Source organism: Saccharothrix longispora, assembly GCF_030852425.1.
Taxonomy (GTDB): Bacteria; Actinomycetota; Actinomycetes; order Mycobacteriales; family Pseudonocardiaceae; genus Actinosynnema; species Actinosynnema longispora.
Window position 1 is genome coordinate 56,130 of record NZ_NSDM01000007.1, and the last position, 56,187, is coordinate 112,316.

At 72.9% G+C, this 56,187-nt stretch carries 53 protein-coding genes and 1 pseudogene (1 of these 54 cut by a window edge); 27 read left to right on the forward strand and 27 right to left on the reverse strand.

What is annotated here, in order from left to right:
- Positions 1-139: 139 nt before the first annotated feature.
- The gene (locus CKY47_RS17360; protein WP_306746884.1) at positions 140-2,827 is read right to left on the reverse strand and encodes a bifunctional acetate--CoA ligase family protein/GNAT family N-acetyltransferase; all 2,688 of its coding nucleotides are present in this window, start codon (positions 2,825-2,827) and stop codon (positions 140-142) included.
- A 2-nt stretch (positions 2,828-2,829) separates the two neighbouring features.
- Entirely contained in the window at positions 2,830-4,017 is a 1,188-nt protein-coding gene (locus CKY47_RS17365; RefSeq protein WP_306746885.1) for an acetoin utilization protein AcuC, read from the reverse strand.
- Between the two features lie 162 nt (positions 4,018-4,179).
- Between CKY47_RS17365 and CKY47_RS17370 the strand changes: the two genes are divergently transcribed.
- Positions 4,180-4,794 carry a hypothetical protein gene (locus CKY47_RS17370; RefSeq protein WP_306746886.1) on the forward strand — a complete coding sequence of 205 codons (615 nt, stop codon included), beginning with the start codon at positions 4,180-4,182 and terminating at the stop codon, positions 4,792-4,794.
- Positions 4,795-4,836: 42 nt separating this feature from the next.
- Here the strand turns inward: CKY47_RS17370 and CKY47_RS17375 are convergent, their stop codons facing one another.
- Positions 4,837-5,682, reverse strand: coding sequence for a sulfurtransferase (locus CKY47_RS17375; RefSeq protein WP_306746887.1), 846 nt, complete (start codon positions 5,680-5,682; stop codon positions 4,837-4,839).
- A gap of 61 nt (positions 5,683-5,743) precedes the next feature.
- Here CKY47_RS17375 and CKY47_RS17380 point away from each other — a divergent pair, with 61 nt between their 5' ends.
- The 4 genes from CKY47_RS17380 to CKY47_RS17395 are packed head-to-tail and all read left to right on the forward strand — an operon-like array spanning position 5,744 to position 10,711.
- A complete protein-coding gene (locus tag CKY47_RS17380) occupies positions 5,744-6,436 on the forward strand; it encodes an iron-dependent transcriptional repressor DtxR (protein ID WP_306746888.1) in 693 nt (230 codons plus the stop codon).
- Positions 6,433-7,635: a galactokinase gene (gene galK, locus CKY47_RS17385; protein WP_306746889.1), complete on the forward strand. Its 1,203-nt coding sequence runs from the start codon at positions 6,433-6,435 to the stop codon at positions 7,633-7,635. The genes CKY47_RS17380 and galK overlap by 4 nt, the downstream gene beginning before the upstream one ends.
- Before the next feature lie 50 nt (positions 7,636-7,685).
- A complete protein-coding gene (gene galE, locus CKY47_RS17390) occupies positions 7,686-8,663 on the forward strand; it encodes a UDP-glucose 4-epimerase GalE (RefSeq protein ID WP_306746890.1) in 978 nt (325 codons plus the stop codon).
- On the forward strand, positions 8,663-10,711 hold the full coding sequence (locus CKY47_RS17395) for a S9 family peptidase (RefSeq protein ID WP_306746891.1): 2,049 nt from the start codon (positions 8,663-8,665) through the stop codon (positions 10,709-10,711). The genes galE and CKY47_RS17395 overlap by 1 nt, the downstream gene beginning before the upstream one ends.
- 115 nt (positions 10,712-10,826) lie before the next feature.
- On the opposite strand, the gene CKY47_RS17400 is transcribed toward CKY47_RS17395, so the two are convergent.
- The 3 genes from CKY47_RS17400 to CKY47_RS17410 form a co-directional block, all read right to left on the reverse strand.
- Positions 10,827-11,891 (reverse strand): DUF4192 domain-containing protein, encoded by a 1,065-nt coding sequence (locus CKY47_RS17400; protein WP_306746892.1) that lies wholly within the window; start codon positions 11,889-11,891, stop codon positions 10,827-10,829.
- Between the two features lie 114 nt (positions 11,892-12,005).
- Entirely contained in the window at positions 12,006-12,776 is a 771-nt protein-coding gene (locus CKY47_RS17405) for a peptidoglycan DD-metalloendopeptidase family protein (protein WP_306746893.1), read from the reverse strand.
- Positions 12,777-12,881: 105 nt separating this feature from the next.
- Positions 12,882-14,729 (reverse strand): Xaa-Pro dipeptidyl-peptidase, encoded by a 1,848-nt coding sequence (locus tag CKY47_RS17410; RefSeq protein WP_306746894.1) that lies wholly within the window; start codon positions 14,727-14,729, stop codon positions 12,882-12,884.
- Positions 14,730-14,888: 159 nt separating this feature from the next.
- On the opposite strand from CKY47_RS17410, the pseudogene add reads away from it, so the two are divergent.
- Positions 14,889-17,137: pseudogene (add, locus tag CKY47_RS17415) on the forward strand (adenosine deaminase).
- Here the strand turns inward: add and CKY47_RS17420 are convergent.
- Entirely contained in the window at positions 17,125-17,757 is a 633-nt protein-coding gene (locus CKY47_RS17420) for an endonuclease V (protein WP_306746895.1), read from the reverse strand. The pseudogene add and the gene CKY47_RS17420 overlap by 13 nt on opposite strands.
- Entirely contained in the window at positions 17,754-18,692 is a 939-nt protein-coding gene (locus CKY47_RS17425; protein ID WP_371320687.1) for a DUF3500 domain-containing protein, read from the reverse strand. Before CKY47_RS17425 ends, CKY47_RS17420 begins: the two co-directional genes overlap by 4 nt.
- Before the next feature lie 129 nt (positions 18,693-18,821).
- Between CKY47_RS17425 and CKY47_RS17430 the strand changes: the two genes are divergently transcribed.
- Entirely contained in the window at positions 18,822-19,598 is a 777-nt protein-coding gene (locus CKY47_RS17430) for an arylamine N-acetyltransferase family protein (protein WP_306746897.1), read from the forward strand.
- On the opposite strand, the gene CKY47_RS17435 is transcribed toward CKY47_RS17430, so the two are convergent.
- The gene (locus tag CKY47_RS17435) at positions 19,582-20,232 is read right to left on the reverse strand and encodes a maleylpyruvate isomerase family mycothiol-dependent enzyme (protein ID WP_306746898.1); all 651 of its coding nucleotides are present in this window, start codon (positions 20,230-20,232) and stop codon (positions 19,582-19,584) included. The genes CKY47_RS17430 and CKY47_RS17435 overlap by 17 nt on opposite strands.
- A gap of 64 nt (positions 20,233-20,296) precedes the next feature.
- Here CKY47_RS17435 and CKY47_RS17440 point away from each other — a divergent pair, with 64 nt between their 5' ends.
- Entirely contained in the window at positions 20,297-20,824 is a 528-nt protein-coding gene (locus tag CKY47_RS17440) for a CGNR zinc finger domain-containing protein (protein WP_306746899.1), read from the forward strand.
- A 41-nt stretch (positions 20,825-20,865) separates the two neighbouring features.
- Here the strand turns inward: CKY47_RS17440 and CKY47_RS17445 are convergent, their stop codons facing one another.
- From CKY47_RS17445 to CKY47_RS17460, 4 genes are all read right to left on the reverse strand, one after another.
- Complete coding sequence (locus CKY47_RS17445) at positions 20,866-21,294, reverse strand: CBS domain-containing protein (RefSeq protein WP_306746900.1); 429 nt, start codon at positions 21,292-21,294, stop codon at positions 20,866-20,868.
- A 204-nt stretch (positions 21,295-21,498) separates the two neighbouring features.
- Positions 21,499-21,678 (reverse strand): hypothetical protein, encoded by a 180-nt coding sequence (locus tag CKY47_RS17450; protein ID WP_306746901.1) that lies wholly within the window; start codon positions 21,676-21,678, stop codon positions 21,499-21,501.
- A 34-nt stretch (positions 21,679-21,712) separates the two neighbouring features.
- Complete coding sequence (locus tag CKY47_RS17455) at positions 21,713-21,865, reverse strand: hypothetical protein (RefSeq protein WP_306746902.1); 153 nt, start codon at positions 21,863-21,865, stop codon at positions 21,713-21,715.
- Positions 21,866-22,172: 307 nt separating this feature from the next.
- Complete coding sequence (locus tag CKY47_RS17460; protein WP_306746903.1) at positions 22,173-22,877, reverse strand: EcsC family protein; 705 nt, start codon at positions 22,875-22,877, stop codon at positions 22,173-22,175.
- A gap of 48 nt (positions 22,878-22,925) precedes the next feature.
- Here CKY47_RS17460 and CKY47_RS17465 point away from each other — a divergent pair, with 48 nt between their 5' ends.
- Entirely contained in the window at positions 22,926-24,023 is a 1,098-nt protein-coding gene (locus tag CKY47_RS17465) for an Rv2629 family ribosome hibernation factor (protein ID WP_306746904.1), read from the forward strand.
- A 62-nt stretch (positions 24,024-24,085) separates the two neighbouring features.
- Here the strand turns inward: CKY47_RS17465 and CKY47_RS17470 are convergent, their stop codons facing one another.
- The 4 genes from CKY47_RS17470 to CKY47_RS17485 form a co-directional block, all read right to left on the reverse strand.
- On the reverse strand, positions 24,086-24,937 hold the full coding sequence (locus CKY47_RS17470; protein ID WP_306746905.1) for an amino acid ABC transporter permease: 852 nt from the start codon (positions 24,935-24,937) through the stop codon (positions 24,086-24,088).
- A complete protein-coding gene (locus CKY47_RS17475; protein ID WP_306746906.1) occupies positions 24,934-25,608 on the reverse strand; it encodes an amino acid ABC transporter permease in 675 nt (224 codons plus the stop codon). Before CKY47_RS17475 ends, CKY47_RS17470 begins: the two co-directional genes overlap by 4 nt.
- 75 nt (positions 25,609-25,683) lie before the next feature.
- Complete coding sequence (locus tag CKY47_RS17480) at positions 25,684-26,565, reverse strand: glutamate ABC transporter substrate-binding protein (protein ID WP_306746907.1); 882 nt, start codon at positions 26,563-26,565, stop codon at positions 25,684-25,686.
- A gap of 62 nt (positions 26,566-26,627) precedes the next feature.
- Positions 26,628-27,356 carry an amino acid ABC transporter ATP-binding protein gene (locus tag CKY47_RS17485; protein WP_306747216.1) on the reverse strand — a complete coding sequence of 243 codons (729 nt, stop codon included), beginning with the start codon at positions 27,354-27,356 and terminating at the stop codon, positions 26,628-26,630.
- A gap of 161 nt (positions 27,357-27,517) precedes the next feature.
- Here CKY47_RS17485 and CKY47_RS17490 point away from each other — a divergent pair, with 161 nt between their 5' ends.
- On the forward strand, positions 27,518-28,189 hold the full coding sequence (locus CKY47_RS17490; RefSeq protein ID WP_306746908.1) for a response regulator transcription factor: 672 nt from the start codon (positions 27,518-27,520) through the stop codon (positions 28,187-28,189).
- Positions 28,190-29,566: a sensor histidine kinase gene (locus tag CKY47_RS17495; protein WP_306746909.1), complete on the forward strand. Its 1,377-nt coding sequence runs from the start codon at positions 28,190-28,192 to the stop codon at positions 29,564-29,566.
- Between the two features lie 11 nt (positions 29,567-29,577).
- Here CKY47_RS17495 and CKY47_RS17500 read toward each other — a convergent pair whose 3' ends face one another.
- On the reverse strand, positions 29,578-30,570 hold the full coding sequence (locus tag CKY47_RS17500) for a TAXI family TRAP transporter solute-binding subunit (RefSeq protein ID WP_306746910.1): 993 nt from the start codon (positions 30,568-30,570) through the stop codon (positions 29,578-29,580).
- Between the two features lie 57 nt (positions 30,571-30,627).
- On the opposite strand from CKY47_RS17500, the gene miaB reads away from it, so the two are divergent.
- Entirely contained in the window at positions 30,628-32,097 is a 1,470-nt protein-coding gene (gene miaB, locus CKY47_RS17505) for a tRNA (N6-isopentenyl adenosine(37)-C2)-methylthiotransferase MiaB (protein ID WP_306746911.1), read from the forward strand.
- Positions 32,094-32,567 (forward strand): Rv2732c family membrane protein, encoded by a 474-nt coding sequence (locus tag CKY47_RS17510; protein ID WP_306746912.1) that lies wholly within the window; start codon positions 32,094-32,096, stop codon positions 32,565-32,567. The genes miaB and CKY47_RS17510 overlap by 4 nt, the downstream gene beginning before the upstream one ends.
- Before the next feature lie 205 nt (positions 32,568-32,772).
- Here the strand turns inward: CKY47_RS17510 and CKY47_RS17515 are convergent, their stop codons facing one another.
- Complete coding sequence (locus CKY47_RS17515) at positions 32,773-34,110, reverse strand: DUF349 domain-containing protein (protein WP_306746913.1); 1,338 nt, start codon at positions 34,108-34,110, stop codon at positions 32,773-32,775.
- A gap of 187 nt (positions 34,111-34,297) precedes the next feature.
- Here CKY47_RS17515 and CKY47_RS17520 point away from each other — a divergent pair, with 187 nt between their 5' ends.
- Genes CKY47_RS17520 through dapF form a run of 3 tightly spaced genes read left to right on the forward strand, consistent with a single transcriptional unit; the run spans position 34,298 to position 36,727 of the window.
- Positions 34,298-35,002: a class III extradiol ring-cleavage dioxygenase family protein gene (locus CKY47_RS17520; RefSeq protein ID WP_306746914.1), complete on the forward strand. Its 705-nt coding sequence runs from the start codon at positions 34,298-34,300 to the stop codon at positions 35,000-35,002.
- Complete coding sequence (gene miaA, locus CKY47_RS17525; protein WP_371320688.1) at positions 34,999-35,916, forward strand: tRNA (adenosine(37)-N6)-dimethylallyltransferase MiaA; 918 nt, start codon at positions 34,999-35,001, stop codon at positions 35,914-35,916. Before CKY47_RS17520 ends, miaA begins: the two co-directional genes overlap by 4 nt.
- A gap of 10 nt (positions 35,917-35,926) precedes the next feature.
- Positions 35,927-36,727, forward strand: a complete 801-nt coding sequence (gene dapF / locus CKY47_RS17530) for a diaminopimelate epimerase (protein WP_306746915.1) — start codon at positions 35,927-35,929, stop codon at positions 36,725-36,727.
- Positions 36,728-36,743: 16 nt separating this feature from the next.
- Here dapF and CKY47_RS17535 read toward each other — a convergent pair whose 3' ends face one another.
- From CKY47_RS17535 to CKY47_RS17545, 3 genes are read right to left on the reverse strand one after another with little or no spacing between them, the layout of a single operon-like run.
- The gene (locus tag CKY47_RS17535) at positions 36,744-37,604 is read right to left on the reverse strand and encodes an SMP-30/gluconolactonase/LRE family protein (RefSeq protein WP_306746916.1); all 861 of its coding nucleotides are present in this window, start codon (positions 37,602-37,604) and stop codon (positions 36,744-36,746) included.
- Entirely contained in the window at positions 37,597-38,826 is a 1,230-nt protein-coding gene (locus CKY47_RS17540) for an MFS transporter (protein ID WP_306746917.1), read from the reverse strand. The genes CKY47_RS17535 and CKY47_RS17540 overlap by 8 nt, the downstream gene beginning before the upstream one ends.
- Positions 38,810-40,054: an MFS transporter gene (locus CKY47_RS17545; protein ID WP_306746918.1), complete on the reverse strand. Its 1,245-nt coding sequence runs from the start codon at positions 40,052-40,054 to the stop codon at positions 38,810-38,812. Before CKY47_RS17545 ends, CKY47_RS17540 begins: the two co-directional genes overlap by 17 nt.
- Before the next feature lie 68 nt (positions 40,055-40,122).
- Here CKY47_RS17545 and CKY47_RS17550 point away from each other — a divergent pair, with 68 nt between their 5' ends.
- Genes CKY47_RS17550 through CKY47_RS17560 form a run of 3 tightly spaced genes read left to right on the forward strand, consistent with a single transcriptional unit; the run spans position 40,123 to position 43,124 of the window.
- The gene (locus CKY47_RS17550; RefSeq protein ID WP_306746919.1) at positions 40,123-40,611 is read left to right on the forward strand and encodes an ArsR/SmtB family transcription factor; all 489 of its coding nucleotides are present in this window, start codon (positions 40,123-40,125) and stop codon (positions 40,609-40,611) included.
- 43 nt (positions 40,612-40,654) lie between these two features.
- Complete coding sequence (hflX, locus tag CKY47_RS17555) at positions 40,655-42,100, forward strand: GTPase HflX (protein WP_306746920.1); 1,446 nt, start codon at positions 40,655-40,657, stop codon at positions 42,098-42,100.
- Positions 42,101-42,137: 37 nt separating this feature from the next.
- On the forward strand, positions 42,138-43,124 hold the full coding sequence (locus CKY47_RS17560; protein ID WP_306746921.1) for an LPXTG cell wall anchor domain-containing protein: 987 nt from the start codon (positions 42,138-42,140) through the stop codon (positions 43,122-43,124).
- Between the two features lie 100 nt (positions 43,125-43,224).
- On the opposite strand, the gene lexA is transcribed toward CKY47_RS17560, so the two are convergent.
- A complete protein-coding gene (gene lexA, locus CKY47_RS17565) occupies positions 43,225-43,926 on the reverse strand; it encodes a transcriptional repressor LexA (RefSeq protein WP_306746922.1) in 702 nt (233 codons plus the stop codon).
- A gap of 217 nt (positions 43,927-44,143) precedes the next feature.
- Here lexA and CKY47_RS17570 point away from each other — a divergent pair, with 217 nt between their 5' ends.
- The 6 genes from CKY47_RS17570 (at position 44,144) to CKY47_RS17595 (ending at position 49,769) form a co-directional block, all read left to right on the forward strand.
- Positions 44,144-44,635: a hypothetical protein gene (locus CKY47_RS17570; RefSeq protein ID WP_306746923.1), complete on the forward strand. Its 492-nt coding sequence runs from the start codon at positions 44,144-44,146 to the stop codon at positions 44,633-44,635.
- A 256-nt stretch (positions 44,636-44,891) separates the two neighbouring features.
- Positions 44,892-45,344, forward strand: coding sequence for a transcriptional regulator NrdR (gene nrdR, locus CKY47_RS17575; RefSeq protein ID WP_306746924.1), 453 nt, complete (start codon positions 44,892-44,894; stop codon positions 45,342-45,344).
- A gap of 147 nt (positions 45,345-45,491) precedes the next feature.
- Positions 45,492-48,368, forward strand: coding sequence for a vitamin B12-dependent ribonucleotide reductase (locus tag CKY47_RS17580; protein WP_306746925.1), 2,877 nt, complete (start codon positions 45,492-45,494; stop codon positions 48,366-48,368).
- Between the two features lie 176 nt (positions 48,369-48,544).
- Entirely contained in the window at positions 48,545-48,961 is a 417-nt protein-coding gene (locus CKY47_RS17585; RefSeq protein WP_306746926.1) for a RelB antitoxin-like protein, read from the forward strand.
- Complete coding sequence (locus CKY47_RS17590) at positions 48,958-49,386, forward strand: cytotoxic translational repressor of toxin-antitoxin stability system (RefSeq protein WP_306746927.1); 429 nt, start codon at positions 48,958-48,960, stop codon at positions 49,384-49,386. Before CKY47_RS17585 ends, CKY47_RS17590 begins: the two co-directional genes overlap by 4 nt.
- 101 nt (positions 49,387-49,487) lie before the next feature.
- Positions 49,488-49,769 (forward strand): hypothetical protein, encoded by a 282-nt coding sequence (locus tag CKY47_RS17595; RefSeq protein ID WP_306746928.1) that lies wholly within the window; start codon positions 49,488-49,490, stop codon positions 49,767-49,769.
- A 55-nt stretch (positions 49,770-49,824) separates the two neighbouring features.
- Here CKY47_RS17595 and CKY47_RS17600 read toward each other — a convergent pair whose 3' ends face one another.
- From CKY47_RS17600 to CKY47_RS17615, 4 genes are all read right to left on the reverse strand, one after another.
- Positions 49,825-50,574, reverse strand: a complete 750-nt coding sequence (locus tag CKY47_RS17600; protein WP_306746929.1) for a succinate dehydrogenase/fumarate reductase iron-sulfur subunit — start codon at positions 50,572-50,574, stop codon at positions 49,825-49,827.
- Between the two features lies 1 nt (position 50,575).
- On the reverse strand, positions 50,576-52,447 hold the full coding sequence (locus CKY47_RS17605; protein WP_306746930.1) for a fumarate reductase/succinate dehydrogenase flavoprotein subunit: 1,872 nt from the start codon (positions 52,445-52,447) through the stop codon (positions 50,576-50,578).
- A gap of 9 nt (positions 52,448-52,456) precedes the next feature.
- Positions 52,457-53,218 (reverse strand): succinate dehydrogenase subunit SdhC, encoded by a 762-nt coding sequence (locus CKY47_RS17610; protein ID WP_306746931.1) that lies wholly within the window; start codon positions 53,216-53,218, stop codon positions 52,457-52,459.
- A 114-nt stretch (positions 53,219-53,332) separates the two neighbouring features.
- Positions 53,333-53,629, reverse strand: a complete 297-nt coding sequence (locus CKY47_RS17615; protein WP_306746932.1) for an Rv0250c family protein — start codon at positions 53,627-53,629, stop codon at positions 53,333-53,335.
- A gap of 221 nt (positions 53,630-53,850) precedes the next feature.
- On the opposite strand from CKY47_RS17615, the gene edd reads away from it, so the two are divergent.
- Both edd and eda read left to right on the forward strand, forming a co-directional pair.
- Complete coding sequence (gene edd, locus CKY47_RS17620; protein WP_306746933.1) at positions 53,851-55,716, forward strand: phosphogluconate dehydratase; 1,866 nt, start codon at positions 53,851-53,853, stop codon at positions 55,714-55,716.
- On the forward strand, positions 55,713-56,187 hold the 5' portion of the coding sequence (gene eda, locus CKY47_RS17625; RefSeq protein WP_306746934.1) for a bifunctional 4-hydroxy-2-oxoglutarate aldolase/2-dehydro-3-deoxy-phosphogluconate aldolase. Its footprint extends 146 nt past the window's final position; 475 of the gene's 621 nt are visible here — the first part of the coding sequence; the start codon lies at positions 55,713-55,715; its stop codon lies off the right edge, out of view. Before edd ends, eda begins: the two co-directional genes overlap by 4 nt.

The following is a 56,187-nucleotide window of genomic DNA, read 5'->3' on the forward strand; positions in this document are numbered from 1 at the left end:
CCCCTTGTCAGGAGCTTCCTCGGGATGGACGGAACCTAGGCGCGGAAAAGGATTCCGTCCATAGGCCGAAGAAGACAAGCCGCACCGGATCGGTCAAGCGTGACGTTCGTGCAACGACGTCGTGTCGCGGGCGACGGCGTCAGCGCACCCCGCCGGGCGAGCGCAACCGGCGCGGACCGGTGTCGTGCCGGGACGGCGGCGGACCGAGCGTGACGCGCGCGCTGCTGACGTAGGCGCCCGCCGCGCTGGCCAGGACCGGCTCCAGGGCCAGCTCCCGCACCTCGGGCAGGTCCTCGGCGAGCGCGGCGAGCCGGAGCACGAGGTCCTGCAGCGCGGGCAGGTCCGCGGGCTCGTCACCGCGGTAGCCCGCCAGCAGCGGCGCGGCCTTGGGCGCACGCACCAGCGCCGCCGCGTCCGCGTCGGTCAGCGGCACGGCCCGGTACGCGCGATCCCCCAGGAGGTCGCTGACCAGACCCGACAGCCCGAACGAGACCAGCGTGCCGAACGACGGGTCGTCCTGGAGGCCCAGCACGCAGGAGATCCCCTTGGGCGCCATCCGCTGCACGTAGACGTCCCGCTGGTCGGAGACCTCGGCGAGCATCGCGTACGCGCTGCGCACGGCCTCCTCGGCGGACAGGTCCAGCCGCACGCCGAGCAGGTCGGTGCGGTGCCGCAGCCGGTCGTCGGTCGACTTGAGCGCCACCGGGTAGCCCAGCTCCTCCGCCGCGCGCACCGCGTCGTCGGCCGAGCCGACCACGCGGAACGGCACGACCTCCACGCCGTAGCAGGCCAGCAGGCGAACGGCGGTGTCGTCGTCCACCCGGACCTCCCCGACCTCGTCCAGGCGCAGCGATCCGACCAGCGCCTGCGCCGCCTCGCGGTCGGTGCCCCCGGGGCGGGTGAAGCGGCCCTGCGGCGCGGACCGCCACCGCGCGTACCGGGTGACCCGGGCCAGGGCGAGCACGGCGCGCTCCGGGCTCGGGTAGGACGGCACGGAGCCGCGGCCGGGCGCGCCGTCGGGACCGGGCACGGCCAACTCGTCCGGCACGCCCTCCACGGCGAGGAACGTGGAGGCGATGGGCTTGGTGGCGTTGTCCCGGACGACGTCGCGCAGCGCGCGGGCGAACGCGGCGCCGGGCACCGCCAGCGGCGGCACGAACACCACGACCAGGGCGTCCGCGTCGGGGTTGTCCAGGGCGTCCCGCACCGCCGCGGCGAACGCCTCCGGTCCCGCCTGCGAGCCCACGTCCACCGGGTCGCAGGCCAGCTCCAGCCCCTGCGCCAGGGCGGTGTCTGCGGCGAGCAGCCCGATGGCGGTGGAGTTGCCGACCACGGCCACCCGGGGCCCGGCGGGCAGCGGCTGGTGCGCGAGCAGCAGGGCGGTGTCGAACAGTTGGGCCAGCGACTCCACCCGGATCACGCCCGCCTGCTCGAACAGCGCCTGCACGCTCGCCTCGTCCACCGGCACGGAGGTCGCGGCGAGCGCCGGCGTGACGGCGTGCCGGCCGGACTTCACGGCCACGATCGGCTTGGTGCGGCCGAGCCGGCGGGCCAGCCGGGCGAACTTGCGCGGGTTGCCGAACGACTCCAGGTACAGCAGCACCACGTCCGTCGCCGGGTCGGTCTCCCAGTACTGGAGCAGGTCGTTGCCGGACACGTCGGCGCGGTTGCCCGCCGAGACGAACGTGGACAGGCCGAGGCCGCGCTCGGCGGCGGTCGCCAGGATCGCGGTGCCCAGGGCGCCCGACTGGCAGAAGAACCCGGTGCGGCCGGCGACCGGCAGCGTGGGGGCGAGCGTGGCGTTCAGCCGCACGGCCGCGTCGGTGTTGAGCACGCCCAGGGCGTTCGGGCCGACGACGCGCATGCCGTGGGCGCGGGCCTCGACGGTGAGCCTGCGCTCGGCGCTCAGCCCGGACTCCCCCGTCTCGCCGAACCCCGACGTGACCACGACCAGCGCCTTGACCCCCTTCGCGAGGCAGGCGTCCATGACGTCGTCGACCCGCGCGGCGGGCACGGCGACCACGGCCAGGTCCACGTCGTCGGGGATGTCCAGCACCGACGGGTAGGCGCGCACGCCCCGCACGGACCGGTGCTCGGCGTTGACCGGGTACACCGGGCCGCTGAAGTCGCCGGTCAGCAGGTTCGCCAGCACCGCGTGGCCGATCTTGGTCCGGTCCGTGGACGCGCCGATCACCGCGACCGACCGGGGGTGCAGCAGGTTGTGCACGCTGCGCGCCTCGGCGGCCTGCTCGCGGGCGCGGGCCACCTCCAGCGACTCCTCGGTGGGGTCGATGTCGAACTCCAGGTGCAGCACGCCCTCCTCGAAGGCGCGGCTGACCTTGTAGCCCGCGTCCCGGAAGACCCGCACCATCTTGCCGTTCTCGGCCAGCACCTCGGCGGTGAACCGGCTCAGCCCGCGTTCGCGCGCGGCGGCGGCCAGGTGCTCCAGCAGGATCGAGCCGAGCCCGCGGCCCTGGTGCGCGTCCTCGACGACGAACGCCACCTCGGCCGAACCCCCGCCGCCGAGCCGGTCGTAGCGGCCCACGGCGACGATGTCGTCGCCGAGCAGCGCGGTGAACGCGACGCGGTCCACGTGGTCCACGGTGCTGAAGCGGACGAGGTCCCGCCTGGGCATGCGCGGGTAGGGACCGAAGTAGCGGAAGTAGCGGGTCCGCTCGGACAGCCTGCCGTGGAAGGCGAGCAACTTCTCGGCGTCGTCCGGCGTGATCGGGCGCAGGTGGACCGTGCCGCCGTCGCTGAGCACGACGTCGGCCTCCCAGTGCCGCGGGTAGTCGTACGGGTCCGGAGCGGTCGCGGTCTCGTCCACGGTCAGTCCCTGGGGTCGTCGGGGTCCAGGCCGTGCAGCGGGAACAGCGCCCGCCGCGTGTCGCGGACCGCGACGTCCACGGGGGTGTCGACCTCACCGCCCCACGGGGTGAAGCCGGTCTCGGAGCCGTCGGACATCGACGACGGCAGCGGCCGGTTCGGGTCGAGCCGCGAGGCGTGCGCGACCCAGTCCGCGGGCAGTGGCGCGTTCGGCTCGACGTCCCGGTCCAGCACGGTGGCCAGCAGGTGCGTCCAGCTGCGGGGCACCACGCGCAGCAGCTCGTACCCGCCGCCGCCCAGCGCGAGCCACTTGCCGCCCGCCACCTCCACGGCCAGGTCCCGCAGCCGCCGGTACACGGCGCGGTGGCCGTCGACGGTGAGCGCCAGGTCTGCCAGCGGGTCCTCGCGGTGCGTGTCCACACCGCACTGGGTGACCAGCAGCTGCGGCCGGAACGCCCGCAGCAGGGCGGGCACGGTCGCCTCGAACGCCCGCAGCCACGCCGCGTCGCCGGTGCCCGGCGGCAGGGCCAGGTTGACGCTCGTGCCCTCGGCCCCGGGACCGCCCAGCTCGGCGGGGCGACCGGTGCCGGGCCACAGGCTCAGCGGGTTCTGGTGCAGCGAGACGGTGAGCACGCGCGGGTCGTCGTAGAACGCGGCCTGCACGCCGTCGCCGTGGTGCACGTCGGTGTCGACGTAGGCGATCCGCTCGAAGCCCTGGTCGAGCAGCCACGAGATGGCCACCGCGCAGTCGTTGTAGACGCAGAACCCGGCCGCGTGGTCGCGCATGGCGTGGTGCAGGCCGCCCGCGATGCTCACGGCCCGGTCCGCCTCGCCCGAGGCGATCTTCCGCGCGGCGGTCAGCGAACCACCCACGACCAGCGCGGACGCCTCGTGCATGCGGTCGAACACGGGGTTGTCGGCGGTGCCCAGGCCGTGCCCCACGTCCCAGCCCGCCAGGGGCGCGGCGCGCACGGCGTTGAGGTAGGACGGCTCGTGGACGCGTTCGATCTCGGCCTCGGCGGCGGCCTCGGCCGGGATCAGGTCCACGCCGTCCAGCACGCCGAGCGAGGTGGCCAGCCGGACGGTGAGGTCCAGCCGCACGGGGTTGAGCGGGTGGTCGCCGCCCAGGTCGTAGCCCAGGAAGGACTCGTCCCAGACGACTGCGGCTTTCCTGCCCCTGTCCGCGTCCATGCCCGAAACCTAACCCAGGGCGCCTGCCGGCGTGTGATCACAGGTTGGTCGCCCTGCACGTGGGGCCGCACCGGGTGCACTTAGAGTCTCGCGTGACGAGGCGGGCAGGATTGCGGCCATCGAGGATGGAACCCCGCACGTCGGAACGAGGTCATAGACGACATGCACCTGCGACGAGTCCCCGCCCTGACGGCCGCGTTGGCCCTGGCGCTCACGCTCGGCCTCTCCGCGTGCGCCACCACGGTCACGGGCAAGCCGGTGGCCGCCGCCGGTGGTGGTTCGGCCGCGGAGAAGACCACCTCCGGCAAGCCCTCCTCGACCAGGACGAGCGCCGCCCAGCCGACCGCGTCGCGCGCGCCGGAGACGTCGGGCAAGAAGCCGAGCGGTGACGTGAAGATCGCCACCAGGAAGAAGACCGAGGGCTACGAGGACTGCGACATCCTCGCGCCCGAGGACGTCGCCGCGGCCGTCGGCGCCGCGAAGGGCGGCGAGAAGGGCTGCGTGCAGAGCACCGAGGACCCGTTCGCGGTGGTGCTGTTCATGGTGACGTTCGCCGAGTACGAGGGCCAGGCGCGGACCATCGAGGTCGGCGGCAACACCGCGTACGAGGTGAAGGAGAGCGGCGGCGACTGCTCCGTGATCGTGATGCTGACCGACGACCCGGACGAGATCACCCCGGCGTTCCTGGCCAGCGTGACCCCGATCGACGAGATCGACCCGTGCGCCATCGCCCTCAAGCTGGCCACGAAGGGGTTCGAGAAGATCCCCAACGCCTGACCGCAGGTCCGACGCCCGGGTCCCGGGCGTCGGACTCCAGGGTCAGGGGGTGTCGCCCGTCGCGGCGGGGCGGGGCGGGTCGTTCGACCACTCCGACCACGAGCCGGGGTACAGCGGCGCCGGGGCGTCCGCCGCGGTGACCCCCGCCACCTCCAGCGCCAGCACGACCGAACTGGCCGTCACGCCCGAGCCGCAGTAGGCCGCCACCGGTGTGCCGCCGGTCACGCCGAGGCCCGCGAACCGCTCGGCCAGCGCGTCCGCGCCGAGCCAGCGTCCCCCGGACGTGTGGCCCGAGGTGGGCGCGTTCAACGCGCCGGGGATGTGCCCGGCCCGCGGGTCCACCGGCTCGACCTCGCCGCGGTACCGCTCGGGCGCGCGGGCGTCGAGCAGCGCGCCGCTCCGCGCGAACCCGGCGGCCTCGTCTGCGGTCAGCGTCGGCATCGCGCCGGGGCGCACGGTGATGTCGCCCGGCTCCGGCGAGGGGGTGTCGGCGGTCACCGGGCGGCCCTCCGCGGTCCACGCCGCGAACCCGCCGTCCAGGACCGCCACTTCCGGGTGGTCCGACCAGCGCAGCAACCACCAGGCGCGCGCGGCGACCGACCCGTCGGCGTCGTCGTACACCACGACCGGGTGACCTTCGCGGACGCCGGCCGACCGCAGCACGGCCTGGAGCGCGGCCGGTCCCGGCAGCGGGTGCCGCCCGCCGGCGCCGGGCGGCGCGGCCAGCTCGGCGTCCAGGTCGAGGTGGACCGCGCCGGGAACGTGCCCGACCTCGTAGTCTTGACGTCCCGGAGGTCCGCCCAACCGCCAGCGGACGTCGAGCACGACCGGGGGGTGCGCGCTGTCCAGCGCGGACGCCAGGTCTTCGGTGCTGATCAGTGGATGCACGGCACCATCCTGCACCCGTGACCGGCCGACTAGCATTGACGCCATACGAAGGGGAGCGGGTGTGAACGACCTCATCGACACCACGGAGATGTACCTCCGCACGATCTACGAGCTCGAAGAGGAGGGCGTGGTCCCTCTGCGCGCCCGCATCGCCGAGCGGCTGGGCCAGAGCGGTCCGACGGTGAGCCAGACCGTCGGGCGGATGGAGCGCGACGGCCTCGTGGTCGTCGCCGACGACCGCCACCTCGAACTCACCGAGCAGGGGCGCAACCTGGCCGTCGCGGTCATGCGCAAGCACCGGCTCGCCGAACGCCTCCTCGTCGACGTCATCGGCCTGGAGTGGGAGCACGTGCACAGCGAGGCGTGCCGCTGGGAGCACGTCATGAGCGAGGCGGTCGAGCGCAAGCTGGTCAAGCTGCTCGGCAACCCCACCACCTCGCCGTACGGCAACCCGATCCCCGGTCTGGACAAGTTGGGCGACGGCGAGCCCGCGCCGCCCGCCGAGGCGGACCTGGTGCGCATCGACGAGGTGGCCCGCCGCGGTGGCGGTCACGTCGAGGTGCGCCGCATCGCCGAGCACGTGCAGCTCGACCCGGACCTGATGGCCGAGCTGAAGGCGGCCGGCGTGGTGCCGGGCGGCACGGTCGAGGTCGACTCGATGGGCGGCGCCCGGCTCGTGCAGGTGCGCGGCAACGGCACGACCGCCGAACTGGACCCCGCCGTGGCGCACGCCGTGCTGGTGCAGGCCCGGTGACGCCCGGTCCCACCTCCGGTCCGCGGGCATCGGGTCGCCCGGCGCCCGCGGAGCGCGCGTCCGCGGCGTTCGAGCGGCTGCACGGGACCGCCCCGGCGGGCGTGTGGTCCGCGCCCGGCCGGGTGAACCTGATCGGGGAGCACACGGACTACAACGACGGCTTCGTGCTGCCGTTCGCGCTGCCGCACCGGACGGCGGTGGCCGCGGCGGCGCGCGACGACGGCGTGCTGCGGGTGGCGACGCTCGGTGACGACGGCGGCGCGCAGCGGGCGGAGCCCATCGCGGTCGCCGACCTGGCGCCCGGCCTGGTCGACGGCTGGGCGGCGTACCCGGCCGGGGTGGCGTGGGTGCTGCGCGAGCAGGGCCTGACGGGCGGGGCGGACCTGGTGATCGCGGGCGACGTGCCGGCGGGCGCGGGCCTGTCCTCCTCGCACGCGCTGGAGTGCGCGGTCGCGCTCGCGCTGCTGGGCCTGGCCGACCACCCGGCCGACGACCTCCAGCAGGTGGCGCGCTGGGTGCAGCGCGCCGAGAACGACTTCGCGGGCGCCCCCACGGGCCTGCTGGACCAGACCGCGTCGCTGTGCTGCACCGAGGCGCACGTGCTGTTCCTGGACGTGCGCTCGTTCGCGGCCGAGCAGGTGCCGTTCGACGCCTCCGCGCACGGCCTGGAGGTGCTGGTGGTGGACACGCGGTCGAGCCACTCGCACACCGACGGTGGCTACGGCGCGCGCCGGTCCGGCTGCGAGGAGGCGGCCGGGCTGCTGGGCCTGCCCGCGCTGCGCGACCTGCCCGTCGCCGAGCTGGACGGCGCGCTGGAGCGGCTGCCCGGACACCTGCGGCCGCTCGTGCGGCACGTGGTCACCGAGAACGAGCGGGTGCTGGCGGCGGTGGAGCTGCTGCGCGCCGACCGGCTCGCCGAGCTGGGTCCGCTGCTGGACGCGTCGCACGCGTCGCTGCGCGACGACTACCGGGTGTCGGCGCCGGAGCTGGACGCGGCCGTGGACGCCGCCGTGGACGCCGGCGCGCTGGGCGCCCGCATGGTCGGCGGCGGGTTCGGCGGCTCGGCCATCGCGCTGGTGCCCGTCGAGCGGCACGACGGGGTCGTGGCCGCGGTGCTCGACGCGTTCGCCCGCAAGGGCTGGACCACCCCCAGGACGTTCACCGCCGTGCCCTCCGCGGGCGCGGGCCGCGACGCCTGAGGCGGCGCGGGTTTGCGGGTCATCATCGAGGAGAAGGCGGGGTCGGCAGGGTGAGGTTGCTCGTCACGGGCGGTGCCGGGTACGTGGGCAGCGTGTGCGCGGCCAGGTTGGCGGAATCCGGTCACGAGGTGGTGGTGCTCGACGACCTGTCCGCCGGGCACGCGGACGCGGTGCCCGACGGCGTCCGGCTGGTCGAGGCGGGCATCGACGAGGCGATCGGCGACGTGCTCGCCGGCGGCGTCGACGGGGCCCCCTTCGACGGCGTGCTGCACTTCGCGGCCAAGTCGCTCGTCGGGGAGTCCATGCAGGACCCCGCCAAGTACTGGCACGGCAACGTGGTCAGCTCGGTGCGGCTGCTGGACGCGATGCGCGAGCACGGCACGCCCCGGCTCGTGTTCTCCTCCACCGCCGCGACCTACGGCGAGCCGGAGCAGGTGCCGGTCTCGGAGAGCGCGCCGACCCGGCCCACGAACACCTACGGCGCGACGAAGCTCGCCGTCGACCACGCCATCACCTCCTACGCCGCCGCGCACGGCCTGGCCGCCGTGTCGCTGCGCTACTTCAACGTGGCGGGCGCGTACGGGCGGTTCGGGGAGCGGCACGGCACCGAGACCCACCTGATCCCCCTGGTGCTCCAGGTGGCGCTCGGGCAGCGCGAGCGCATCCAGGTGTACGGCGAGGACTGGCCCACCGAGGACGGCACGTGCGTGCGCGACTACATCCACGTGGTGGACCTCGCCGACGCGCACCAACTGGCCCTGGAGCACGCGGTGGCGGGCGAGCACCGGATCTACAACCTCGGCAACGGCCTGGGTTTCTCGGTCAGGCAGGTCGTCGAGGCGTGCCGTGAGGTGACCGGCCACCCGATCCCGACCGCCTTGGCGCCCCGGCGCGCGGGCGACCCGGCGGTGCTCGTGGCCTCCAGCGAGAAGGCCCGCACCGAGCTGGGCTGGAAGCCGGAGCGCGTTGACCTGACCGGCATCGTGAGCGACGCGTGGGAGTTCACCCGGTCACTACGGGGGGTGTGATGACGGGCACGATCACCGAGGCCGGGTTCGGGGACCTGACCTCGTACAACGGCATGCCGCGACTGTCCTCGCTGGCGCTGTCCCCGGACGGCGCGAGGCTCGTCGCGGTGGTGTCGGAGCTCTCCCCCGACGGCAAGGCGTGGCAGGGCGCGCTGTGGGAGGTCGACCCGGCCGGCGAACGGCCGGCGCGGCGGTTGACCCGCGGGGCCAAGGGCGAGGGCGCGCCCGCGTTCACGCCCGACGGCGGGCTGCTGTTCGTCTCGGCGCGGCCCGACCAGGAGGCCGCGCCGGCCGACGGCAAGCAGAAGGACAAGGCGGCGCTGTGGCTGCTGCCACCGACCGGCGAGGCCCGTGAGCTGTACCGGCCCGCCGGCGGCGTGGCCGAGTTCGCGGTGGCGCGGGAGGCGGGCACCGTGCTGCTGGCGGCGGGCGCGCACCCCGGCGTCGGGTTCGGCGAGCAGGACGAGGAGCTGCGCAAGGCCCGTGAGGACGCCGGCGTGACGGCGATCCTGCACGAGTCCTACCCGATCCGGTACTGGGACGCCGACCTCGGCCCCGGCTTCCCGCGGCTGCTGACCACCACGACCCCGGTCGGCGTGGACAGCTCGCGCCTCGACCAGGCCGCGGACCTGGTCGACCTGACGCCCGGGGCGGCGGCGCGGTTGGACGACTCGCCCGCGATCAGCCCGGACGGCCGGTGGGTCGTGCACACCGAGCGGGTCGAGGTGAGCGCCGCCTACGGTTCGCGGGTGCGGCTGCGGCTGTCCGCCGCGGACGGCTCGTCGAGCCGCGTGCTGGCCGACCGCGAGGGCCACTCGTTCCTCCAGCCGGTGTTCCTGCCCGACTCGTCGGGTGTGGTCGCGGTGCGCGCGTTCGACTCGACGCCCGACGAGCCGTGGACCAACACCCTGGTCCGCATCCCGCTCGACGGGGACGTGGTGGACCTCGCCGCGGACTTCCCGGAGGAGCCGGACCACCCGGTGGTGAGCCCGGACGGCTCGGCGCTGTACTTCACCAGCAGCCACCGCGGCCACCAGCCGATCTGGAAGCTCGACCTGGCCTCCGGCGAGGTCGTGAAGCTGACCGCGTCCGGCGCGTACACCGACGTGCGGGTCAGCCCCGACGGCGCCTCGGTCTACGCGCTGCGCAGCGCCTGGGACCACCCGCCGCAGCCGGTGCGGCTGTCGGCGTCGGGCGTGGACCAGGAGGCGGTGGCGCTGCCCGCGCCCGGCGCGGTCGAGTCGCTGCCCGGCACGGTGACCGAGGTCGAGACCGCGGTCGCCGACGGGCGGACCGTGCGGGCCTGGCTGGTGCTGCCCACCGGCGCCTCGGCCGACCGGCCCGCGCCGCTGCTGCTGTGGGTGCACGGCGGGCCGGTGATGAGCTGGAGCGGGTGGAGCTGGCGCTGGAACCCGTGGCTGATGGCGGCGCGCGGGTACGCCGTGCTGCTGCCGGACCCGGCGCTGTCCACCGGCTACGGGTACGACTTCGTGCGCGCCGGCTGGGGTTCGTGGGGCGCCAAGCCGTACACGGACCTGATGGCGATCACCGACGTCGCCGTGGGGCGCGACGACATCGACGAGAGCCGCACGGCCGCCATGGGCGGGTCGTTCGGCGGGTACATGGCGAACTGGATCGCCACCCGGACCGACCGGTTCAAGGCGATCGTGGCGCACGCGTCGCTGTGGCACCTGGACGCGTTCACCGGGACCACGGACGACTCGTACTACTGGATCCGCGAGATGGGCGACCCCCTGGCGCAGGACGAGCGGGTGCGCGCGAACTCGCCGCACCTGCGGGTGGCGGACGTCAGGACGCCCGTGCTCGTGATCCACGGCGACAAGGACTACCGGGTCCCGATCGGCGAGGGTCAGCGGTTGTACTTCGACCTCGTGCGGCACGGCGTGCCCGCGAAGTTCCTGTACTTCCCGAGCGAGAACCACTGGATCCTCACGCCGGGCAACTCGAAGGTCTGGTACGAGACGGTCTTCGCGTTCCTCGCCGAGCACGTGCTCGGCGAGGAGTGGGTGCGCCCGGACCTCGTCTGAGCCGCCGTGCCGCGGCCGGGGCGGCCCAGGCGCAGCCGGCCCGGCCGCGGCACCGCTGCCGGGCCGGGCGATCACCCGCCCTGCGCGCGCCCTCCCCGGCGGTGAGGACCCCGGGTCAGGTCGCCTCCCCGGCGGGTGGGCTCGGTGGTGCGGTCGGCGGGAACGCGCGAGGGGGCGGGTCGGGGTCGGCGGCGTGGTCGGCCAGTCGGCGCAGGGTTTCCGGGGGCAGTGCGGTGTCCAGGGCAGCCCTCAGCAGTCCGCTGAGGCGGTGGCCCGGGTGGGCTTGTTCGGCGCGGTCCAGGGCCAGCGCGGCCAGGGTGCCCAGGCCCCTCAGGTAGGCGGAGAAGGCCAGGAGGGTCGCCGGTTCCGCCCGTTCCGGGGCAGGGCAGGCCCGGGTCAGCTCCAGCCACAGGTTCTCGGCGCCGCGGGCGTGTTCGCCGGTGCAGTGGGCCAGGCCGGCGTCGCGCACCCACGGGTTGGACAGGGCGTGGGCCAGGTCGGCCACCTCCTCGTCGGTCAGGGGGCGCTTCCTGGTCGCGGCCCGGACCACCTCCGCCCGCACCAGGTCCCGGTGGCGGGCCTGGAGGGCGGCGTCGGTGGGCGGGGCCGGGTCGGTGGCACGGCGGTCCAGCAGCCTGGCCCGGCGTGCCAGGACCTCCGGCGGGTCGGGGGTCAGCAGTTCGGCCATCGCGGCGCGGCTGGCGAAGGTCACGAAGCCCTCGGCCGCCGAGGTGGCGGCCAGGGTCGTGGCCGCCGGGTCGGGGACGGTGCCGCGGGTGGCCGCGTCGTGGTAGTCGAACCAGGGTTCGCCGGCGGCGGTGGCGGCGGTCCACACCGCCAGCACGAGGGGCACTCCCACCGCGTGCAGGGCGTCGTCCAGCTCGTCCACCAACTGGTCCTGCGGCAGGTCCTCGGGCGGGTCGCCGGAGCCGCCGCCCACCACCACCGCCACGGCGTTGGCCCGGTGGCAGCGCGCCAGGGGCGCCAGCAGCCGGTCGACGACGGCGCGCACCCGGTCCGGCGGGGGCAGGTCGGTCCGGAGCGTCACGGCGACGGAGGTGCCCTCCAGTGCCAGCAGCACCAGCGAGTCGACGGGGTGGAAGCCCAGCAGGTGCGGCACGGCGGCGATCAGGTCGCCCGGGTCGTGGATGCGGGGCGTGGGCAGCAGGTCGTTGGTCATGCCACGACTGTGGAGGAGAACGGCCGGCCGCGGCGGGCGGAGGCGGCCGCCTGTGGACAACTCGGGAACGGCCGCTCCCGCGGGGTGCGGGAGCGGCCGGCGACCCGGGGGGACTCAGCAGTTCGGGGCTACTCGACCGTCCGAACCTGTGTACACGTAGGCGTCGGAGACGTAACCGGACCCGATCTTGTCCCACAGGTTGGTGGTGCCGTACTTGCCGGTGACCGTCTGACCGGTCGTCTGGCAGCTGATGGTCACGGACGCGCCGTTCGCGACCGAGCCGACCGCCGCGTACGTCGTGCCGGGGCCCGAGCGGATGGTCACCGAGGCGCCGCTGTCGGTGCCGATGGTGCCGGTCGCACCGCTGGTGCCGCACGAGTTGCGGCTGGTGTAGCTGCGGCTGCCCCAGTAGAAGATCTGCGTCCCGTTGAACTTGATCTTCTGGTCGGCGCCGTTGAGCCGCTGTTCGTAGTGCAGGTGGGGGCCGCTGGAGCCGCCCGTCGTGCCGACGTCGCCGATGCGCTGGCCGATGCGCACGCTCTGGCCGACGCTGACCCGCTGCACGGACAGGTGCGCGTACCGGGTGCGCCAGCCGGCGCCGTGGTCGATCTCGATCCACCGGCCGTAGCTGGTGCTGCCCTCGTTCGCCACCCGCGTCACGGTGCCGCCCGCCGACGCGACGACGGGGTCGCCGTCGTCGTTGGCCCGGTTGAAGTCCACCGAGTTGGCGGGGCTGTGGTTGGTGCGGGTCTGGCCCTCCCACACCTGGTTGCACGGGAACGGCAACTGGAAGTTCGGTGCTGCGGCGGCCTCGCCCTGCACGAGGGCGAGACCGATCAGCGGGGCGACCAGGGTCGTGACCAACGCGCGCCTGGCTCGGCTCATCTGCCACCTCCTTGACGACTGGGTGTGGGGATACGACCACACCCAGTCGCCAAGTGGAAGACTTACCAAGTAGCGACTTCGTGAATTACTTCCTGACCACGTGGATTATCCGACCGAACGGCGCAACGCCTGCGTCCCCCCGACCACCGGCAGTTCGACCGTCGTCGAGGTCAGGTCGATCGACAGCCCGGCACCCGGCGCCGGGCGCAGCGTGTAGTCGTAGTCGGACGAGATCAGCACGAACTCGACGCTGTGGCCGGCCGGGACCACGTAGTCGTTCGGCTCCAGCTCCACCTCGACCTTGTACCGCTCACCGGGGGTGATGGCCTTGGTCCTGGACGGCGACGTGCGGTTCTGCGGGTCGGTCCAGCCCCGCGTGATGATGTGCGACGTGCCGTCCGGCGCGCGGTCCACCAGCAGCGCGGTCACGTTGGCCGCCGGCCGGTCGAACGAGATCGCCAGGTCGACGCGGGCCGTGCCGGAGAAGCGCAGCGGCTCCGAGGCGGGCCGGGTCGCGTACGACAGCCGGTTGACCGAGGCCGGCGCGTCGACCAGGTCCTCCGGCAGCACGGACGCGTCGTCGCGCAGGGACTCGACCACGGGGCGGCCGGGGACCTGCTGCAACCGCAGCGCGCCCTTGGTCGGACCGCCCGCCCACGGGTGCACCCGGGCCTTGGCCGTGCCCGGCGCGGGCCACTCGGCCTCGTCCGTCCACGTCACCTTGTCCTCGCGCTGGATCGTGGACTTCGGCTCCCGCTCCACGCCGTTGTCGATGCCGTGGAGGTAGTGCGAGAACCAGCGGTTGACGGTGCGCCGCCACTCGACCGACCGCAGCGTGTCGGGGTCCGTGTGCCCGGACTGGTGCAGCCAGATCTTGTGCTCGACGCCGTTGCGCTTGAGCGCCTCGTACCACTGCGAGACCTGCTTGACCTTGACGTTCCAGTCGCTCAGGCCGTGCACCGCGAGCACCGCGGCGCGGACCTTGTGCGCGTCCTTGACGTAGTTGCGCTCGTCCCAGAACGGGCTGTAGTCGCCGGTCACCCGGTCCTGCCGCGCGGCCACGTCGGCGATGACCGGCTTGCAGACCTCCCGGTCCGCGCGGGTGTAGACGTACTCGGCCAGCACGTCGAGGTCCTCGCCCTGGAACGTGCCGGGCGCGACGACCGCGCCGTCCGCCCGGTAGTAGTCGTACCAGCTGGAGATGGCCGCGATCGGCACGATCGCCTCCAGCCCCTCCACACCGGTGGCGGCGACGGCGTTGGGCAGGGTGCCGTTGTACGACACGCCCATCATGCCGACCTTGCCGGTGGTCCACGTGGCCCTCACGTCCGCGCCCGCCGCGTCACGGGCGGTCGTGCGCCCGTTCAGCCAGTCGACCACGGATCTGGAGCCGATGGTCTCGTTGTGCCCGCCGGAGGTGGGGCAGCCCGTCGACTTGCCGGTGCCCAGGGACTCGGCGTAGACCATGGCGAAGCCGCGGGCGATGAAGTACGCCTCGTAGCGGCCGGACGTGATGGGCCCCGGGTTGGGGCCGACCGCCGCCGCGATCCGCTCGTCGGCTCGGGCCTTGAGCAGGGACCCGTCGCGCTTGTCGTAGCCGCCCTTGCGGTCGGGCACGTACAGCTCGACGTCCACGTCGTGGTTGGCCACGTCGTTGCCACCGGAGAAGTACGGGCTGTTGAAGAACACCACCGGGACCTTCAGCCCCCGGTCGGTGGCCTTCTGGCGCACCACCTCGGTGTAGACCTCGTCGTCGCGACCGTCGCGGTCGCTGTCGACCGGCGCGCGCACCCACACGCTCTCGCGCACCACGTCCTTCGGGTCGAAGACGGGTTGCGCCTCGCCCCCGACGAACACCGGGCCCTCCACCGCGGCGCCGGCCACCGCGGGCACGAGCCCCAGCGGCAGCGTCACCAGAGCCGCGACGACGGCGGCTCTCCGTGCAGCCTTCACGACCGAACCCCCATCATGCGCAGGAAAGGTTTCGGCCAGACCCTCCCCCTGCTGGACAACACCTGTCAAGGGTGTACCAAGTCCACAGTAGACAGAATGTCAACACCCCACCAACGGCCCTTGACCAGCGGCGGGAACATGTGCAGACCCGCCCGGGCCATGCGTGACCTCATCGCCGCGCTGCCCAAGGTCGAGCTGCACGTCCACCTCGTCGGGTCGGCCTCCCCCGAAACCGTCCTCACCCTCGCCCGCCGGCACCCGGAGCACGGCGTGCCGACCGACGCGGACGAGCTGCGCCGCTTCTACGAGTTCACCGGCTTCGGCCACTTCATCGAGGTCTACGACACGGTGAACGACCTGGTCACGACGGGTGAGGACGTCTCCGCGCCGGTGCTCGGCCCGGCGGAGGGGCACGCCCGGCGCAACGTCCGGTACGCCGAGGTGACGGTGAGCGCGACCAGCCACCTGCGCGCGGGCATCGCCGCGGACGAGCTGGACGAGGCGCTGACCACGAGCCGGGAGCGGGCGCGGGCGGAGCACGGCGTCGAGCCGGCCCGGGTGTTCGACGTGCCGGGCGTGTGGGACCGCGACCACGGCCTGACCAGCGCGCGGTACGCGACCGGGCACCGGCCGCCGGGCACGGTCGGCTTCGGCCTGGCCGGCTTCGAGGCGGACGCGCCGCGTCGCGCGTTCCGCGAGGCGTTCGCGCCGGCCCGGGACGCGGGCCTGCACTGCGTGCCGCACGCGGCGAGACGACCGGTCCCGACCAGGTCCGGGAAGCCCTCGACGACCTGTGCGCCGAGCGGATCGGCCACGGCATCGGTGCCGCCCGGGACCCCGAGCTGCTGCGCCGGCCGGCCGACGGGGGCGTCACGCTGGAGGTCAGCCCCACGTCGAACCTGCGCACGGGCGCGGTGCCCGACCTCGCCGACCACCCGCCGCCCCGGCTGCTGGACGCGGGGGTGCCGGTGTGCCCGGACACCGACGAGCCCGCCATGTTCCACTCCGACCTCAACGCCGAGTACCTGCCGGTGCACGAGCGGTTCGGCCTGGGCGGGAACGAGCCGGCCGACCTGGCCCGCACCGGCGTGCGGGCCTCCTTCGCGCCCGAGGGGCTCAAGCGGTCGCTGCCGGCCGAGATCGACGCGCCGACCCGCTGCCCCGGGCAGGATGGGCGCATGAGGCTGGTGATCCTGGGCGGCGGCGGGTTCCGCGTGCCGCTGGTGCACGAGGCGCTCGACGAGCGCGTCACCGACGTGGTCCTGCACGACGTGGACGCCGACCGGCTGCGCGCCGTCCGCGACGTGCTGCGCGACGGGCCGCCCGTCACCGCGACCACCGACCTGGACGAGGCGCTGACCGGCGCGGACTTCGTGTTCTCGGCGATCCGGGTGGGCGGTCTGGCGGGCCGGGCGATCGACGAGGAGGTGGCCCACGCGCACGGCGTGCTCGGCCAGGAGACCGTCGGCGCGGGCGGCGTCGCCTACGGGCTGCGCACCGCGCCGGTGGCCGACCGGATCGCCCGCCGGATCGCCGAACGCGCCCCCGGCGCGTGGGTCGTCAACTTCACCAACCCGGCGGGCCTGGTCACCGAGGTCATGGCGAAGCACCTCGGCGGGCGCGTCATCGGCATCTGCGACTCGCCGGTGGGGCTGTGCCGCCGGGTCGCGCGGGCGCTGCGCCTGGACGACCCGGTGTTCGACTACGCGGGCCTCAACCACCTCGGCTGGCTCCAGGGCGTGCGCGAGGGGGACTCCGGGAACCTGCTGCCGGCGCTGCTGGCCGACGACGCGGCGCTGGCGGGCTTCGAGGAGGGCAGGCTGTTCGGCGGCGAGTGGCTGCGCGCGCTCGGCGTGGTGCCCAACGAGTACCTGCACTACTACTACTCGACGCGCGAGGCGCTGGGCGACGACCGCGGCGCGTTCCTGCTGGCGCAGCAGCGGCGCTTCTACGCCGGCGAGGTCGACTGGGAGACCACGCGGCTGGAGCGCGAGGCGACCTACATGGCGCACGACCGCGAGGGCGAGCGGGACACGCTGGAGGGCGGCGGGTACGAGCACGTGGCCATGGCGCTCATGCGCGCCATCCGCGACGACGAGGAGACGACGCTGATCCTCAACGTGCCCAACGGCCGCACGCTGCCCACCCTGGACGCGGAGGCGATCGTCGAGGTGCCGTGCGAGGTGGACGCGCAGGGCGCCCGCCCGCTGCCGGTGAGCCCGCTGCCCGACCACGCGGCCGGGCTCGTCACGTCGGTCAAGGCGGTGGACCGGCTGGTCGCGGAGGGCACGCGCGCCGCCGCGCTCAAGGCGTTCGCGCTGCACCCGCTGGTCGACTCGGTGGCCACCGCGCGGAGCCTGCTCGACGCGTACGCCCGGCGGCACCCGGAGCTGGCCTACCTGAGGTGAGCGCGGCCGAGCGAGTCCGACCGGCGCGTGGTCTCCGGCAGCCGGTGCACGCACAGGCGCAGCACCTCGGCGCACGCCCGGTCGAGGTCGATCCGGTGCCCCACGGACACGAACACCGGCTTCACCCCGGCACGGGTGCGCAGCGCGCGGCCCACCACCTCGCCGTCGTCCACGAGGTCGCCGACCGCGCCGCGCTCCTCCCCCGGCGGGTCGAACCGGCCCATGGGCGTCTTGGCGACCCCCACGCTCGGCAGGTCGGTCAGCACGCCCACGTGGCAGGCCAGCCCGAAGCGGCGCGGGTGGGCCAGTCCCTGCCCGTCGCACACCAGCAGGTCGGGCGGCACGGTCAACGTCGCCAGCGCGTCCAGCAGCGACGGCAGCTCGCGGAACGCGAACAGGCCCGGCACGTACGGGAAGTCGGCCCGGCCGTGCACGACGGCCGAGTCGACGGTCTCCAGCGAGTCGGCGTCGAGCACCACCACGGCGGCGACCAGCCGGTCGTCGTCGGCGTAGGACACGTCCAGGCCGGCGACGTGCCGCACGACGAGGTCCGGATCGGTGGTGGTGACGACCCGCGGGCGCAGCCGCTCCTGCTCCGCGACGGCCTCCTCCGGGGTCACCCGTGCCTCACCGAGGAGTGGTGCGCGGCGAGCAGGTCCTCGCCGAAGTCGCCGGAGCGCCGCCGCCACACCGAGTGCGCGTGGTTGGCGTCGTCGGCGGTGTTGTCGTACTCGATCAGCAGCTCCGGGCCCTGGACGCGGTAGTAGTGGCCCTCGCCGCGCCGGACCGGGCCCTCCCACGCGAAGTGCAGGCGGTCGAGGTCGAGCGCGTCGAACTCCTCGTCGGCGAGGTCGCCGTGCAGCCGGTCGAGGTAGTAGCGGACCAGGCCCACGAGCAGGCCGCGGGAGGCGCGGTCGAGCTGCGCGACGGTCACGCCGGCGGGTTCCAGGTCGCCGACGCGGCGCGCGTTGCCGGTCCTCAGGTCCGGTGGCGGCCGGTCCGCGACCACGGCGAGGCCGCGCGCGGTGGGTCCCATCCGGTCGAGCAGCTCGCGGGCCAGCTCCTCCTCCAGCCGCAGCGGCTGGAGGACCGTGCGACCGCGGTAGGTGGTGCGGGCGGGGTTCGCGCCGAGGAAGAACGGGGTGGCCGACACGCGCCCGTCCGCGACGACCACGCTCACCGAGAGGTGGTGCCCCTCGACCCGCCACCCGTAGGGGTCGTCACCGGGCTCGCCCAGCAGCACGGTCCAGTAGTCGCCCTGGTGGCGGTCGCGGTGGCCGCCCTCGCGGTCGTCGAGCACGTCCTCCAGCGCCATGACCGCCGCGGCCTGGGCGTAGGCGTGCGGGCTGAGCACGCAGGACAGCAGGCGGTGCACGGCCTTGCGCTGGTCGCGGTCCAGCGCGCCGTGGACCACGCCCGGCCGTTCCCCCGGCGTGTACGCCCACCGCGTGCGCAGGTCGTCGTCGGTGACCGGGCGCACCGCTTCGGCGCGGCGGGCCCCGTCGAGGGTGGCCAGGAAGCCTCGCGTGGCCTCGGCGATCTCGTGCAGCACCACCCGAACCTATCTGCCGGAGGTCGGGTGCGGCACCGTGACCTGCGCAGCGGCGGGAAGCCGTGCCTCCGGGCACGAAGGCGGAGGTCCGCCGGGGGCCGCGGTGATCGTTCCGGCTGGGATGCTGGCCCGGTGTGGAATGGCGATCTGATCGATCTCGACGCGTACTTCGACCGCCTCGGCCTGACCCCCGGGCCCGGTGGGGACCCGGAGTCCCTGCTCCGCCTGCTGCACCGGGCGCACCTGGCCGCCATCTGCTTCGAGAACGCCGACGTGCGCGACGGCGTGCCGATCGGGCTGGACGTGCCGTCGTTGCAGGACAAGCTGGTGCGGCGGCGGCGCGGCGGGTGGTGCTTCGAGCAGAACCTGCTGTTCGCCGCGGTGCTCGAACGGCTCGGCCACCAGGTGACCGGCATGGCGGCGCGCGTGCTGCTGGGGCGTTCGGGAGACATCCCGCGCACGCACGCCCTGCTGCGCGTGGACGGCCGCTGGCTGGCCGACGTCGGGTTCGGCGGCGGCGGGCTGCTCACCCCGTTGCCGCTGGTCCCCGACGTGGTGGTGCGGCAGGGCGACTGGGCGTTCCGGCTCGACCACCGCGACGGCGTGTGGACGCTGCACTCGTCGCAGGGCGGTGGGTGGACGACGCTGTACGACTTCACCGAGGACCCTCGCACGCCCGCCGACTACGAGGTCCTCAACCACTACCTGGCCACCCACCCGAAGTCCGTGTTCCTCGGCAGGCTGGTGGTGCAGCGCACCGACGAGCACGCCCGCCACTCGATCACCGACCGCGTCCTGACCGAGGCGCGGCCGGACGGCTCGGTCGTCAAGCGGGAGCTGACGGCCGACGAGCTGACCACCACCCTGCGCGAGGACTTCGGGTTGGAGCTGCCTACGGCCAGGGCTTGAGCTCGGGCAGCTCACCGCTGATCGCGCCCGCCGGTTCACGGCCGGCCAGCCACGCGACGAGGTCGTCGGGGGAGCCGGTGAGCCGGATCTCGGCGCCCTCGCCGATCGTCCACTCGCGATCGCCGGCGACGAGCACGAGCCGCGTGCCGTCGGGCACCCGCGCCGCGAGGAAGTCGACGGCGTGCGCGTGGAACTCCGGTGACCACGTCACGGGGCCGAGGTCGAGGTCGCGGGCGTGGATCTCGACCTCGCGCCACAGCGCGTACGCCGTGCCGGTGAGCGTGCCGTCGCGGTAGAGGACCGGGGTCTCCCAGTCGCGGACGCCGGCCCACGCCTTGGTCAGCCGTTCGACGGCGTCCGCGAGCACCGCCCGGTGCTCCGCCGCCGAACGGCCCGCGCCCGCCTCGATCGCGGCGTCCCGCGCGGGGCGCCCGCCGGGGTAGACCTCGACCCGGGTGCCCTCGTGCTCGGCCTGGCCCGCGAGGCCGACCGTCACGCCCGCGAGGTGCGCCAGCACGTGCCCCCTGGTCCAGCCGGGCAGCGCCGACGGCTCGGCGACCTGCTCGTCGGTCAGGTCCTCGATGAGCGCGGCCAGCCCGCGGTGGGCGTCGAGCGCGTTCTCCTGGATCGTCACCGGAACTCCCCCTAATGGTTCCTCAGGTCAAAGCCGTTAGGAACGTACCACTAGACTCGCCCTCGTGGCACTGGCCCTGGAGTTCGCGAGCACGGTCAGGCACGACGGGCACGGCGGGCTCGTCGACGACCTGGCCACGCCCGCGGGCTTCGCCGCGTGGGCCGGGGTCGAGCCGGACGAGGCGCTGCGGCTGCGGGTGGTGGAGCTGCGCTGGGCCGCGCGGTCGCTGTACGCGCGTGCCGTGGACGCGCCCGAACGCCTGGACGCGCCGCACCTGATGCCCTTCGAGCAGGCGTTGGCGCTGGTGAACGAGTGCGCGGGGCGCGTGCCGCGGACCGTGCGGCTGGAGTGGGCCGAGCGGCCGGTGCTGCGCCGCGCGGACGACGCCGAGCCGGGCGACCGGCTGCTGGCCGACCTCGCCACGGCCGTCGTCGAGTTCCTGGCGGGCGACGAGGCCCGCGCCCTGCGCGCCTGCCCGGCGCCCCGCTGCGTCCGCTACTTCGTCAAGGCGCACCCCCGCCAGGAGTGGTGCAGGCCGTCGTGCGGGAACCGGGCCAGGGTCAGCCGGCACTACCACCGGACGCAGGGCTGACCGCGACCGGCCGCGCGGGTGCTCCCCGCGCGGCCGGCCGCTCAGCCCTGCGCGATGTACGCCGCCAACTGGTCGTGGTCGTTCTGCAACTGGTCGATGCGGCTCTTCACCACGTCGCCGATGCTCACGATGCCGACCAGTCGGCCGTCGTCGAGCACCGGCACGTGCCGGATGCGCCGCTCGGTCATCAGCACCGTGAGGCTGTCGACCGAATCCCGCGGGGTGCAGGTCAGCACCTCGCTCGTCATGATCTCCGCCACCGGGGCGCCCAGCAGCGCGCCGCCCCGGTCGTGCAACCCGCGCACGACGTCCCGTTCCGACACGATCCCGGTGATGCCACCGGGCCCGGTCACGACCATCGCGCCCACGTTGCGCCCGGCGAGCGCGGCGAGGAGTTCCGCCACCGACGCCCCCGCCTCGACCGTGGCCACGTCCGAACCCTTGTTCCGCAACACGTCAGCGATCCTCATGGGCGTCTCCCGATCAACGTCAGACCCGGTCGCTACCCGGCTCAGGCTAGTTGTCGGAACCGGTGCAGGTCACGCGGCCGAAGGTGCGCCACCGTTCGGGCAGTCGGGCGACGGCGACCGGCACGCCGCGTGCGCGCCGAACCCGCCGGGCGCGGTGCGCGCCCGGCGGGTTCGGCGGAGGTGCTCCGGTCGGCCGGTTCCCGGTCAGCCCGCCTTGCGGCGGAAGACCCGCCGACCGGCGAAGCCGTTCTGCAACGGCCGGCCCTGGGTGGCGTTCACGCCGCTGTTCTTCTGGGCGTGACCGCGGCGCTCGCGCCGGTTGGGGACGACGGCCGGCTCCTGCTCCTGCTCGTCCGCACCGTCGACGTGCTCGTGGTTCTCCATCGGACTACCTCCTGAAGTGTGGCGACGTCGCTGGTCAGCGACGTCGCATCGCGTACTGGCGCGGGGCGGCGACGAGTCGGCCGCCGCCGAAGCGCGGCGGGACCGCGCCGGACGAGTGGGCGCCGCGCCGGGCGGCGCGGTTCATCGGCTGACCGTCGTGCTGTGGTTCGTTGCGCATGGTGGGCATGCGTCGCCTCCTCGAAGTGTCGAGGCGTGCAAGGAGCGCGACCCGGTTCGGACGGGTCGGCGAAGAGAGCCGCTGGGGCCACCAGGAGAGGGCGCGGCACGGCCCGAAGCCGGTGCGGCGCTGGAGGAAGAGTCCTCAGAGGTAGATCTGGAAGAACATGCGCATGACGTTAGCGTGGATCGCACGCCGTGCCAAGTCGTTTACCCGCCGGGGAGGTCGTGCGTCCACTTCGGACCGACCGGCGGGCGGGCGGCGCCACCCCCGGCGCCCCCGCCGGGAACACCGTTCGGGTGGCGCCGGCAGCCGATCAGTCCGTCGTGACGTCCACGACCTCGCCGTCGATGAACGTCCCCTCCACGACGTTCGGCGGCTGGTCGTCGTCCGCGGTGAAGAAGCGGGCGGCGAAGGCGCCGACCGCCCTGGTGGTCACGGCGTCGAAGGTGCCGCCGATGACGCCACCCACCAGGGGGACGCCCTTGGCCAGGGTCACGGTCGCCCGGGAGGTGCCGTACTTCGCCAGCAGGGTGAAGCCGATCCGCTTGTTGATCTCCTTGATCAGCTGCTCGGGGATCTTCTTGATCAACGCCATGGTGAGGTTCGAGCCCGCGCGGATGCCGGCCTTCTTGAGCACGTCCGTGCCCGCGTTGCCGAGCATGCACACCATGATCGCGGTCTGCACCTCGTCGCTCTCCAGGTCGTGCCCGTGGACGGCGGCGATCGAGGCGATGAGGTGCGCCTGCACGAGCGTCGCCGCCGCCACGTTCGCGGGCAGCGAGACGGGCAGCGTGATGAGCCCGCCGACGTTGGTGGCGAACCCCTGCACGCCCGCCGCCGTCACGTGGGTCCTGATCAGGTGCTTCACCGCTTCGGCCGGGGTCGCGGCCTTCTCCAGCGCGTCCTGGGCCATCTCCGTGGCGCTCTTGAACGGCCCGAACCCGTTGATGCCGACCCGGAGGAGGTTGCCGATGACGTTCTGCTGCACCTTCGTGAGGGCACCCGGTTCGTCCGCCATGCCCTCGAGGTTACGCGGCGCGGCAGCGGGTAAACCCGGCCAATGGACATGTCTTCGTTGGGAGAGCTGATCAGGGAACGCGGTCCCTTCGCGTCGGTCTACCTGGACGCCTCGCACGACACCGAGGACGCGGCCAAGGCCGTGGAGCTGCGCTGGCGCGGGGTGCGTGACGATCTGGCCCGGCAGGGCGCGGACGAGGCGACGTTGGACGCCCTGGAGGCCGTCGCGCTCGCGCCGGTCGTGGGCAAGGGCGGCCGGGCGCTGATCGCCGCGCACGGCGCCGTGCTCCTCGACCGGGTGATGCCCCGACCACCGGCCGCGACCACCGCCCGCTGGTCCGACCTGCCGCACATGCTGCCGCTGGTCGGGTCGCTCGGCCCGACCGTGCCGCACGTCGTCGTGCTCGCCGACCGGAAGGGCGCCGACGTGCACGGCTACGACGGGCAGGTCGGCCGCCGGGGCGAGGTGGCGGCCGAGGAGGTGCGCGGCGAGGAGCACCCCGTGCACAAGGTGCGCGGCGGCGGCTGGTCGCACCTGCGGATGCAGCACTCGGTCGAGGAGACCGCCAAGCGCAACGCCGCCCTGGTCGCCGAGGCCGTGGACAAGCTGGTCGCGGAGCTGAACGCCGAGCTGCTCGTGCTGGGCGGCGAGCTCCAGGCGCGGACGGCGGTGCGCGACGAGCTGGGCGCGCGGTCCCGCGAGCTGCTGGTGGAGGTGGAGGGCGCGAGCCTGGCCGACGGCGCGGACGACGACGCGTTCGACAGCGCCGTGCAGGCCCTCGTCGCCGAGCACCAGTTCAACCAGGAGAACGATCTGGTCGAGCGGTTCGCCACCGAGTCGGGCCGGGACGGCGGGCTCGCCGTGCAGGGGTTGGAGCCGGTGGTCGAGGCGCTGCGCGAGGCGAAAGTGGCCGCGCTGCTCGTCGCCGACCCCGCGCTGGGGGACCGCACCGTGTGGGCGGGTGACGACCCGGCGCTGCTCGCCGTGCGCAGGTCCGAGCTGAGCGGCCTGGGCGTCGAGCGCGTCGAGGAGCACCGCGCGGACGAGGTGCTGCCCAGCGCCGCCGTCGCGACCGGCGCGCAGGTGCTGGTCACCGACCGGGCGTCGCTGTTCGAGGGCGTGGGTGCGATCCTGCGGCACCGCTGACCGGACGCCGGAGGGGCGTGGCACCGTGCGGCGCCACGCCCCTCCGAAAGCGTCGGGGCAGGTCAGACGGACGCGGCCACCGCGTCCTCGGCCGCCTGCGGCGTCTTGGCCTCGATGACCTTCTTGCTGCGCCGGTTCCGCTTCTCCAGCGTCTTCGCCAGCCAGGTCAGCAACAGGCACATCACGATGTAGACGGCCGCCACCACGATCGTGACCGGCACCAGCGGACGACCGAACTCGAAGATCGAGCCCAGGTAGCGGGCGTAGTACAGCAGCTCCTCGTAGGTGATGAGGAAGCCCAGCGCCGTGTCCTTGAGCAGCACGACGAGCTGGCTGATGATCGCGGGCAGCATGGCCCGGACCGCCTGCGGCAGCAGCACCAGGTTCATCACCTGGGTCTTGCGCATGCCCAGGGCGTAGGCGGCTTCGCTCTGGCCGCGCGGCAGCGACAGCACGCCGGCGCGGAACACCTCGGCGAGCACCGACCCGTTGTAGAGGGTCAGGCCCAGGACCACCGAGTAGAACGGCGCGCCCAGCGACACGCCGTAGTGGAACACGAAGATCAGCACGACGAGCGGGACCGCGCGGAAGAACTCGACCACCGCCATGGACGGCACGCGGAAGACGGCGTGGTCCGACAGCTGCCCGGCGGCGAAGACCGCGCCGAAGAGCAGGGCGAGCACCGCGCCCGCCGCGAACGCCTTGAGCGTGTTGCCCAGGGCGCTGAGCAGGTCGAGCTGGACCTTCTCGTACTGCAGCCAGTCCCACTTCGAGCCTTCGAACTGGCCGCTCTGGGCGAACCGGAGGACCACGAAGCCGACGGCCGCGACCAGGGCGGCGATGCCGACGACCGCGTACACGCGGTGGCGCATCCGGGCGCGCGGACCCGGGACGTCGAACAGGACCGAGCTCATCGGGCGACGCTCCACCGCTTCTCGAGGCTGCGCTGCAGCAGGGTCATGGGGATGACGAGCACCACGAAGAACAGCGCGACCCACAGCAGGCCGATCAGCTGGTTCTCACCGCGCTCGGACAGGTTCAGGCTGATCGAGCCGGCCTGGAACACGGAGAAGCCCGCCGCGATGGTCGTGTTCTTGAGCAGCGCGATCAGCGTGCTCATCATCGGCGGCACGACCGCCCGGGTCGCCTGCGGGAGCACGACGGAGCCGAGCATCTGGCCGAACGTCAGGCCCAGTGCCCGCGACGCCTCGGCCTGGCCGACCGGGACGGTGTTGATGCCCGAGCGGATGACCTCGCACACGAACGCGGCCGTGTAGAGGATCAGCGCGGCCAGCGCCGCAGCCCAGTAGTAGCTGGCGGCAGAGCCGCCGAACGTCCCCGCGTCGACGATCCCCAGGAGGGGGAACGCGAACGCGAAGAAGAAGAACACCAGCGTGAGCGGGGTGTTGCGCACGATCGTGACGTACGCGGCGCCGGCGAACCTGAAGACCGGCACGGGGGCGACGCGCAGCATCGCCAGGATCGTTCCCAACACCAGCGACCCGACCGCGGAGATCAGGAACAGCTCAACGGTGTTGAGGAACCCGGGCCCGTACAGGTCGAGGTTGTCGAGCAGGACGTCCATGGGCTTCCTCTGGGCAGGCTTCCTCGGGAGGGTGGTGGCGGGGCGGCCGGCCGGACGACCGGCCGCCCCGGGGGATCAGTAGCGGTCCAGCACCGGCTTCTCGGCCTTGGAGCCCGACTTGCCCAGGGTCGCGTCGTAGACCTTGTCCCAGTCGCCGCCCTTGATGGCCTCGTCCAGGATGTCGTTGATCTTGTCGCGCAGCGGCTTGTCGTCCTTCGTCAGGCCGATGCCGTACGGCTCGTTCGAGAACGGCTTGCCGACGACCTTCATCTTGTCGGGCTCCTGGGCCGCGTAGCCCTTGAGGATCGCGTCGTCGGTGGTGACGGCGTCGACCGCGCCCTGCTGGAGCTGCGTCACGCACTGCGAGTAGTTCTGCAGCTCGACGATGTTCTCCGGCTCGGTCAGGCCCTCGTTCTTGACCTTCTGGATCGGCGTGGAGCCGGTCACCGAGCAGACCTTCTTGCCCTTGAGCGTCTCCGGGCCGGTGATCGAGTTGTCGTCCTTCGCGACCAGGAGGTCCTGGCCGGCGGTGAAGTACGGGCCGGCGAAGCCGACCTGCTCCTTGCGCTTGGCGTTGATCGTGTAGGTGCCGACGTAGTAGTCCACGTCACCGTTGATCAGCGCCTGCTCGCGCCCGGCGGAGGCGATGGCCTTGTACTCGATCTTGTCGTCCGAGAAGCCCAGCTTGGCGGCGACCAGCTTCGCGATCTCGACGTCGAAGCCGGTGTACTTGCCGCTGGTCGGGTCCTTGTAGCCCAGACCCGGCTGGTCCTCCTTGACGCCGATGACGACCTTGCCGCGGTTCTTCATCTTCTCGAACGTCGCGGAACCGTCGACCTTCACGTCCGCGGCGGCCTGCTGGGTGGTGCCGCTGTCACCGGGGCCACCCTCCTTGCCGCACGCGGTCAGGGCGAGGCCGCCGGCCAGCAGCACCACCGCAAGGGTGCGAACCCTCATCGTCTGTCTCCTGCTCTTTCGGGATAGAGCGGCGCCAGGCTCAGCGCCGCGGTCGTGGGACTTCAGTGGGTCAGGATCTTGCCAAGGAAGTCCTTCGCGCGGTTGGACTTCGGCGCGGAGAAGAACGCCTCCGGCGTCGAGTCCTCGACGACCTCGCCGTCGGCCATGAAGATCACGCGGTCCGCGGCCTTGCGGGCGAAGCCCATCTCGTGGGTGACCACGAGCATGGTCATGCCCTCCTTGGCCAGCGTGGTCATCACGTCCAGCACCTCCTGCACCATCTCGGGGTCGAGTGCGGAGGTCGGCTCGTCGAACAGCATCACCTTCGGGCGCATCGCCAGGGCGCGCGCGATCGCCACGCGCTGCTGCTGCCCACCGGACAACTGGGCCGGGTACTTCTCGGCCTGGTTCGCGATGCCCACCCGCTCCAGCAGCTCCATGGCCGTCTTGCGGGCCTGGGCGGCCGGGGTCCTGCGGACCTTCACGGGCGCGAGCATCACGTTGTCGACGATGCTCTTGTGGGCGAACAGGTTAAAAGACTGGAACACCATTCCCACATCGGCGCGCAGCCGGGCGAGTTCCTTGCCCTCCGCGGGCAGCGGCTGGCCGTCCAACTCGATGACGCCCGAGTTGATCGGCTCCAGGCGGTTGATCGTCCGGCACAGCGTGGACTTGCCCGAGCCCGAGGGGCCCAGCACGACGACTACCTGGCCCTTCGGCACCTCCAGCGTCACGTCCTTGAGGACGTGCAAGGGGCCGAAGAACTTGTCCACGCCCGCCATCCGGATCATGGGCGGAGCAGGAGTGGCGGCGGTCATCAGTCCTCCAGTAGGGGGTTCCTGAGCGATGGCGGAAACCTAGGTGTGAATCACCACACCAGTCCAGGCGATTGAGCAAGACTTAGGGTCTCAACTCTGTCACAGGGTGGCGACACTTATCAGGAGGCCCCACGGTGCGCGTGCTGCTGGTCGAGGACGACGACCGCGTGGCGGAAGCGCTGGTGCCCGCGCTGACCCGGCGCGGCTTCAGCGTCGATCGACAGGCGACCGGTCGGGGGACACTCGATCGACTGGCCGGGGTCGACGTCGTGCTGCTGGACCTGGGCCTGCCCGATGTGGACGGTGTCACGCTGTGCCGGCACATCCGGGCGGCCAGCGACGTGGCGATCATCGTGGTGTCGGCCCGGGGCGAGATCGACGACCGCATCCTCGGCCTGCACGCCGGCGCGGACGACTACCTGGTCAAGCCGTACGACGTGGGCGAGCTGGTGGCCCGCGTGCACGCCGTGAGGCGGCGGCGCGGCGACCCGGTCGGCGCGGGCGGGACGGGCACCGAGGTGTTCGAGGCGGCCGACGTGCGGGTCGACCTGGCCCGGCACGAGGTCACCGTGGCGGGTGAACCCGTGGCGTTGTCGCGCAAGGAGTTCCAGGTGCTGGCCCTGGTGGTCGCGGCCGGCGGCGCGGTGTGCACCCGCGAGCGCATCCTGGCGGAGGTGTGGGGGCGCACGTGGGCCGGCGCCAACCGGACGCTCGACGTGCACGTGGCGACGCTGCGCACGAAGCTCGGGCGCCCGTCGCTGCTGGAGACGGTGCGCGGGGTCGGGTACCGGTTGGGCGGGGGCTGAGTGCGGTCGCGACTGCTGGGGATCGTGCTGACGCTGGTCGTCATCGTGCTGGTCGGGATGGGCGTGCCGCTCGGGCGCGGGGTGGCGCAGACGGAGCAGCAGGAGATGTTCCTGGACCGGCTCACCGACACCACCCGGTTCGCGTCCGTGGCGCAGCGGCCGTTCATCGACGACCAGCCGTGGGTGCTGGAGAGCGAGCTGCGCCGCTACCACGAGCTGTACGGCATCCGGGTCGCGCTGCTCGGCCGGGACGGGCAGGTGGTGGCCTCGGCGGGGGTCGTCGACGTCACCTCGGAGGAGGTGTCCGACCTGGTCAGGAGCGCCCTGGCGGGTCGGCAGCCGGCTGCGCCGGACCTGATCGTGCCGTGGGACTCCTCGGAGCTGGTGCTGGCCGAGCCGGTGCTGGAGGCGGGTGAGGTCCAGGGCGCGGTGGTGACGTTCTCGCCGACCTCGAAGACCCGCACCGAGGTGCTGGTGTGGTGGACGGTGATCCTGGTCGCGAGCATGTTGGTGCTGGTCGCGGCGGTGTTCGCGGCACTGCCGCTGGTGCGCTGGACGCTGCGGCCGGTGAAGCGGCTCGACGACGCGACGGGCGCGCTGCTCGCGGCGGTGGTGTCGGGGCAGCCGGCGGCGCCGGTGGGCGCGTCGGACGGCCCGCCGGAGCTGCGCCAGCTGTCGCGCTCGTTCGACCAGATGGCCGCCAACGTGGGCGACGTGCTGGCCGCGCAGCGGGCGTTCGTGGCGGACGCCTCGCACCAGCTGCGCAACCCGTTGACCGCCCTGAAGCTGCGTCTGTCCAACCTGGAAGGGCACGTGGTGGGCGAGGGGGTCCAGCACCAGGCGGCGGCGCTGGACGAGACCAACCGGCTCAACCGCATCCTCGACGAGCTGCTGTCGATGGCCCGCGCGGGCGCGCCGTCGGTGGACCCGGTGCCGGTGGACGTGGACCGGGCCGTGGCGGGGCGGCTGACCGCGTGGCAGCCCGCCGCGGCGGCCCGCGAGGTGCACCTGGTGCTCGACGGGGAGCCCGGCGGCACCGCCCTGGTCCCGCCGCGCGGTGTGGAGACGGTGCTCGACGCGCTGCTGGACAACGCGCTGAAGTTCACCTCCGACGGCACCCTCGTCCACGTCGACGTGCGCCGGCGGGACGGGGTGGTGCGCATCGCCGTGCGGGACGAGGGACCCGGCCTGGCCCCCGAGGAGCTGGAACGGGCCACGGACCGGTTCTGGCGCAGCCCCGCGCACCAGAACGTGCAGGGCTCGGGCCTGGGGCTCGCGCTGGTGCGGCAGATCGTGGAACGCGTCGGCGGCACGGTCCGGTTGACGTCCCCGCCCGGCGGCGGGCTGCGGGTGGAGGTGGGGTTCCCCGCCGTGTGACGCGCCCGCGGTCAGACCTTCACGTCGCGGTAGTAGCGCATCGCGCCGGGGTGCAGCTCGACCGGCGTGGTCTCGATCGCCGAGCGGACCTCTATCGACCTGGCCACCGGGCTGGCCGCGACCAGCGCCGGCTGGGCCGCGAACAGACCCCTGACCAGGGCTTCCGCCACGTCGTCCGACATCGTGTCGTTGACCAGCAGGAAGTTGCGCACGACGAGCGTGACGACCGGGCCGCCGCCGAGCTGGTAGGCCGACGCGGGCAGCGTCGCCGAGCCGTAGACCGGGTAGGCGCGGCGCAGGTCGGGCAGCACGTCGCCGAGGTCGAGCATGCGCAGCTTCACCGTGGCGGCGAGGGTGGTGACCGCGTCGGTGGGCACGCCGCCGGACCAGAAGAACGCGTCGAGCGCCCCGTCGCGCATCCGGTCGGCGCTGGCCTGGAGGTCGTGGTAGCTGGGCTGGAGGTCGTCGATCGACATGCCGGCCGAGGCCAGCAGTCGCTGCGCGATGAGCCGCACGCCCGAGTCCTGCGCGCCGAGGCTCACCCGCATGCCCTTGAGCTCCGACAGCTTCGTGGCCGGGATGTCGTCGCGCACGACCAGTTGGAGGTAGTCGTCGTGCATCCGGGCCAGCGCGTACAGCTCGTGGTCGGCACCGCCCGTGCCCGGGACCACCGTCCCGGCCCCCGCCCTGCCCGCCACCGCGGCGGCCACCGCGTCCGCCGCCGCGTCCGCCGCCGAGAAGCCGACCTGCGCCTGGCCGCCCCGCAGCCGCTGGAGGTTGTCGACCGATCCGGACGTCTCGGCCACCCGGGGACGCGGGATGCCCGGGTCCCGGGTCCACGCGTCGGCCAGGGCCGTGCTCAACTTGGCGTAGACCCCGACCGGGCTCCCCGCCGCGACGGTGAGCTCGACCTGGTCGAAGTCGTCACCGCACGCGGTCGACGACAGGGCGGCGAGGACCAAGGCGGCCCCCACCGCGTGCAAGCGCAGCAGCGTTCCCGACACCCGCGCATCGTCGCACGACCGGCCTCTACCCTGGACCCGACGGAAGGACTAGGTGCAGTGACCCGCAGTTACCAGATCCGCACGTTCGGTTGCCAGATGAACGTGCACGACTCCGAACGCCTCGCCGGCATGCTGGAGGACGCGGGCTACGCGCCTGCCGAGGGCGACACCGCCCCCGACGTGGTCGTGTTCAACACCTGCGCCGTCCGCGAGAACGCCGACAACAAGCTGTACGGCACCCTGGGGCACCTCGCGCCCGCCAAGACCGCGAACCCCGACATGCAGATCGCCGTCGGCGGGTGCCTCGCCCAGAAGGACCAGCACGAGATCGTCAGGCGCGCCCCGTGGGTGGACGTGGTCTTCGGCACGCACAACATCGGCTCGCTGCCGGTGCTGCTGGAGCGCGCCCGGCACAACCGGGAGGCCCAGGTCGAGATCCTCGACTCCCTGGAGACGTTCCCCTCGACGCTGCCCGCCCGACGCGACTCGGCCTACTCGGGCTGGGTGTCGGTGTCGGTCGGGTGCAACAACACGTGCACGTTCTGCATCGTCCCGTCGCTGCGCGGCAAGGAGAAGGACCGCAGGCCCGGCGAGGTGCTGGCCGAGGTGCGGGCCCTGGTCGACGAGGGCGTGCTGGAGGTCACCCTGCTCGGGCAGAACGTGAACTCCTACGGCGTCGAGTTCGGCGACCGGTTCGCGTTCGGCAAGCTGCTGCGCGCCACCGGCGGCATCGACGGGCTGGAGCGGGTCCGGTTCACCTCGCCGCACCCCAAGGACTTCACCTCCGACGTGATCGCGGCGATGGCCGAGACGCCCGCCGTGTGCCACCAGCTGCACATGCCGCTCCAGTCGGGCTCGGACCGGCTGCTCAAGGAGATGCGCCGCTCCTACCGGACCGCGAAGTACCTGTCCATCCTGGACGAGGTGCGCTCGGCCATGCCGGACGCGGCCATCACCACCGACATCATCGTCGGCTTCCCCGGTGAGACCGAGGAGGACTTCCAGGCCACCCTGGACGTGGTGCGCGAGTCCCGGTTCTCCTCCGCGTTCACCTTCCAGTACTCCAAGCGCCCCGGCACGCCCGCCGCCGAGCTGCCCGACCAGCTGCCCAAGCAGGTCGTGCAGGAGCGCTACGACCGGCTGGTGACCCTGGTCAACGAGATCGCGCACGAGGAGAACCGCGCGCAGGTCGGCCGGCGGGTCGAGCTGCTGGTCGCCTCGGGCGAGGGCCGCAAGGACACCGAGACCAACCGGATGACCGGGCGCGCCCGCGACGGCCGCCTGGTGCACTTCACGCCCGGTGACGCGCGCGTGCGCCCCGGCGACGTGGTCGAGACCGTGGTCACCTACGGCGCGCCGCACAACCTGATCGCGGACGGCCCGCTGCTGTCGCACCGCCGCACGAGGGCGGGCGACCGGTCCGAGGCGGGCCTGAAGCCGAAGACGCCGGGCGTGACGCTGGGCCTGCCGTCGTTCGGCACGCCCGCCCCGCTGCCCGCGGCCGTGGGCGGGTGCTCGGTCGGGTGAACGGCGAACCGGAGGACCTGTCGCGGCTGCGCGAGGAGATCAACGGCGTGGGCCGCTCGGCGGCCAGGCGCGTCGACCCCGGCCGGGGTGCCCTGACGATCGCCGCGGCGGTGCTGGCGGTCCTGGTGTCCCTGGTGCTGCCCTGGGTGGACGGGGAGCAGGGGCTGGGCGTGCTGTTCGGCGACGCGCCCGCGCTGCCGAAGGTGTTCGGCTACGCGGCGCTCGTGGCGGGCGTGCTGCTGCCCGCGCTGACCCTGGCCCTGCGGCGGTGGGTGCTGGCGTGGACGTCCGCGCTGGCGGGGTTCGCCGCGTCCGTGGCGGGCGTGCTGTCGATCTGGACGACGCAGACCACGACCGGCCACGCGCCGGGACCGGGTCCGGGCATCGGGCTGGTCATCGCCGTGGTGGCGGTCGTCGTGCTGCTGGTGAAGTGGCTGGCGCTGGCGGCGTCGCGGCCCGAGATGCGGTGATGCCGGCGCCGGCCGGTGCCCTGCGCGATTCCGGTGAGGCCGTGGACCCGCTGGAGCGGTGGCCCGCGCACTGACCGGCGCGTTCGGCTTCGGCTACCGGGTGGTCCGCCTGCGCGGCGGGGCTTCGCGACCGCGGCGGCGGGCGCGGTGGCGTGGGCGCCGGTCCCCGCACGAGCGGTGCGGGGACCGGCGCGCCGACCTCCGGCTAGCGGGAGGCGACCGCCTGCTCGGCGGCGGCCAGCCACTCGCGCCACTGCTTGGCCTGGGCCTCGGCCTGCTCGGCCCGGCGCTTGTCGCCCGCCGAACGGGCCTTCTCGGCCTGGGCCTCGAACTGCTCGACGCGCTCGCGGAACTGCGCGACGCGGGCCTCGGCCTCCGGGTCGGACCGGCGCCACTGGGCGTCGACCGCGCCGCGGACCCGCTCCTCGATCGCGCGGAGCTTGCCCTCCAGGTCGCGGATGCGCTCGCGCGGGACCTTGCCGATCGCGTCCCACCGCTCCTGGATCTTGTAGAGCTGCTGGCGGGCGGTCTCCAGGTCGCCGGACGGGTCGATGCGCTCCGCCTCGGCGAGCAGCTCCTCCTTCAGCTTCGCGTTGGTCGCGAACTCGGCGTCACGCTCGCTGAACGCCTCGGAGCGCCGGGCGAAGAACGCGTCCTGGGCGGCGCGGAACCGCTGCCACAACGCGTCGTCGGCCTCCTTGGGGGCGCGCCCGGCGGCCTTCCACTCGACCATCAGGTCCTTGTACCGGCCGGCCGTGGGGCCCCAGTCGTCGGACTCGACGAGCTTCTCGGCCTCCTCGACCAGCTCCTGCTTGCGGTTCTTGGCGACGCCCCGCTGCCGGTCGAGGTCGGCGAAGTGCGAGCCCCGCCGGCGGTTGAACGCGTCCCGCGCCTTGGAGAACCGACGCCACAGCTGCTCGTCGGTCTTGCGGTCCACCCCCCGGATGGTCTTCCACTCCTCCAGGATCTGCCGCAACCGGTCGCCGGAGGCCTTCCACTGCGTCGACTCCTCGGCCAGCGCCTCGGCTTCCTCGACCAGCTCCAGCTTGCGGGCCCCGGCCGCGGCGCGCGCCTCGTCCTTGGCGGCCTTGGCGGCCTCCATGCCCTGCTCGGCCAGCGCGAGCACGTGCTCGACACGGGCCGCCAGCGCCGCGAGGTCGCCGACCACCGCCGCCTCGGCCAGGCTCTCCTGGACGTGCTTGGCGCTGGTCATCGCGTGCTTGGGGTCGCCCGCGCCGGAGGTCAGCCGCGTCACCAGCAACTCGACCTCGGTGCGGATGTCGTCGAACCGGCGGGCGAAGTGCGCGAGGCCCTCCGCGGGCTCGCCCGCCTGCCACGAGCCGACGACGCGCTCGCCGTCGGCCGTCTTCACGTAGACGGTGCCGTCCTCGTCCACGCGCCCCCAGCGGTCAGGGTGGTCCGACGCCACGGGGACCTGCGGCGGCGTCGTCACCGGCACAGCCGCCGCCCTGGTCTCCTCGACCACCACCGCCCCCGCACCACTGTCACCAGTGGCTTCCGGTGTCGTCTCGTGCTCCGTCATCGCCGGCTTCCTCCTCGCCTGCCCACTTCGTGGTGCCCGTGCCGACCACGGGCGCCCCGCCAGCGGCGGGGCCCAGCACCCGGGTACCGCGCGACCCACCCGAAGGGTCGCCAGTACCTCGCGCGCATTCAAACAGGTCAGGGCTCGCATCGGTACCTGTGGTGGCCGATCGGTAGCGTGGGCCGCCATGATCTCGCGACTCGCGGTCGTGCCGCACCCCCCGCTGCTGGTGCCCGAACTGGTCGCCGGCGCGGCGGTGGAGACCGAGCCGGTGCGGGCGGCGACCCTGGCCGCGGCACGGGACCTCGCGGCTTGCTCGGACGAGTGGCTGGCCGTCGCCGCGGACCCCTCCGGGCCGCGGGTGGTGGAGGACGTGACCGGCAGCTTCCACGCGTTCGGGGTGGACGTGCCGGTGTCGCTCACCGAGGGCGCGTCCCGGGCGGAGGACGACCTCCCGCTGCCCGCCCTGATCGCCGGCTGGTTGCGGGAACGTGCCGGAGCGCGCCGGGTGAGCGTCCACCTGGTGCCCCCCGACCTGCCCGAGAGCGACTGCGCGGCGCTCGGGGCGCGGCTCGCGGGCGCCTCCGCCCTGCTCGTCCTCGGCGACGGGTCGCACCGGCACGGCGAGCACGCCGTGGGGCGGGCCGACGACCGGGCGGGCGCGTTCGACGAGGGGGTGGGCCGCGCGCTGGCCTCGGCGGACCGGGGCGCGCTGCGGGCGCTGGACCCGGTGCTGGCGGCCGACCTGGGTGCGGGCGGGCGGGCCGCGTGGCAGGTCGCGGCGGCCGTGCCGGGCGCGTGGCGGTGCACCCGCTCGGCGTTCCTGGCCCCCTACGGCGTGGGGTACCACTGGGCCGTCTGGGAGGCGCGGTCTGGGAGGCTGGAGCCGTGAGCACCTCCCCACGGATCGTCCCGGTCGCGGTCGTCGGCCCCACCGCGACCGGCAAGTCCGACCTGGCCGTGCGGCTGGCCGTCGCACTGGGCGGCGAGGTGGTCAACGCCGACGCGATGCAGCTCTACCGGGGCATGGACATCGGCACGGCGAAGGTGACCGAGGAGGAGCGGCGGGGCGTGCCCCACCACCTGCTCGACGTGCTGGACGTGACCGACACCGCCTCGGTGGCCGCCTACCAGCGGGACGCGCGCGCCGTCGTGGAGCGGCTGCTCGCCGAGGGGCGCACGCCGGTGCTGGTCGGCGGCTCGGGCCTGTACGTGCAGGCCGTGCTGGACGACCTGGAGTTCCCGGGCACCGACGAGGGGGTCCGCGGCCGGCTGGAGCGGGAGCTCGCGGTGTCCGGCGCGGAGGCCCTGCACGGCCGGTTGGCGCGGCTCGACCCGGCCGCGGCCCTGGCGATCCTGCCGTCCAACGCCCGGCGCGTGGTGCGCGCGCTGGAGGTGATCGAGCTGACCGGCAGGCCGTTCTCGGCGACCCTGCCCACACCCGGCCCGGCGCGCTGGGGCACCGTGCTGGTCGGCCTGGACCGGGAGGTGGCCGAACTCGACGAGCGGGTCGACGGGCGGGTCGGCCGGATGTTCGAGGCGGGCCTGGTCGAGGAGGTGCGGGCGCTGGAGGCGAGGGGCCTGCGCGAGGGCCGCACGGCGTCGCGCGCGCTCGGCTACCAGCAGGTGCTGGCCGCGTTCGACGGCGAGTACTCGATCGAGGAGGCGTTCGGGGCGACCGCGCTGGGCACCCGGCGCTTCGTGCGCAGGCAGCGGTCGTGGTTCCGCCGCGACCGGCGGGTCACCTGGTTCGACGCGTCCTCGCCCGACCTGGCCGACGAGGTGCTGCGGCACGTCACGTCGTAAGGTGGCGGGCGTGGGCGTCGAATTCCTGAAGGGCCACGGCACCGAGAACGACTTCGTGGTGCTGCCCGATCCCGAGGGCCTGCTGGACCTCACCGAGGAGCGGGTCCGGGTGCTGTGCGACCGGCGGCGCGGCCTGGGCGCGGACGGCGTGCTGCGGGTGGTGCGCCCCGACTTCGGCCCCTGGTTCATGGACTACCGCAACGCCGACGGCTCGATCGCCGAGATGTGCGGCAACGGCGTGCGGGTGTTCGTCCGCTACCTGGTCGACGAGGGCCTGGTGCCCGCGGGCGAGTTCACCATCGGCACCCGGTCGGGTGAACGACGGGTCGTCGCGCACGCGGACGGCACGGTGACCGTCGACCTGGGCCGCGCCCTGGTCACCGGCACCGGCACGGCCACGGTCGGCGGCAGCGCGTTCGGCGGGGTCGCGGTGGACGTCGGCAACCCGCACCTGGCGTGCGTGACCGAGGTGCCGGTGGGCGAACTGGACCTGGAGGTCCCGCCCGGCCACGACCCGGTGCTGTTCCCGCACGGCGTGAACGTGGAGTTCGTCAACGTGCTGGCCGACGGCGCGCTGCGGATGCGCGTGCACGAGCGCGGCGTCGGCGAGACCCGGTCGTGCGGCACGGGCACCGTCGCCGCGGTGGCGTCGTGGCTGCACGGGTCCGGTCGGCGCACCGGCAAGGCCACTGTGGACGTCCTCGGCGGACAGGTGTCGGTGGTGGTCGAGGAGGAGGGCGCGACGATCACCGGCCCGGCCGTCCTGCTCGCCCGCGGCGAACTCGACCAGGCCTGGTGGGACGCCCTCTAGGCGTTCCCGGGCACCCCTAGAGGCCGAACACCTCCAGCTTGCCCAGGTGCGCGCCGGCCACCACCTCCGGCTGCGACGTGGGCGCGGTGCAGCAGACGAGCCGGTCGCCGACGACCGCCACCGCGAAGCACGGCTGCGACGTCGCGACCCGGCGGGTGACGGCGCCGCCCTCCTCGACCCGGAACGCGCACGCCTGGAGCGCGGGCGCGACCCACGCGCCGCCGTCGGCGTCCACCGCGATGCCGTCGGGCGCGATGCCGTGCTCGCGCAGCGCCGCCCACGGGGTGCGGCCGGACAGGGTGCCGTCGTCGGCCACGTCGAACGCGGTCAGGCCGAACGCCAGGGTCTCGGCGACGAGGAGCCTGCCGTCCGGCAGCAGGCCCATGCCGTTGGGGAACTTGAGGTCCTCGGCGGCCCGCGACACCGTCCCGTCCGGCCGGACCAGCGCCAGGGCCGCGCCGGGCGGTTCCCAACCGGGTTCGAGCAGGGGCGCCTCGCCGCCCGCCTCGGCGATGAGGCCGTGCAGGTCGAAGCCGAAGTTGCCCACGTACGCGCGGCCGTGCGCGTCGACCAGCATGTCGTTGGCGTGGAAGGTGGCGAGGTCGCCCAGGTCGGCGTGCTCGACGAGGTCGCCGTCCTCCAGGCGCAGCACGCGGCGGTCGCGCATCGACACCACGAGCAGCCGCCCGTCGGGCAGCCAGCCCAGGCCGGAGGGCTGTCCGGGCACCTCGCAGACGACCTCCTCGGCACCGGTGTCGAGGTCGAGGGCGCGCACCTCGTGCGCGTAGAAGTCCGAGTAGAACAGCCTGCCGTCGGGCCCGCGCCGCGGACCTTCGCCGAACCGGAGACCCTCGCGCAGCACGGTGGTGTCAGCCATGGCGCTCGACGGTAGTGATCACCGGGGCGTCCCGCATCGCCCGCAGCGGTGACAGCAGGACCCACAGGACGGACAGGGCCATGCCCGCCGAGGCGACCCACAGCGTGTCGCGCACCCCGATCCACCCGGCGAGCGCGCCGCCGGCCAGCGCGCCCAGCGGCGACGCGCCCCAGGCGAGGAAGCGGACGGTCGCGTTCATCCGGCCCTGGAGGCCGGGCGGGCACAGCGACTGGCGCAGGCTCACCTGGGTCACGTCGTAGACGACGACGCCCACCGAGGTGACCGCCGTGCCGACGACGAACAACGCGATCCGCCAGTCCGGCGCGGTCAGCGGCACGAGCAGCCAGAACGGCTGGGTGACCAGCAGCGACAGCCACACCAGCCGGGCCGTGCCGAGCCGCCTCAACCGGCTCGCGGCCAGGCCGACCAGCGCGCCGCCCGCGCTGCCGGCGCCCAGCAGCGCGGAGGCGGCCGTCGGCGACAGGGCCAGGTCGCGCAGCAGGAACAGCACGTTCACCGCGCCCCACACGGAGTGGGTCAGGTTGTACGACGTCGTGCACAGCGCGATGGGCCGCAGGAGCGGGTGCCCGAGCACGAACCGCAGCCCCTCCCCCATCTCGGTCCACAGGGCCCGGTCGCGTCGGGGGGCGGGCTCCTCGACCGCCCGCACGCCGCGCAGCAGCAGGGCGGCGGCCAGGTAGGACGCGCTGATCGCCGGCACGGCGTTCGCACCGCCCAGGAGCTGTACCAGCGGTCCGCCGAGCGGTCGCCCGACCAGCCGGGCCACCTGCTGCGACGACACCAGCCGGGCGTTGCCCGCCGTCAGCCCGTCGCGGTCGACCAGCACCGGCAGGTACGCCTGGCCGGCGACGTCCACGAGCACCGTCAGCACGCCCGCCAGCAGCGCCGCCAGCACCAGGTGGGCGAACGTCAGCCCGCCGAACCACCCGGCGAGCGGCACCGTGGCCAGCAGCAGCGCCCGGCCGGTGGTGCCCCAGACCAGCAGCGGGCGCTTGCGGACCCGGTCGACCAGCACCCCCGCCGGCAGGCCGACGACCAGGAACGCAGCCATCCCGGCCGCGGTCAGCAGCCCCACCTGGAACTCCGAGGCGTCCAGCGCCTCGATCGCCACCGCCGGCAGCACGAACGACGAGACCGCCGTGCCGAACTGGTTGGCCGCGTCGCTGCCCCAGAACCGCCGGAAGTCACCCCGTGACGACATCCTCCTCGTCCTCCTCGTGGTGGACCGGGCCGCGGCGCAGCGGTGACAGCACCACCCACAGCGCCGAGAGCGCCTGCCCCGCCATGGCCACCCACAGCGTCGGCGTGATCCCGATGCCCTCCCCCAGGGCGCCGCCGGCCAGCCCGCCCAGTGGCAGCGCGCCCCACACCACGAACCGGATGCTCGCGTTCATCCGGCCGAGCAGGTGGTCGGGGCAGATCGACTGCCGGTAGCTGAGCTGGGCGACGTTGTAGACGATCACGCCGTAGCCGATGCCGACCTCGCCGAGGACGACGAGCGCGAGCCGCCAGTCCGGCGCGCCGAGCGGCACGAGCAGCCCCAGCGGGAACGTGACCAGGGCCGACAGCCAGATCGGCGTGATCGGGCCGAACCGGGCGTGCCACCGGCCCATCGTCACCGCGCCGAGCACGGCGCCCGCGCCGGCGGCGCTGAGCAGCAGGCCCACCGCGCCCTCGGACAGGCCCAGCTCGCGGACCAGGAACAGCACGGTGACCGCCGCGCCGATGCCGCCGAAGAAGTTCGACGTGCCCGTGCAGGCGACGATCGCGCGCAGCGACGGGTGCCCGAACACGAACCGCAGGCCCTCGGCGACCTCGTGCCGCAGCCCGGTGCGACCGGTGCGCTCCGGCACCGGCTCGACGGTGCGGATGCGCAGCAGGAACAGCGCCGACACGAGGTGGCCGACGCCGGTGGCGAGCACGCCGACGGCCGCGCCGAGCGCCTGGGCCAGCCCACCCGCCAGGGCCGGGCCGGACACCTGGGCCACCGCCCGGCTGGACTCCAGCTTCGAGTTGCCCTCGACGAGCTGCGCCCGGCCCACCAGGGCGGGCAGGTACGACTGGTAGGCGACGTCGAACATGACCGTGGCCGCGCCGGCCAGCAGCGCCACCACGACGAGGTGGGCGAGGGTGAGCGCGCCGAGCCACCAGGCGATCGGGACCGACAGCAGCAGCAGGGCCCGCGCGAGGTCGGCGACGAGCATGACGGGACGGCGGCTCATCCGGTCCACCCACACCCCGGCGGGCAGCCCGATCAGCAGGAACGCGGCCGAGCCCGCGGCGGAGAGCACGCCCATCTCGAACGGCGTGGCGGCCAGCGCGCCCACGGCGAGCAGCGGCAGGACCGTGCGACCGATCGTGGCGCCGAACTGGCTGACGGTGTCGCCCACCCACAGGAGGCGGAAGTCGCGATGGACCCGGAGGGACATGCCCGGAGCATCGCGCAAGTGATTGGAAACTGTCAATCACTCATTCACCGGCCACGTATCCTTGGCCGGTGGAGCGACCGATCGCCACGGCCGAGCAGGCCGCCGCCCTCGCCTCGGACGTGCGGCTGCGCATCATCCGGCTCACGCACGAGACGCCGATGACCAACAAGGAGCTGGCGGAGCGACTGGGCAAGGACCCCGCCACGACCCTGCACCACGTGCGGAAGCTCGTCGCCACCGGCTTCCTGGAGCCCCAGGCCGAGCGCGCCGGCAACCGGGGCGCCCGGGAGGTCCCGTACCTGTCCACCGGCCTGTCCTGGCGACTGCGGTGGGACCCCGAGCCGCTGGCCACCAAGGAGGCCGTGCTCCAGGCGTTCCTCGGCGAGGTCTCGGAGGTCGGGGTGGACGCGGTCAAGCAGATCCGACTGGTCCTCAGGACCGACCCCGAGGAACTAAAACGGCGCATCACGGCGTTGTTCCTGGAGCTGGCAGAGGAGCCGGCGCACCCGGACGGCGAGCGCGTGGCCGTCTACCTGGCCGTGTACCCGGGCGGTTAACCGCTCGGCCGGCCGCGGGGTGACGTGCGACGATGAAGGGCAAATGACGGAAAACACGTACCGAACCACCGACTGGCTCGACCAGGACGAAGAGCTGTCCACCGGCGACTTCGCTCTCGAAGAGCGCGCGGCGCTGCGGCGCGTCGCCGGGCTGTCCACCGAACTCCAGGACGTCACCGAGGTCGAGTACCGGCAGCTCCGCCTGGAGCGCGTCGTGCTGGTCGGCGTGTGGACCGAGGGCACGGCGGCGGACTCCGAGGCATCCCTGGCCGAGCTGGCCCTGCTCGCCGAGACGGCGGGCTCCGAGGTCCTCGAAGGTCTCGTCCAGCGGCGCGACCGACCCGACCCGGCCACCTACATCGGCTCCGGCAAGGTCGCCGAGCTGCGCGACATCGTCATCTCGACGGGCGCGGACACGGTGATCGCCGACGGCGAGCTGTCCCCCGGCCAGCTGCGGCAGCTGGAGGAGAAGCTCAAGGTCAAGGTCATCGACCGCACGGCCCTGATCCTCGACATCTTCGCCCAGCACGCCTCGACCAAGGAGGGCAAGGCCCAGGTCGAGATGGCGCAGCTGCAGTACCTGCTGCCGCGCCTGCGCGGTTGGGGCGAGTCGCTGTCCCGGCAGGCCGGTGGCCGCGCCGGCGGCGGCAACGGCGGTGTGGGTCTGCGCGGTCCCGGTGAGACGAAGCTGGAGACCGACCGCCGGCGCATCCGCGCGCGCATCTCGAAGCTGCGCCGCGAGATCGCCGCCATGGGCGTCATCCGGGAGACCAAGCGGCACCGCCGCGTGGCCAACTCGGTGCCGAACGTCGCCATCGCGGGCTACACGAACGCGGGGAAGTCCAGCCTGCTCAACGCGCTGACCGGCGCGGGGGTGCTGGTGCAGGACGCCCTGTTCGCGACCCTCGACCCGACGACGCGGCGCACCGAGACCCCCGAGGGCCTGCCCTACACGCTGACCGACACCGTCGGCTTCGTGCGGCACCTGCCGCACCAGCTGGTCGAGGCGTTCCGGTCGACGCTGGAGGAGGTCGCCGACGCGGACCTGCTGGTCCACGTGGTCGACGGGTCCGACGCGATGCCGGAGAAGCAGGTCACGGCGGTGCGCGAGGTGATCGGCGAGATCTCGTCGCGGCGCGACGACCCGATGCCGCACGAGCTGCTCGTGGTCAACAAGGTCGACGCGGTGGGCGAGCTGGGCATGGCCCGGTTGCGGCACCTGTTCCCTACCGCGGTGTTCGTCTCCGCGCACACCGGCGAGGGCATCGCCGAGCTGCGCGAGCGCATCGCGGTGGAGACGCCGCGGCCCGAGGTGGTCGTGGAGGCGCTCGTGCCGTACGCGCGGGGCGAGGTCGTCGCGCGCGTGCACCGCGAGGGCGAGGTGCTCAAGGAGCGGCACACCGAGGAGGGCACCGAGCTGTCCGCCCGGGTCCGGCCCGACCTGGCCGGCGTGCTGGAGCAGTTCGCCGTGGACGGAAGCCGCGCCTGAGCCCTTGCGCGCGCTCCTGGTAGCACTCGGTCTGCTGATGACGGCCGGGTCCGCCGAGGCGGACCCGGCCGTCGTCGACCTGTGCGAGGTGACCGACGAGCGGCTGGCGGAGCTGTCCGGGCTCGCCGCGCGCGGGGACGAGCTGTTCGCGGTGAACGACAGCGACAACGGCCGACTCGCGATCCAGGTGATGGACCGGGAATGCGCGATCACCCGGACGATCACCACGTCGATCAACCCGTTCGACGTCGAAGATCTCGCTTTGGCGCCTGACGGAACCCTGTGGGCGGCGGACACCGGCGACAACGGCAAGACGCGGGAGACGGTGGCATTGCACGCCGTTTCCCCGAACGGCTCGGCACGTTTGTACCGCCTTACGTATCCTGACGGAAAGCACGACGCCGAGGCGTTGTTGCTCGACGGCGCGGGAATTCCGCACATCGTCACGAAGGAAACGATCGGCTCGGCGCTGGTGTACCGGCCCGCGTCCGCGTTGACCGAGGACGCGCCCACCCCGCTGGAGCAGGTGGCGCGGGTGTCGATCTCCGGCACGGACACGCCGGGCGGCCCGCTGGCCAACCGGGTGGTGTCGCGCCTGGTCACGGGTGGTGCGATGAGCGCCGACGGCCGGGTGGCGGCGTTGCGCACCTACACCGACGCCTACCTGTTCCCGGTGCCCGACGGCGACCTGGCGAAGGCCCTGGAGGGCGATCCGGTGCGGGTGGCGCTGCCGGACGAGCCACAGGGCGAGGCCCTCGCGTTCGACGGGGACGGGGAGCTGCTGTCGGCGTCGGAGTTCGGGGACGCGGGGGCGTCCTCCACCGTGCGCGCGGTGGCCGGCACGACGGCCCTCGCCGTGCCGCCGGCCCCGACCACCGCGGAGGCCCCCGCACAGGTCGACACCTCGGCCGCTCCCCCGCCAGCGGCGGGCGACGACGAGCCCCCGTGGCTGGTCATCGGGGGTGGCGTGGTCGTGCTGGCGCTGATCGGGGCGGTCGTGCGGCGGTCGCGCAGGAGGGCCTGACGCCCTCGCGGGAAGGTCCTGGGGACACCGGGAACGCGGAACGGGCCTGGACGGGTGTGCCGTCCAGGCCCGTTCGCGTCGCTGCGTTCGCGTCGGTCCGTCAGAGGCGGCGCAGCACCGCGACGACCTTGCCCAGGATCGACGCCTCGTCGCCCAGGATCGGCTGGTAGGCCTGGTTGTGCGGCATCAGCCACACGTGGTCGTCCTTGCGCTTGAACGTCTTGACCGTGGCCTCGCCGTCGATCATGGCGGCCACCACGTCGCCGTTGTCGGCGGTCGGCTGCTGGCGCACGACGACCCAGTCACCGTCGGTGATGGCGGCGTCCACCATGGAATCACCCACGACCTTGAGCAGGAACACCTCGCCCTCGCCGACGATCTCGCGCGGCAGGGGGAACACGTCCTCGATGGCCTCTTCGGCCAGGATCGGCCCACCTGCGGCGATGCGGCCCAGCATGGGCACGTACGCGGGCGTCGGCTTGGACGACGGGTCGAGCCCGGTCACGATCTCCGGCGGCAGCACGCCCACCGCGCGCGGCCGGTTCGGGTCGCGCCTCAGGAACCCCTTCTTCTCCAGCGCCCGCAACTGGTGGGCGACCGAGGACGTGCTGGTCAGCCCCACCGCCTCGCCGATCTCGCGCACGCTGGGCGGGTAGCCGAACCGGTCCAGCCAGTCGCGGATCACGTCGAGCACCTTGCGCTGACGCAGGGTGAGCCCCGCGTTGCCCGCGATGTCCGCCGGTTGCGGGACGGAGGGCACATCGGCGGCGGTGCTCGGTTCGTCGTTGGTCTTGCGTGCCACGGTGCTTCCTCCTCACCGGCTCAGATTGCCCAGGCCGGCTCTCCGTCGATCTTCGGTTGTGGACGGTAGTCGTGTTCCACGTCCAGATCAAACACCTGTTCGAAGTAAGTCCCGGCGTGTCCTTCCAATTATGCGGCACTTAGTGGTAGACATTCGCACGGACGTTCGATCGAACACAGGTTCGATCATGATCGGATGACCTGCGTTGGAGGGCAGCATGGCGGTGGTCATTGGCACTCGGGGCGGCTTCGAACTCGTCGACGACGCCGGTGTCGAGGATGTCGCCCTCGGCGAGGGACTGCGACCCGGACCACGGGTGCTCCGCCGGTTCGAGGTACCCGACGAGGCCGACCGCCGACCCCCCGCCCCCGCGGTGCGCGAGGCGCCACCCGCCCCGACCGCCGGCGTGACCCGCCCCCCGCGCCACCCGGCGCTCCAGTTCGCCGCCTACGCCGTCGCCGCCGCCGTCGTGGCCGCCGCGCTGAGCGTGTTCCACCTGTACGCCACCGGTGCCACGAGCGTCCCCGAGCGGACCGCCGTCGTGCACGTCCAGGTGGGCGAGTCCCTGCTCGACGTCGCCGAGCGCAGCGCGCCGGACAGCGACCCCGAGGCCGTCGCGGACCGCATCCGGGAGCTCAACGCCCTGCCCGACGCCGAGGTGAAGCCCGGCCAGGCCCTCCTCGTGCCGGACGGCGCCGCCACTCCCTGACACCCCTCGCACCCCGTCCCGGACCGCGCCCGCCACCCCCGGCGGGCGCGGTCCGCGCGTTTCAGGAGGTCGTGCCCGATTCCGCCGTCCGAGTGACGGGACACGCCGCCCCCCGACTTGCAGGGCCGTAGGCGTTGGGCATAGGTTGACCCCTACATCTAGTGGTCACACCGTTGTAGTTAGTCCACAGGTTGGGGTTTTCCCCACGAGCGGGGCTAACGCGATGGGTGCTGCCCAGGGGAGGGGGAGACCAGCCGTGCGATGCCCGTTCTGCCGCAACTCGGACTCGCGTGTCGTCGATTCCCGCGAGGTCGACGAGGGTCAGGTCATCCGCCGCCGCCGGTCGTGCACCGCCTGCGGGCGCCGCTTCACCACGGTCGAGGAGGCCGTGCTGGCGGTGGTCAAGCGCTCCGGCGTGACCGAGCCGTTCAGCCGCGACAAGGTCGTCGTCGGCGTGCGGCGCGCGTGCCAGGGCCGCCCCGTCGACGAGGACGCCCTCCAGCAGCTGGCCCAGCGCGTGGAGGAGTCGATCCGCTCCGGTGGCGTCGCCGAGATCCCCAGCCACGAGGTGGGCCTGGCCATCCTCGGCCCCCTCCGCGAGCTGGACGAGGTCGCCTACCTCCGCTTCGCCAGCGTCTACCGCTCCTTCTCGTCCGTCGAGGACTTCGAGAAGGAGATCGCCGATCTTCGCGACGCCCAGCGCGACTAGTCCCCGACCGGTCGGCGCAGCCCGCCGCGACTGAGCACCACCACCGCCGGCACCACGCGGCGGAACACCACAGCGACCGCCTCGGACGGGGAGCCCGGACGTGGTCGCGCACCCACACCACACCACGTTGATCGAGAGGGACCCCGGATGACCGAGACCGTCGGTGGCTCGAGCAAGAAGACGGCCACCCGCAACGGCGCGGGAAGCAAGAACGCCAAGCTGAAGGTGGAGCGCGTCCACACCACCGAGGGCACGCACCCCTACGACGAGGTCACCTGGGAGCACCGCGACGTCGTGATGACGAACTGGCGCGACGGCTCGGTGAACTTCGAGCAGCGCGGCGTCGAGTTCCCGGACTTCTGGTCGGTCAACGCGACGAACATCGTCACCAGCAAGTACTTCCGCGGCGCGGTCGGCACGTCGCAGCGCGAGCACAGCCTGCGCCAGCTCATCGACCGCGTGGTGAAGACCTACGTCGAGGCGGGCGTCAAGCACGGCTACTTCGGCTCCGAGCAGGACGCCGAGATCTACGAGCACGAGCTGACCTGGATGCTGCTGCACCAGGTGTTCAGCTTCAACTCGCCGGTGTGGTTCAACGTGGGCACCACCTCCCCGCAGCAGGTCAGCGCCTGCTTCATCCTGTCGGTCGACGACACGATGGAGTCGATCCTGAACTGGTACCGCGAGGAGGGCCTGATCTTCAAGGGCGGCTCCGGCGCGGGCCTGAACCTCTCGCGCATCCGCTCCTCGCGGGAGCTGCTGTCCTCCGGCGGCACGGCGTCCGGCCCGGTGTCGTTCATGCGCGGCGCGGACGCCTCGGCGGGCACCATCAAGTCCGGTGGCGCGACCCGCCGCGCGGCGAAGATGGTCGTGCTCGACGTGGACCACCCCGACGTCGAGGAGTTCATCGAGACCAAGGCGCGCGAGGAGGACAAGGTCCGCGCGCTGCGCGACGCCGGGTTCGACATGGACCTGGGCGGCAAGGACATCGTGTCCGTGCAGTACCAGAACGCGAACAACTCGATCCGCGTGTCGGACGAGTTCATGCACGCCTACGAGACCGGCGGCCAGTTCGGCCTGCGCGCCCGGATGACCGGCGAGGTCATCGACCACGTCGACGCGAAGGGCCTGTTCCGCAAGCTCGCGCAGGCCGCGTGGGAGTGCGCCGACCCGGGCATCCAGTACGACGGCACCATCAACGACTGGCACACCACGCCGGAGTCGGGCCGCATCACCGCGTCCAACCCGTGCTCGGAGTACATGCACCTGGACAACTCCAGCTGCAACCTCGCGTCGCTGAACCTGATGAAGTTCCTCAAGGACGACGGCTCGTTCAACGCGGAGCTGTTCGCCAAGTCGGTCGAGCTGATCATCACCGCGATGGACATCTCGATCTGCTTCGCGGACTTCCCGACCCCCGCGATCGGCGAGACGACCCGCGCGTTCCGCCAGCTCGGCATCGGCTACGCGAACCTGGGCGCGCTGCTCATGGCGACCGGCCACGCGTACGACTCCGAGGGCGGCCGGGCGCTGGCGGCGGCCATCACGTCGCTGATGCAGGCCGTGGCGTACCGGCGGTCCGCCGAACTGGCCGGCATCGTCGGCCCGTACGACGGCTACGCCCGCAACGCCGAGGCGCACCAGCGCATCATCCGCAAGCACGCGGCGGCCAACGACGAGATCCGCACGCTGCACGCCAACGACGCGGCCGTGCGCTCGGTGGCCACCAAGGCGTGGCAGGAGTGCCAGGCGGTCGGCGCCCGCAACGGCTGGCGCAACGCGCAGGCGTCCGTGCTCGCGCCCACCGGCACCATCGGCCTGATGATGGACTGCGACACCACCGGCATCGAGCCGGACCTGGCGCTGGTGAAGTTCAAGAAGCTGGTCGGCGGCGGCTCCATGCAGATCGTCAACCAGACCGTGCCGCGCGCGCTGCGCGTCCTGGGCTACCAGGAGGAGCAGGTCGAGGCGATCGTCGAGTTCATCGGCGAGCACGGCCACGTGGTGGACGCCCCCGGCCTCAGGCCGGAGCACTACGAGGTGTTCGACTGCGCCATGGGCGACCGCTCGATCGCCCCGATGGGCCACGTCCGGATGATGGCCGCGGTGCAGCCGTTCATCTCGGGCGCGATCTCCAAGACGGTCAACATGCCGGAGACGGCGACCGTCGAGGAGGTCGAGGGGATCTACTACCAGGGTTGGAAGCTGGGCCTGAAGGCGCTCGCGATCTACCGCGACAACTGCAAGGTCGGCCAGCCGCTGTCGGCGGGCAAGTCGGCCAAGGCATCCTCCCCCGCGGCCGTCCCGGCGGCGTCGGAGGTCAAGACCGAGACGGTGGTCGAGTACCGCCCGGTGCGCAAGCGCCTGCCGAAGAAGCGCCCGTCGCAGACGGTGTCGTTCACGGTCGGCGGCGCCGAGGGCTACCTGCACGCCGGTTCGTACCCGGACGACGGCCTGGGCGAGATCTTCGTCAAGCTCGGCAAGCAGGGCTCCACCCTGGCGGGCGTGATGGACGCGTTCTCCATGTCCATCTCGGTCGGCCTCCAGTACGGCATCCCGCTGGAGTTCTACGTCTCGAAGTTCCAGAACCTGCGCTTCGAGCCGGCGGGCATGACGGACGACCCGGACGTGCGCATCGCGACCAGCGTCCTGGACTACCTGTTCCGCAGGCTGGCGCTCGACTACCTGCCGTTCGAGAAGCGCTCGCAGCTCGGCATCTTCACCGCCGACGAGCGCACCGCCCAGGTGGCGGCGGACTACAGCGGCGGCGACGTCGACCTGGAGGGCCTGCGCACGTCGGTCGACTCCGACACCCCGACCGCCCCGGCCAGCGCCCCGACCCCCGCGCCGGAGAAGAAGGCCGCGCCGCAGGACGTCCGGGTGGGCAGCTCCACGGAGCTGCTGGAACTGCACCTCGGCAAGGCCGCCGACGCGCCGCTGTGCATGACGTGCGGCACGAAGATGCGGCCGGCCGGCTCGTGCTACCTGTGCGAGGGCTGCGGCTCCACGTCGGGTTGCAGCTGACCCTGAGCGCCTTGAGCAGGTGAATTACCTGGTCGGAGCCGGGGCGACGGTCGTCGCCCCGGCTCTGACATGCCCGCTCGTGGTTGCATAACATGCAACATCGGCCCAAGTACGTCACGTACTTGACGTACTTGACCTTCAGGGGCATGCTTGTGAGGACCCCCGGGGAGGCCGGCATGCCTGCTGTTCACTACGACAGCTACACCGATGCTCGCGCACATCTGAAAGACTTGCTGGATGCCGCGGAGAAGGGGCGAGTCGCCACGGTTCGCCGTGACTCATCCACGACAGCCGTCGTGGATGTCAAGCGGCTGCGCCACTTCCTCGCATCGACCGTTCCGTCGCACGCCCAGGTCGTCCCGGAGGCCGGCGGCTGGTCAGTGTTCATCCCGGGGCTGCCAGTGGCGGCTGATGGCGCGTCGTTCGACGAAGCGATCACCGAGATGATCGACGCCCTGCGCGAGTACGCGGAAGACTGGCAGCAGCGCCTGCTCGACGCTCCGAACCACCGTGCCAACTGGGGATTGGTGCAGCTGATCAGCTTCAGCGACGACGAGCAGCTACGCGACTGGCTTGTCGGTGCCGCGCGGTGACTTCCTGGCCGCAGCCGACGCGCAAGGATCACGAGGCGTTCTGCCAGATCGAGGAATGGCGCCGAGTGCGCGATGCCCGCGGCCGAACTGGAACGCATCACGTCACTTACGAACTCGATCTTGTCGACGGCAGGATTCTGCGCACCCGCATCTCGCACCCGGTGGACCGCACCGGCTACGGGCAAGGCATCTGGAAGCACATCCTCCGCGATCAACTCGACGTCGACGAACCGGCGTTCTGGTCATGCGTGCAGGATGGCGTCAAACCTGCTCGCGGGACGCCTGAGCCGCCGGCGGCAGCCCTGCCGGCCGACCTCGTGCACATACTGATCACGCGTGTCGGCCTCGCCGAGTCCGAGGTGGCCGGGATGAGCAAGGACGAAGCGGTCGCCAGGCTCCAGCGCTACTGGACCGAGGGCGGCTGATCCAGTGACGGCTGGATGAACAGCGCACGGTGCGAACAAGTGCACTCCACCAGTACCGCGGTGCGGTGAGCAGGTGAGGTGACCGGTCGGAGCCGGGGCGGGTGGTCGTCGCCCCGGCTCCGACCGTATCCATCGGTGGAGGAGCGCAGTGGAAGAACCGACATGTCCGCCGCGCGCGGATCGTCCGCGAGGCCGGCGGTTGGTCGGTCTTCGTCCCGGGACCGCCGGTGGCCGCCGACGGCGCGTCGCTCGACGCGGCGGTCACCGGGATGGTCGATGCCCTCCGGGAGTACGCGGAGGATCGGCGGCGACGCCTGCGCGACCGGCTCGTCGGCGCCGCGAACCGCCTTCCCGGCCCCGGGGCTCCGGCACCACCGGCGTGACCGCGCCCCGGTCGGGCGGACCCGCCCCCACGCGGGAGGCGGGTCCGCCGACGAGTCAGCCCCGCCGGAACAGCTTGTTGCCCAACCACACGATCGGGTCGTAGCGGCGGTCGGCGACGCGTTCCTTCATCGGGATCAGGGCGTTGTCGGTGATCTTGATGTGCTCCGGGCACACCTCGGTGCAGCACTTGGTGATGTTGCACAGCCCGAGCCCGTGCGACGTCTGCGCCTCGCGCACCCGGTCGGCCTCGTCGAGCGGGTGCATCTCCAGCTCGGCCACCCGCATCAGGAACCGCGGCCCGGCGAACGCCTCCTTGTTCTCCTCGTGGTCCCGGATGACGTGGCACGTGTCGTTGCACAGGAAGCACTCGATGCACTTGCGGAACTCCTGCGAGCGCTCCACGTCGACCTGCCGCATCCGGTACTCCCCCGGCGCGACGCCCTTCGGGGGCTGGAACGCCGGGATCTCCCTGGCCTTCAGGTAGTTGTACGAGACGTCCGTGACGAGGTCGCGGATCACCGGGAACGTGCGCATCGGCGTCACCGTGATCGTCTCGGTCTCGGTGAACGTCGACATCCGCGTCATGCACAGCAGCCTCGGCCGGCCGTTGATCTCGGCCGAGCACGAGCCGCACTTGCCCGCCTTGCAGTTCCACCGCACGGCCAGGTCGGGCGTCTGGGTGGCCTGCAACCGGTGGATCACGTCGAGGACGACCTCGCCCTCGTTGACCTCGACGGTGAAGTCCTCCAGGCCGCCGCCCTCGGCGGAGCCGCGCCACACCCGGAAGTGCCCCTGGTACCCCACGTCACCCCTCCAGTTCGTCCGCGGTCAGGTACTTGTCCAGCTCCGTGCGCTCGAACAGGTCCAGCAGGTCCGCGCGGATCGGGACCTGCGCCTGCTCGGTCACGGTGACGCCCTCGCCGGACAACGCGCAGACCAGCAGCTTGCGCCGCCACTCCGCATCCATCCGCGGGTAGTCGTCGCGGGTGTGCCCGCCGCGGCTCTCGGTGCGCAGCAGCGCGGCGCGCGCCACGCACTCGCTGACCAGCAGCATGTTGCGCAGGTCGAGCGCGAGGTGCCAGCCCGGGTTGAACTGCCGGTGCCCCTCGACCACGACGTTCGCCGCGCGCCGCTTCAGCTCGTCGAGCCGCTTCACGGCCTGGTCCATCTCGTCGGCCCGCCGGATGATGCCGACCAGGTCGTTCATCGCCTGCTGGAGCTCCATGTGCAGCGTGTACGGGTTCTCGCCGCTCTCACCGGAGAACGGCGAGACGGCCGTCCGCTCGGCCTCGGCCACCGCCTCGTCGGAGCAGGAGGGCCGCTCGGACAGGCTCGCGACGTAGTCGGCCGCGCCCAGGCCCGCCCGCCGGCCGAACACCAGCAGGTCGGACAGCGAGTTGCCGCCCAGCCGGTTCGAGCCGTGCATGCCGCCGGACACCTCGCCCGCCGCGAACAGCCCCGGCACGGACGACGCGCCGGTGTCCGGCTCCACCTGCACGCCGCCCATCACGTAGTGGCAGGTCGGCCCGACCTCCATGGGCTGCGCGGTGATGTCGACGTCGGCCAGCTCCTTGAACTGGTGGTGCATCGACGGCAGCCGCCGCATGATCTCCTCGGCGGGCAGGCGCGTGGACACGTCGAGGAAGACGCCGCCGTGCTCCGACCCGCGACCGGCCTTGACCTCGGAGTTGATGGCCCGCGCCACCTCGTCGCGCGGCAGCAGCTCCGGTGGCCGCCGGTTGGCGCCGGGGTCGGTGTACCAGCGGTCGGCTTCCTCCTCGTTGTCGGCGTACTTGTCCTTGAACACCTCGGGGACGTAGTCGAACATGAACCGCTTGTCCTCGGAGTTCCGCAGCACGCCGCCGTCGCCGCGGACGGACTCCGTGACGAGGATGCCCTTCACCGACGGCGGCCAGACCATGCCGGTCGGGTGGAACTGGACGAACTCCATGTTGATCAGCGACGCCCCGGCGCGCAGGGCCAGCGCGTGGCCGTCGCCGGTGTACTCCCACGAGTTCGACGTGACCTTGAACGACTTGCCGATGCCACCGGTCGCGAGCACCACCGCGGGCGCCTCGAACAGCACGAAGCGGCCCGACTCGCGCCAGTAGCCGAACGCGCCGGCGACCTTCCCGCGGTCCAGGACCAGGTCGGTGACGGTGAACTCCTGGAACACGCGCAGCCGCGACTCGTAGTCGCCGGTCTCGGCGAAGTCGTCCTGCTGGAGGGACACGACCTTCTGCTGGAGGCTGCGGATCAGCTCCAGCCCCGTGCGGTCGCCGACGTGCGCGAGGCGCGGGTACTCGTGGCCGCCGAAGTTGCGCTGGCTGATCCGCCCGTCCTTCGTGCGGTCGAACAGCGCGCCGTAGGTCTCCAGCTCCCACACCCGGTCGGGGGCTTCCTTGGCGTGCAGCTCGGCCATCCGCCAGTTGTTGAGGAACTTCCCGCCGCGCATGGTGTCGCGGAAGTGCACCTGCCAGTTGTCGTCGGAGTTCGCGTTGCCCATGGCCGCGGCGATGCCGCCCTCGGCCATCACCGTGTGGGCCTTGCCGAACAAGGACTTGCACAGCACCGCGGTGCGCATCCCGTGCTCGCGGGCCTCGATCGCGGCGCGCAGCCCCGCACCGCCGGCACCGATCACGAGCACGTCGAACTGATGCCGTTCCAGCTCGGGCAAAACCACTCCTCAGTTGACGAGTCGGAGGTCGGTGATCGTCCCGGAGGCGACCAGCGCGACGTAGAGGTCCGTGACGCAGACGAAGATCAGCGAGGCCCACGCGAGCTGCATGTGCTTGGCGTTGAGCTTGGAGATCCGGGTCCACGCCCAGTACCGCACCGGGTGCTTGGAGAAGTGCTTCAACCGGCCGCCCGCGATGTGCCGGCACGAGTGGCACGACAGCGTGTACGCGCCGAGCAGCGCCACGTTCACCAGCAGGACGATGTTGCCCAGGCCGATGCCGGTGCTGAACGCGTAGAACGCGTCGTAGATGTTGATCAGCAGCAGCAGCGAGGCGGCGTAGAAGAAGTAGCGGTGCAGGTTCTGCGCGACCAGCGGGAAGCGGGTCTCACCGGTGTACTTCGCGTGGGGCTCGGCCACGGCGCACGCGGGCGGGGACATCCACGCCGCCCGGTAGTACGCCTTGCGGTAGTAGTAGCAGGTCACCCGGAAGCCGAGCAGGAACGGGATGATGATCACGGGCGGGGTGAGGAACCCCGGCAGCTCGGGCAGCGGCCGGCCGAAGTGCGCCGCGTTGGGCAGGCACTCCTGGCTCAGGCACGGGGAGTACATGGGCGTCAGGTAGCGGTACTCGTCCACCCAGTAGTGGTCGCCCATGAACGTGCGCACGGCCGCGTAGACCGAGATCAGCAGCAGACCGGCGAAGGTGGCCAGCGGCGGTATCCACCACCTGTCGGTCCGCAACGTGCGCTGGGCGATCTGCGCCCTCATACCTCACCTCGGTTCCACGTCGTTGTGGCGGTAGTCGATCAAGGACCGATCTTTTCGGGAAAACCGAACCGGCCCCCGCGTGGTGAGTCCACGTGGGGGCCGGTACCGGGTGGGTCAGGTGCGGTGGCTGCGGTAGCCGCCGAGGCCTTCGTCGTCGGCGTCGTGCCAGAGCCGGGGGTCGTAGGGCGTGTCGGGCACGACCACGACCTCCCGTTCGATCCTGGGCGCCTCCCGCTGCCGGGGCGTGCTGTCCAGGTCCACCAGTTCGGTCGCGTCGATGTCCAGGCGCTCGATGTCGTTGGCCAGCCGCTGCACCGCAGCCACGTCGCCGTACCGCGTACGCAGCCCGCCGACGCACTGGCGGAGCCGGCCGAGCGCGCGGCGCAGTTCCACGATCTCCGAGGACGTCATGGTCAGCACCTCCCTTGAGTTCCGGGTACCGACTCTGCCCGGTCGGCGCGGTTGTGACAAGCACCACAAGTATCCACGGCGCGTCCCAGGATCTGAATCGTTTTTGTGACGATCATGTGTCGTGACATAATGTGCGTGCTGTCACGTCCGTCCGTGCGACGCCAGCGCTGTCGTCCACCGGGCCCACCACGGCCCGTGATCACTCCCGGAGACAGCGAACCATGAGCGTGCATCCCGTCGTCGATCAGGTGACGGCCCGAATCGCCGCCCGCAGCGCCGCCGCCCGGACCGCCTACCTCGACCGGGTCGCCCAGGCCCACCAGGAGGGGCCCGCCCGCCGCGACATGGCGTGCAGCAACCTGGCCCACGGCTTCGCCGGCATCACCGGTGGCGACAAGGACCTCCTCCGGGCGATGCGTCGCCCGAACGTGGCGATCGTGTCGTCGTACAACGACATGCTGTCCGCCCACCAGCCGATGCACGAGTACCCGGCGTGGATCAAGGACGCGGCGCGGGCCGTCGGCGGCGTGGCGCAGTTCGCGGGCGGCGTGCCCGCCATGTGCGACGGCATCACGCAGGGCCGCGCGGGCATGGAGCTGTCCCTGTTCAGCCGGGACGTCATCGCGATGTCCACCGCCGTGGCGCTCTCGCACGAGATGTTCGACTCGGCGCTGCTGCTCGGCGTGTGCGACAAGATCGTGCCGGGCCTGCTGATCGGTGCGCTGTCGTTCGGGCACCTGCCCGCGATCCTCGTGCCCGCGGGTCCGATGAACTCGGGGCTCCCGAACTCGGAGAAGGCCCGCGTGCGGCAGCTGTTCGCCGAGGGCAAGGCGACCCGCGAGGACCTGCTGGAGGCCGAGTCCGCCTCCTACCACAGCCCCGGGACCTGCACGTTCTACGGCACGGCGAACTCCAACCAGCTCGTCGTGGAGGTCATGGGCCTGCACCTGCCGGGCGCGAGCTTCGTGCCGCCGGGCACCAGGCTGCGACGCGCGCTGACCGAGGAGGCCGCGCGGCGCGCCGTGGAGATCAGCCGGGGCGACGAGTACACGCCGATCGGACACGTGGTGGACGCGAAGTCCGTGGTCAACGGCGTCGTCGCGCTGCTCGCGACCGGCGGCTCGACCAATCACACCATGCACCTGGTGGCCATCGCGTCGGCCGCGGGCATCGAGCTGGGCTGGGACGACTTCGCCGAGCTGTCCACGGTGGTGCCGCTGCTGGCCCGCGTCTACCCGAACGGGTCGGCCGACATCAACCACTTCCAGGCCGCGGGCGGCGTGCAGTTCCTCGTGCACACCCTGCTGGAGGCCGGGCTGCTGCACGGTGACGTGCGGACCGCCGCCGGGCCGGGCCTGGCCCGCTACACGAGGGAGCCGGTGCTGGTCGAGGGCGTGCTGACCTGGCGCGACGGCCCGGGCCGGTCCCTGGACACCGACGTGCTGCGGCCCGCGTCCGACCCGTTCGCCGCCGACGGCGGCCTGCGCATGCTGTCCGGCAACCTCGGCCGCGCGGTGATCAAGGTGTCCGCGGTGAAGGCCGAGCACCGGGTCGTGGAGGCACCCGCGCGCGTGTTCACCTCGCAGGAGGGGTTCAGCGAGGCGTTCAGGGCCGGGGAGCTGGAGCGCGACGTGGTGGTCGTCGTGCGGCAGCAGGGCCCGCAGGCCAACGGCATGCCCGAGCTGCACAAGCTCGTCCCCGCGCTCGGCGTGCTCATGGACCGGGGCTTCAAGGTCGCGCTGGTCACCGACGGCCGCATGTCCGGCGCGTCGGGCAAGATCCCGGCCGCCATCCAGCTCACGCCCGAGGCGGCCGTCGGCGGTCCGCTGGCGCGCGTGCGCGACGGCGACGTGCTGCGGCTGGACGCCGAGACCGGCACCCTGGAGGTGTTCGTCGACCCCGCCGAGCTGGCCGCGCGCGAGCTGGTGGACTTCCCCCCGGACGCGCAGGCGTGGACCGGCACCGGTCGCGAGCTGTTCGCCGCGCTGCGGCGGGCGGTCGGCCCGGCGGACCGGGGTGCCGGCGTGTTCGGACCCGTCGCGGCCTCGCACTTCGAAGGCCAGTTCAACCAGGAGGTTTCCCGGTGACCACCAGCTCTGACCTGCTGGCGCTGTCCCCCGTCATCCCGGTCGTGGTCGTGGACGACGCCGCGCACGCCGTGCCGCTGGCGCGGGCGCTGCTGCGCGGCGGCATCGGCGTGATCGAGCTGACGCTGCGCACTCCCGCCGCGCTGGACGCCATCGAGCGGGTGGCGGCCGAGGTGCCGGAGATCGTGATCGGCGCGGGCACCGTGACCACGCCGGAGCACGCCGAGCAGGCCGCGAAGGCCGGCGCCGCGTTCCTCGTCACGCCGGGGTCGACGGACGCGGTGCTCGACGCCGCCGAGGACACCGGCCTGCCGTTCCTGCCCGGCGCGGCGACCGTGTCCGAGGCGATGCGGCTGGCCGAGCGCGGCCTGACGGCGCTGAAGTTCTTCCCCGCCGAGGCCGCGGGCGGCGTGGACTACCTGAAGTCGATCGGCGGCCCGCTGCCCGGCCTGCGCTTCTGCCCGACCGGCG

Bases quoted from the DNA above. Each gene is read 5' to 3' on its own strand.
- CKY47_RS17365 (WP_306746885.1), bottom strand. From the start codon at position 4,017: ATGGACGCGGACAGGGGCAGGAAAGCCGCAGTCGTCTGGGACGAGTCC.
- CKY47_RS17370 (WP_306746886.1), top strand. From the start codon at position 4,180: ATGCACCTGCGACGAGTCCCCGCCCTGACGGCCGCGTTGGCCCTGGCG.
- CKY47_RS17395 (WP_306746891.1), top strand. From the start codon at position 8,663: ATGACGGGCACGATCACCGAGGCCGGGTTCGGGGACCTGACCTCGTAC.
- CKY47_RS17400 (WP_306746892.1), bottom strand. From the start codon at position 11,891: ATGACCAACGACCTGCTGCCCACGCCCCGCATCCACGACCCGGGCGAC.
- CKY47_RS17405 (WP_306746893.1), bottom strand. From the start codon at position 12,776: ATGAGCCGAGCCAGGCGCGCGTTGGTCACGACCCTGGTCGCCCCGCTG.
- CKY47_RS17445 (WP_306746900.1), bottom strand. From the start codon at position 21,294: ATGAGGATCGCTGACGTGTTGCGGAACAAGGGTTCGGACGTGGCCACG.
- CKY47_RS17450 (WP_306746901.1), bottom strand. From the start codon at position 21,678: ATGGAGAACCACGAGCACGTCGACGGTGCGGACGAGCAGGAGCAGGAG.
- CKY47_RS17455 (WP_306746902.1), bottom strand. From the start codon at position 21,865: ATGCCCACCATGCGCAACGAACCACAGCACGACGGTCAGCCGATGAAC.
- CKY47_RS17460 (WP_306746903.1), bottom strand. From the start codon at position 22,877: ATGGCGGACGAACCGGGTGCCCTCACGAAGGTGCAGCAGAACGTCATC.
- CKY47_RS17465 (WP_306746904.1), top strand. From the start codon at position 22,926: ATGTCTTCGTTGGGAGAGCTGATCAGGGAACGCGGTCCCTTCGCGTCG.
- CKY47_RS17470 (WP_306746905.1), bottom strand. From the start codon at position 24,937: ATGAGCTCGGTCCTGTTCGACGTCCCGGGTCCGCGCGCCCGGATGCGC.
- CKY47_RS17475 (WP_306746906.1), bottom strand. From the start codon at position 25,608: ATGGACGTCCTGCTCGACAACCTCGACCTGTACGGGCCCGGGTTCCTC.
- CKY47_RS17480 (WP_306746907.1), bottom strand. From the start codon at position 26,565: ATGAGGGTTCGCACCCTTGCGGTGGTGCTGCTGGCCGGCGGCCTCGCC.
- CKY47_RS17485 (WP_306747216.1), bottom strand. From the start codon at position 27,356: ATGATCCGGATGGCGGGCGTGGACAAGTTCTTCGGCCCCTTGCACGTC.
- CKY47_RS17515 (WP_306746913.1), bottom strand. From the start codon at position 34,110: ATGACGGAGCACGAGACGACACCGGAAGCCACTGGTGACAGTGGTGCG.
- CKY47_RS17520 (WP_306746914.1), top strand. From the start codon at position 34,298: ATGATCTCGCGACTCGCGGTCGTGCCGCACCCCCCGCTGCTGGTGCCC.
- CKY47_RS17535 (WP_306746916.1), bottom strand. From the start codon at position 37,604: ATGGCTGACACCACCGTGCTGCGCGAGGGTCTCCGGTTCGGCGAAGGT.
- CKY47_RS17540 (WP_306746917.1), bottom strand. From the start codon at position 38,826: ATGTCGTCACGGGGTGACTTCCGGCGGTTCTGGGGCAGCGACGCGGCC.
- CKY47_RS17545 (WP_306746918.1), bottom strand. From the start codon at position 40,054: ATGTCCCTCCGGGTCCATCGCGACTTCCGCCTCCTGTGGGTGGGCGAC.
- hflX (WP_306746920.1), top strand. From the start codon at position 40,655: ATGACGGAAAACACGTACCGAACCACCGACTGGCTCGACCAGGACGAA.
- CKY47_RS17560 (WP_306746921.1), top strand. From the start codon at position 42,138: ATGACGGCCGGGTCCGCCGAGGCGGACCCGGCCGTCGTCGACCTGTGC.
- CKY47_RS17570 (WP_306746923.1), top strand. From the start codon at position 44,144: ATGGCGGTGGTCATTGGCACTCGGGGCGGCTTCGAACTCGTCGACGAC.
- CKY47_RS17580 (WP_306746925.1), top strand. From the start codon at position 45,492: ATGACCGAGACCGTCGGTGGCTCGAGCAAGAAGACGGCCACCCGCAAC.
- CKY47_RS17585 (WP_306746926.1), top strand. From the start codon at position 48,545: ATGCCTGCTGTTCACTACGACAGCTACACCGATGCTCGCGCACATCTG.
- CKY47_RS17610 (WP_306746931.1), bottom strand. From the start codon at position 53,218: ATGAGGGCGCAGATCGCCCAGCGCACGTTGCGGACCGACAGGTGGTGG.
- CKY47_RS17615 (WP_306746932.1), bottom strand. From the start codon at position 53,629: ATGACGTCCTCGGAGATCGTGGAACTGCGCCGCGCGCTCGGCCGGCTC.
- edd (WP_306746933.1), top strand. From the start codon at position 53,851: ATGAGCGTGCATCCCGTCGTCGATCAGGTGACGGCCCGAATCGCCGCC.